This window comes from Pseudomonas weihenstephanensis, from assembly GCF_016812185.1.
In the GTDB taxonomy this organism is placed as follows: domain Bacteria; phylum Pseudomonadota; class Gammaproteobacteria; order Pseudomonadales; family Pseudomonadaceae; genus Aquipseudomonas; species Aquipseudomonas weihenstephanensis.
Map to the genome: position 1 here is coordinate 338,017 of NZ_JAAEBV010000003.1, position 56,441 is coordinate 394,457.

Annotated in this window: 58 protein-coding genes (1 of these 58 running past the window's edge); 41 read left to right on the forward strand and 17 right to left on the reverse strand. The window is 57.5% G+C overall.

What is annotated here, in order from left to right:
* The 5 genes in view from GYN01_RS12400 to GYN01_RS12415 are tightly spaced (each overlapping or abutting the next) and all read left to right on the forward strand, a layout consistent with a single transcriptional unit that may run on beyond the window.
* On the forward strand, positions 1-34 hold the 3' end of the coding sequence (locus GYN01_RS12400; RefSeq protein WP_169892405.1) for a hypothetical protein. The gene continues 173 nt to the left of window position 1, outside the view; 34 of the gene's 207 nt are visible here — the last part of the coding sequence; its start codon lies beyond the left edge, outside the window; the stop codon is at positions 32-34.
* Positions 31-474, forward strand: coding sequence for an Rz-like lysis system protein LysB (lysB, locus tag GYN01_RS12405; protein ID WP_203307218.1), 444 nt, complete (start codon positions 31-33; stop codon positions 472-474). The genes GYN01_RS12400 and lysB overlap by 4 nt, the downstream gene beginning before the upstream one ends.
* Complete coding sequence (gene lysC / locus GYN01_RS22275; RefSeq protein WP_249275336.1) at positions 380-574, forward strand: Rz1-like lysis system protein LysC; 195 nt, start codon at positions 380-382, stop codon at positions 572-574. The genes lysB and lysC overlap by 95 nt, the downstream gene beginning before the upstream one ends.
* On the forward strand, positions 571-1,053 hold the full coding sequence (locus GYN01_RS12410) for a phage tail protein (RefSeq protein ID WP_203307219.1): 483 nt from the start codon (positions 571-573) through the stop codon (positions 1,051-1,053). Before lysC ends, GYN01_RS12410 begins: the two co-directional genes overlap by 4 nt.
* On the forward strand, positions 1,043-1,510 hold the full coding sequence (locus GYN01_RS12415) for a phage virion morphogenesis protein (RefSeq protein WP_203307220.1): 468 nt from the start codon (positions 1,043-1,045) through the stop codon (positions 1,508-1,510). Before GYN01_RS12410 ends, GYN01_RS12415 begins: the two co-directional genes overlap by 11 nt.
* A gap of 17 nt (positions 1,511-1,527) precedes the next feature.
* On the opposite strand, the gene GYN01_RS12420 is transcribed toward GYN01_RS12415, so the two are convergent.
* Positions 1,528-1,896: a hypothetical protein gene (locus GYN01_RS12420; protein ID WP_203307221.1), complete on the reverse strand. Its 369-nt coding sequence runs from the start codon at positions 1,894-1,896 to the stop codon at positions 1,528-1,530.
* 143 nt (positions 1,897-2,039) lie between these two features.
* Between GYN01_RS12420 and GYN01_RS12425 the strand changes: the two genes are divergently transcribed.
* The 13 genes from GYN01_RS12425 to GYN01_RS12485 all read left to right on the forward strand — a co-directional run bounded on the left by GYN01_RS12425 (position 2,040) and on the right by GYN01_RS12485 (position 13,821).
* Entirely contained in the window at positions 2,040-2,612 is a 573-nt protein-coding gene (locus tag GYN01_RS12425; protein WP_203307222.1) for a phage baseplate assembly protein V, read from the forward strand.
* On the forward strand, positions 2,609-2,953 hold the full coding sequence (locus GYN01_RS12430) for a GPW/gp25 family protein (protein ID WP_203307223.1): 345 nt from the start codon (positions 2,609-2,611) through the stop codon (positions 2,951-2,953). Before GYN01_RS12425 ends, GYN01_RS12430 begins: the two co-directional genes overlap by 4 nt.
* Positions 2,950-3,864: a baseplate J/gp47 family protein gene (locus GYN01_RS12435; RefSeq protein ID WP_203307224.1), complete on the forward strand. Its 915-nt coding sequence runs from the start codon at positions 2,950-2,952 to the stop codon at positions 3,862-3,864. The genes GYN01_RS12430 and GYN01_RS12435 overlap by 4 nt, the downstream gene beginning before the upstream one ends.
* Entirely contained in the window at positions 3,861-4,478 is a 618-nt protein-coding gene (locus GYN01_RS12440; protein WP_169964815.1) for a phage tail protein I, read from the forward strand. The genes GYN01_RS12435 and GYN01_RS12440 overlap by 4 nt, the downstream gene beginning before the upstream one ends.
* Positions 4,475-6,547 carry a phage tail protein gene (locus GYN01_RS22575; protein ID WP_338053161.1) on the forward strand — a complete coding sequence of 691 codons (2,073 nt, stop codon included), beginning with the start codon at positions 4,475-4,477 and terminating at the stop codon, positions 6,545-6,547. The genes GYN01_RS12440 and GYN01_RS22575 overlap by 4 nt, the downstream gene beginning before the upstream one ends.
* A 2-nt stretch (positions 6,548-6,549) precedes the next feature.
* Entirely contained in the window at positions 6,550-6,999 is a 450-nt protein-coding gene (locus tag GYN01_RS22280; protein ID WP_238936232.1) for a tail fiber assembly protein, read from the forward strand.
* 115 nt (positions 7,000-7,114) lie between these two features.
* A complete protein-coding gene (locus tag GYN01_RS12455) occupies positions 7,115-8,284 on the forward strand; it encodes a phage tail sheath protein (RefSeq protein ID WP_203307225.1) in 1,170 nt (389 codons plus the stop codon).
* A 57-nt stretch (positions 8,285-8,341) separates the two neighbouring features.
* Positions 8,342-8,857 (forward strand): phage major tail tube protein, encoded by a 516-nt coding sequence (locus GYN01_RS12460; protein ID WP_203307226.1) that lies wholly within the window; start codon positions 8,342-8,344, stop codon positions 8,855-8,857.
* Positions 8,858-8,906: 49 nt separating this feature from the next.
* Positions 8,907-9,236 carry a phage tail assembly protein gene (locus GYN01_RS12465; protein ID WP_203307227.1) on the forward strand — a complete coding sequence of 110 codons (330 nt, stop codon included), beginning with the start codon at positions 8,907-8,909 and terminating at the stop codon, positions 9,234-9,236.
* Between the two features lie 8 nt (positions 9,237-9,244).
* On the forward strand, positions 9,245-9,364 hold the full coding sequence (locus GYN01_RS12470) for a GpE family phage tail protein (RefSeq protein WP_203307228.1): 120 nt from the start codon (positions 9,245-9,247) through the stop codon (positions 9,362-9,364).
* Positions 9,354-12,080, forward strand: coding sequence for a phage tail tape measure protein (locus tag GYN01_RS12475; RefSeq protein ID WP_203307229.1), 2,727 nt, complete (start codon positions 9,354-9,356; stop codon positions 12,078-12,080). The genes GYN01_RS12470 and GYN01_RS12475 overlap by 11 nt, the downstream gene beginning before the upstream one ends.
* Before the next feature lie 5 nt (positions 12,081-12,085).
* Positions 12,086-12,526: a phage tail protein gene (locus GYN01_RS12480; RefSeq protein WP_169964805.1), complete on the forward strand. Its 441-nt coding sequence runs from the start codon at positions 12,086-12,088 to the stop codon at positions 12,524-12,526.
* Positions 12,523-13,821, forward strand: coding sequence for a phage late control D family protein (locus tag GYN01_RS12485; RefSeq protein ID WP_169964803.1), 1,299 nt, complete (start codon positions 12,523-12,525; stop codon positions 13,819-13,821). Before GYN01_RS12480 ends, GYN01_RS12485 begins: the two co-directional genes overlap by 4 nt.
* A 12-nt stretch (positions 13,822-13,833) precedes the next feature.
* Here GYN01_RS12485 and GYN01_RS12490 read toward each other — a convergent pair whose 3' ends face one another.
* The 3 genes from GYN01_RS12490 to GYN01_RS22285 all read right to left on the reverse strand — a co-directional run bounded on the left by GYN01_RS12490 (position 13,834) and on the right by GYN01_RS22285 (position 15,187).
* Positions 13,834-14,325: a hypothetical protein gene (locus tag GYN01_RS12490; protein ID WP_169964800.1), complete on the reverse strand. Its 492-nt coding sequence runs from the start codon at positions 14,323-14,325 to the stop codon at positions 13,834-13,836.
* A gap of 73 nt (positions 14,326-14,398) precedes the next feature.
* Entirely contained in the window at positions 14,399-14,581 is a 183-nt protein-coding gene (locus GYN01_RS12495; RefSeq protein ID WP_169964798.1) for a hypothetical protein, read from the reverse strand.
* Positions 14,582-14,656: 75 nt separating this feature from the next.
* Positions 14,657-15,187, reverse strand: a complete 531-nt coding sequence (locus GYN01_RS22285) for a helix-turn-helix domain-containing protein (RefSeq protein WP_169964796.1) — start codon at positions 15,185-15,187, stop codon at positions 14,657-14,659.
* On the opposite strand from GYN01_RS22285, the gene GYN01_RS12505 reads away from it, so the two are divergent.
* From GYN01_RS12505 to GYN01_RS12550, 10 genes are all read left to right on the forward strand, one after another.
* Positions 15,104-15,304: a DNA-binding protein gene (locus GYN01_RS12505; RefSeq protein ID WP_169964794.1), complete on the forward strand. Its 201-nt coding sequence runs from the start codon at positions 15,104-15,106 to the stop codon at positions 15,302-15,304. The genes GYN01_RS22285 and GYN01_RS12505 overlap by 84 nt on opposite strands.
* Before the next feature lie 29 nt (positions 15,305-15,333).
* Positions 15,334-15,807: a YmfL family putative regulatory protein gene (locus tag GYN01_RS12510; RefSeq protein ID WP_169964792.1), complete on the forward strand. Its 474-nt coding sequence runs from the start codon at positions 15,334-15,336 to the stop codon at positions 15,805-15,807.
* Positions 15,804-16,094, forward strand: a complete 291-nt coding sequence (locus GYN01_RS12515; RefSeq protein WP_169964790.1) for an Ogr/Delta-like zinc finger protein — start codon at positions 15,804-15,806, stop codon at positions 16,092-16,094. The genes GYN01_RS12510 and GYN01_RS12515 overlap by 4 nt, the downstream gene beginning before the upstream one ends.
* Positions 16,091-16,462 carry a hypothetical protein gene (locus GYN01_RS12520; protein WP_203307230.1) on the forward strand — a complete coding sequence of 124 codons (372 nt, stop codon included), beginning with the start codon at positions 16,091-16,093 and terminating at the stop codon, positions 16,460-16,462. Before GYN01_RS12515 ends, GYN01_RS12520 begins: the two co-directional genes overlap by 4 nt.
* 72 nt (positions 16,463-16,534) lie before the next feature.
* Positions 16,535-16,768: a hypothetical protein gene (locus tag GYN01_RS12525; protein WP_169964786.1), complete on the forward strand. Its 234-nt coding sequence runs from the start codon at positions 16,535-16,537 to the stop codon at positions 16,766-16,768.
* A 5-nt stretch (positions 16,769-16,773) separates the two neighbouring features.
* Positions 16,774-19,494 carry a toprim domain-containing protein gene (locus GYN01_RS12530; RefSeq protein WP_203307231.1) on the forward strand — a complete coding sequence of 907 codons (2,721 nt, stop codon included), beginning with the start codon at positions 16,774-16,776 and terminating at the stop codon, positions 19,492-19,494.
* A 26-nt stretch (positions 19,495-19,520) separates the two neighbouring features.
* Positions 19,521-20,342, forward strand: a complete 822-nt coding sequence (locus tag GYN01_RS12535) for a hypothetical protein (protein WP_203307232.1) — start codon at positions 19,521-19,523, stop codon at positions 20,340-20,342.
* Positions 20,343-20,428: 86 nt separating this feature from the next.
* A complete protein-coding gene (locus GYN01_RS12540; protein WP_047294215.1) occupies positions 20,429-20,671 on the forward strand; it encodes a hypothetical protein in 243 nt (80 codons plus the stop codon).
* On the forward strand, positions 20,668-20,886 hold the full coding sequence (locus GYN01_RS22480; protein ID WP_170046511.1) for an Arc family DNA-binding protein: 219 nt from the start codon (positions 20,668-20,670) through the stop codon (positions 20,884-20,886). Before GYN01_RS12540 ends, GYN01_RS22480 begins: the two co-directional genes overlap by 4 nt.
* Positions 20,883-21,158 (forward strand): pyocin activator PrtN family protein, encoded by a 276-nt coding sequence (locus tag GYN01_RS12550; RefSeq protein WP_047294219.1) that lies wholly within the window; start codon positions 20,883-20,885, stop codon positions 21,156-21,158. Before GYN01_RS22480 ends, GYN01_RS12550 begins: the two co-directional genes overlap by 4 nt.
* A gap of 1 nt (position 21,159) precedes the next feature.
* Here the strand turns inward: GYN01_RS12550 and GYN01_RS12555 are convergent, their stop codons facing one another.
* The gene (locus tag GYN01_RS12555; protein ID WP_203307233.1) at positions 21,160-22,284 is read right to left on the reverse strand and encodes a site-specific integrase; all 1,125 of its coding nucleotides are present in this window, start codon (positions 22,282-22,284) and stop codon (positions 21,160-21,162) included.
* 102 nt (positions 22,285-22,386) lie between these two features.
* Here GYN01_RS12555 and dusA point away from each other — a divergent pair, with 102 nt between their 5' ends.
* Positions 22,387-23,397, forward strand: a complete 1,011-nt coding sequence (gene dusA, locus GYN01_RS12560) for a tRNA dihydrouridine(20/20a) synthase DusA (protein ID WP_203307234.1) — start codon at positions 22,387-22,389, stop codon at positions 23,395-23,397.
* Between the two features lie 63 nt (positions 23,398-23,460).
* On the opposite strand, the gene rssC is transcribed toward dusA, so the two are convergent.
* The 3 genes from rssC to GYN01_RS12575 all read right to left on the reverse strand — a co-directional run bounded on the left by rssC (position 23,461) and on the right by GYN01_RS12575 (position 26,119).
* Positions 23,461-23,943 (reverse strand): anti-sigma factor antagonist RssC, encoded by a 483-nt coding sequence (gene rssC, locus GYN01_RS12565; RefSeq protein ID WP_048364970.1) that lies wholly within the window; start codon positions 23,941-23,943, stop codon positions 23,461-23,463.
* On the reverse strand, positions 23,940-25,124 hold the full coding sequence (gene rssB / locus GYN01_RS12570) for a two-component system response regulator RssB (protein WP_048364971.1): 1,185 nt from the start codon (positions 25,122-25,124) through the stop codon (positions 23,940-23,942). Before rssB ends, rssC begins: the two co-directional genes overlap by 4 nt.
* A 305-nt stretch (positions 25,125-25,429) precedes the next feature.
* Positions 25,430-26,119: an MlaA family lipoprotein gene (locus GYN01_RS12575; protein WP_048364972.1), complete on the reverse strand. Its 690-nt coding sequence runs from the start codon at positions 26,117-26,119 to the stop codon at positions 25,430-25,432.
* Positions 26,120-26,432: 313 nt separating this feature from the next.
* Between GYN01_RS12575 and GYN01_RS12580 the strand changes: the two genes are divergently transcribed.
* Positions 26,433-26,696, forward strand: a complete 264-nt coding sequence (locus tag GYN01_RS12580) for a DUF4404 family protein (RefSeq protein ID WP_048401889.1) — start codon at positions 26,433-26,435, stop codon at positions 26,694-26,696.
* Between the two features lie 71 nt (positions 26,697-26,767).
* On the opposite strand, the gene GYN01_RS12585 is transcribed toward GYN01_RS12580, so the two are convergent.
* Positions 26,768-31,624: an NAD-glutamate dehydrogenase gene (locus GYN01_RS12585; protein ID WP_048401887.1), complete on the reverse strand. Its 4,857-nt coding sequence runs from the start codon at positions 31,622-31,624 to the stop codon at positions 26,768-26,770.
* Positions 31,625-32,133: 509 nt separating this feature from the next.
* On the opposite strand from GYN01_RS12585, the gene GYN01_RS12590 reads away from it, so the two are divergent.
* Positions 32,134-32,577: a hypothetical protein gene (locus GYN01_RS12590; RefSeq protein ID WP_203307235.1), complete on the forward strand. Its 444-nt coding sequence runs from the start codon at positions 32,134-32,136 to the stop codon at positions 32,575-32,577.
* A gap of 96 nt (positions 32,578-32,673) precedes the next feature.
* Here GYN01_RS12590 and GYN01_RS12595 read toward each other — a convergent pair whose 3' ends face one another.
* Together GYN01_RS12595 and GYN01_RS12600 are read right to left on the reverse strand one after the other, a co-directional pair.
* Positions 32,674-33,540, reverse strand: coding sequence for a DMT family transporter (locus GYN01_RS12595; RefSeq protein WP_203307236.1), 867 nt, complete (start codon positions 33,538-33,540; stop codon positions 32,674-32,676).
* Positions 33,537-34,298: an iron-containing redox enzyme family protein gene (locus GYN01_RS12600; RefSeq protein ID WP_048401881.1), complete on the reverse strand. Its 762-nt coding sequence runs from the start codon at positions 34,296-34,298 to the stop codon at positions 33,537-33,539. Before GYN01_RS12600 ends, GYN01_RS12595 begins: the two co-directional genes overlap by 4 nt.
* Positions 34,299-34,444: 146 nt before the next feature.
* Between GYN01_RS12600 and GYN01_RS12605 the strand changes: the two genes are divergently transcribed.
* The 10 genes from GYN01_RS12605 (at position 34,445) to GYN01_RS12650 (ending at position 47,841) form a co-directional block, all read left to right on the forward strand.
* Positions 34,445-35,317 carry a LysR family transcriptional regulator gene (locus GYN01_RS12605; RefSeq protein ID WP_048364978.1) on the forward strand — a complete coding sequence of 291 codons (873 nt, stop codon included), beginning with the start codon at positions 34,445-34,447 and terminating at the stop codon, positions 35,315-35,317.
* Between the two features lie 174 nt (positions 35,318-35,491).
* Positions 35,492-36,451 (forward strand): AAA family ATPase, encoded by a 960-nt coding sequence (locus tag GYN01_RS12610; RefSeq protein ID WP_048364979.1) that lies wholly within the window; start codon positions 35,492-35,494, stop codon positions 36,449-36,451.
* A gap of 3 nt (positions 36,452-36,454) precedes the next feature.
* Positions 36,455-37,399, forward strand: coding sequence for a DUF58 domain-containing protein (locus GYN01_RS12615; protein ID WP_048364980.1), 945 nt, complete (start codon positions 36,455-36,457; stop codon positions 37,397-37,399).
* A complete protein-coding gene (locus GYN01_RS12620) occupies positions 37,396-37,890 on the forward strand; it encodes a DUF4381 domain-containing protein (RefSeq protein ID WP_048364981.1) in 495 nt (164 codons plus the stop codon). Before GYN01_RS12615 ends, GYN01_RS12620 begins: the two co-directional genes overlap by 4 nt.
* The gene (locus tag GYN01_RS12625; RefSeq protein WP_048364982.1) at positions 37,883-38,959 is read left to right on the forward strand and encodes a vWA domain-containing protein; all 1,077 of its coding nucleotides are present in this window, start codon (positions 37,883-37,885) and stop codon (positions 38,957-38,959) included. The genes GYN01_RS12620 and GYN01_RS12625 overlap by 8 nt, the downstream gene beginning before the upstream one ends.
* Complete coding sequence (locus GYN01_RS12630; protein ID WP_203307237.1) at positions 38,956-40,683, forward strand: tetratricopeptide repeat protein; 1,728 nt, start codon at positions 38,956-38,958, stop codon at positions 40,681-40,683. Before GYN01_RS12625 ends, GYN01_RS12630 begins: the two co-directional genes overlap by 4 nt.
* Positions 40,680-42,314 (forward strand): BatD family protein, encoded by a 1,635-nt coding sequence (locus GYN01_RS12635; protein WP_203307238.1) that lies wholly within the window; start codon positions 40,680-40,682, stop codon positions 42,312-42,314. Before GYN01_RS12630 ends, GYN01_RS12635 begins: the two co-directional genes overlap by 4 nt.
* A 51-nt stretch (positions 42,315-42,365) precedes the next feature.
* Positions 42,366-43,610: an exonuclease SbcCD subunit D C-terminal domain-containing protein gene (locus tag GYN01_RS12640; RefSeq protein WP_048364985.1), complete on the forward strand. Its 1,245-nt coding sequence runs from the start codon at positions 42,366-42,368 to the stop codon at positions 43,608-43,610.
* Positions 43,607-47,248 (forward strand): AAA family ATPase, encoded by a 3,642-nt coding sequence (locus GYN01_RS12645; RefSeq protein WP_203307239.1) that lies wholly within the window; start codon positions 43,607-43,609, stop codon positions 47,246-47,248. The genes GYN01_RS12640 and GYN01_RS12645 overlap by 4 nt, the downstream gene beginning before the upstream one ends.
* Complete coding sequence (locus tag GYN01_RS12650) at positions 47,245-47,841, forward strand: glutathione S-transferase (protein WP_048401872.1); 597 nt, start codon at positions 47,245-47,247, stop codon at positions 47,839-47,841. The genes GYN01_RS12645 and GYN01_RS12650 overlap by 4 nt, the downstream gene beginning before the upstream one ends.
* Positions 47,842-47,947: 106 nt before the next feature.
* Here GYN01_RS12650 and GYN01_RS12655 read toward each other — a convergent pair whose 3' ends face one another.
* The 6 genes from GYN01_RS12655 to GYN01_RS12680 form a co-directional block, all read right to left on the reverse strand.
* Positions 47,948-48,487, reverse strand: coding sequence for a cytochrome b (locus GYN01_RS12655; RefSeq protein ID WP_048401870.1), 540 nt, complete (start codon positions 48,485-48,487; stop codon positions 47,948-47,950).
* A complete protein-coding gene (locus GYN01_RS12660) occupies positions 48,484-49,566 on the reverse strand; it encodes a catalase family peroxidase (protein ID WP_048401868.1) in 1,083 nt (360 codons plus the stop codon). The genes GYN01_RS12655 and GYN01_RS12660 overlap by 4 nt, the downstream gene beginning before the upstream one ends.
* A 249-nt stretch (positions 49,567-49,815) precedes the next feature.
* Positions 49,816-49,989 carry a hypothetical protein gene (locus tag GYN01_RS12665; protein WP_165599935.1) on the reverse strand — a complete coding sequence of 58 codons (174 nt, stop codon included), beginning with the start codon at positions 49,987-49,989 and terminating at the stop codon, positions 49,816-49,818.
* Between the two features lie 138 nt (positions 49,990-50,127).
* Positions 50,128-51,300: a lactonase family protein gene (locus tag GYN01_RS12670; RefSeq protein ID WP_048401867.1), complete on the reverse strand. Its 1,173-nt coding sequence runs from the start codon at positions 51,298-51,300 to the stop codon at positions 50,128-50,130.
* The gene (locus tag GYN01_RS12675) at positions 51,290-51,589 is read right to left on the reverse strand and encodes a DUF5629 family protein (protein WP_048364991.1); all 300 of its coding nucleotides are present in this window, start codon (positions 51,587-51,589) and stop codon (positions 51,290-51,292) included. Before GYN01_RS12675 ends, GYN01_RS12670 begins: the two co-directional genes overlap by 11 nt.
* Before the next feature lie 82 nt (positions 51,590-51,671).
* Positions 51,672-56,375: a dermonecrotic toxin domain-containing protein gene (locus tag GYN01_RS12680; RefSeq protein ID WP_203307240.1), complete on the reverse strand. Its 4,704-nt coding sequence runs from the start codon at positions 56,373-56,375 to the stop codon at positions 51,672-51,674.
* Positions 56,376-56,441: the final 66 nt, after the last annotated feature.

Sequence of the window (56,441 nt, forward strand, 5' to 3'; positions counted from 1 at the left end):
CGCTATGAACCAACTGGGCTGGTACCGCGCATGAGCGCCCTGCGCCAAGCACTGTATGGGCTTGCCCTGCTTGGCGCCTTGGCGCTGTTTATCTGGGGTCAGCAGCAACGCATCAGCGTTGCACGGCAAGCGACGGAACTGGCGCAACACGATGCGAAAGCAGCACGCGAAGACGCCGCCCGCAATTTGACCACCGCCACCACCCTGAACCGCACGCTGAACCTGGAGCGTCAGGCACAAAGCCAACTGCGTGGCCTGCACGACCAACTGCGCCAAGGCGTGGCCCAGCGCGAGCTTCAGATAGAGGGACTGAAACGTGAAAACACTGCATTGCGCGATTGGGCTGCCCAGCCTTTGCCTGACGTTGCTCGCCGGTTGCGTGAGCGCCCCGCCCTCACCGGCGCCGACGCTTATCGTCAGTGGCTGTCCGGCCGTAGTGCCATGCCAACTGCCAGCGACCGGCCCAAACCATAACGGAGACTTGCTCACCGATCAGGAGCGCACCGAAGCCGCGTGGGCCGAGTGCGCTGCGCAGGTCGATATGATTTTTCAACAGCAGCAGGTCACGCCATGAACAAACCCGACAGCCTGCGCGCTCACCTGCTCGCCACCATTGCCGAACTCAAGCACAACCCCGACCGGATGCTGATCTTTATCGACAATGGCAAAGTACGCTGCACCGCTGCCGCGAGCCTGTCCTTTGAATACAGCTTCGACCTGCAAATCATCCTCACTGACTACGCTGGGCATCCCGACAGCGTCATGCTGCCGCTGCTGGGCTGGCTCAGCGTCAACCAGTCCGAACTGCTGGAAAACCTCGACAGGTCGGCCGAAGGCATCAAGTTTGAGGCGGACGTGCTGGATAACAGCAAGGTCGATCTGAGCATTCGACTGCCGCTGACTGAGCGCGTGGTCGTTGGCCAGGATGCGGACGGTAACACCACCGTCAAACACCCCGGCGAACCGCAGCGAGTCGCCAACTATCTCGACCCCGCATGGCGCCCTGGCAGCCTGGGCCTCGACGGCGAATGGATGATTCAAAGTGGCCAATGACCTGGAAGCGCTGGAAGACTGGGCCGGTGTGTTACTCAACAAACTGGAACCCGCTGCCCGCAGCAAACTAGCGCGGTCATTGGCGCAGAAACTACGCCGTAGCCAACAACAGCGGGTTAAACAGCAGCGTAACCCTGATGGCAGTGCCTACGCGGCGCGAAAGCCACGTGATCTGAAAGGTAAGAAAGGACGGATCAAGCGTCAGGCGATAATGTTCCAAAAACTACCAAAGGCCAGTTATCTAAAGGCCAAAGGCGATGGGCAGTCGATCACTGTGGGATTCACCGGACGAGTGGCGCGAATTGCGCGGGTGCATCAGTACGGGTTGAAAGACCGTGCCGAGGCTAGTGCCCCGAAGGTCAGGTATGAGCAGCGAGAGTTACTGGGACTAACAGACATTGATCATGAGCTGATCAAAGACGAACTTTCAAACTATCTGTCAATACTTCACAAGTAAGATTTAGAACTCATTCATTAGGAAAAGCTGGGAGGCATTCCATTTGGAAAAATACGTATGGAATAGTCACCATCCATTTTTGGGGACTTACCTAAAATAACAAAAGATCCAGTTCCCTCATCAAACTTATAATCCTGATATTCCTCTTTCAATCCAAGATGATGCGTTTCTGCTTTAAGCACTCCCTTCTCATAAATATTAATTTCTCCATCTTGCATACCATTCCTAACCATCATTACTGTGCAATTTTCAACTTCAACCCCACGCTTTTTAGACGTATAGGTAACCCGAGCACAGAATAAAAAATTACCACCCGCAATAATTTTAAAATTTTCAGTACCTCGCCATACCTGACCAAAATCATAAACTTCTAAATTCCCTGTCACTGCTAAATTCCTTAGATTAGTTGAGCTTTATGGTCAGCTTAGCCTCCCACCAGTATTAAAATCTGAAAAAACTTTAATGTAAAGCACACTTATACAACCCGCTGAAGCTGCGTCCAAACCCTCATAGCGCCACCATCGGCGCCATGAACGATCTCCCCGCCCTCGCCCGTATGCTCGAAAACCTCATCCGCTTCGGCACCATCGCCGAAGTCCAAATGAAACCACCCCGTGTGCGCGTGATAACCGGTGACCTTCTTACTGGCTGGCTGCCGTGGATCACGATACGGGCTGGGGCCGATGTGGACTGGGACCCGCCCACTGTCGATGAGCAGGTCATCATTTTCAGCCCATCCGGGCAGCTCGCCAACGGCATGGCCCTGACCGGCATCTACAGCACCGCGCACCCGGCCAACGGCGACTGTGAGGGCTTGCACCGCCGCACCTACCGCGACGGCACGGTGATCGAGTACGACAGCGTCGCCCACCATTTAAATGCGGTGTTGGCCGACGGCGGTACGACCAATCTGGTCAGTTCGGGCGGCATCACCATTGTCGGACCGATCACGCACCAGGGCGATTACACCCAAACCGGCAATCAAACCATAACCGGCACAGTCACCGTATCCGTCGATGTGCTGGCCGCAGGCATCAGCTTGGTCAAACACACCCACGGCGGCGTGTTGCCGGGCGGTTCGCAAACGGGAGTGCCGCAATGAACCGCGATACCGGCGCCCCGATCAGCACAGTCGAGCATATCGGCCAATCCATCAGCGACATCTTGACCACCCGCCTCGGCACCCGAGTGATGCGCCGCGAATACGGCAGTTTGCTGCCCGAGCTGGTGGACCAACCGTTCAACGACGCCACGCGCTTGCGTGTGTATGCCGCCAGTGTGATGGCGATCATGCGTTGGGAGCCACGGGTCAGCGTCACACGCGTGCAACTGCATGGTGCAACGCTGCAAGGCCAGGTGGTGATTGATATTGAAGGCCGCATCCTCGACCGTAATCAGGCTCTGAGTATGAGCCTGCCTTTACAGCTGGGGGGTGCTGCATGAACACCTTCGCTGCCATCGACCTCAGCCTGTTGCCCACGCCGCAGATCGTGCAGCAGATCGACTACGAGCACATCCTCGCCGAGCGTAAAGCGTATGCCATCAGTCTGTGGCCGGTGGAGCAGCAGGCGGAAATCGCCGCCCGATTGAATCTGGAGTCCGAACCGCTGACCAAGCTGCTGGAAGAGAATGCCTACCGCGAAACCCTCTGGCGGCAACGGGTGAATGAAGCGGCGGTGGCGAACATGCTGTCGCTGGCCACCAACAATGACCTGGACAACCTAGCGGCCAATTTCAACGTCAAGCGGCTGGTGATTCAGGAAGGCAAGCCCAACGCGAACCCGCCTGCCGCCCGTGTAATGGAGAGCGACGACAGCCTGCGCGAGCGAGCGCAGATGGCGTGGGAAGGTTTGAGCACCGCAGGCCCGCGTAATAGCTACATCATTCACGCCCGTGCCGCCGATGGTCAGGTGGGCGACGCCACCGCTGAAAGCCCCACGCCCGCCGCCGTGGTGGTGACGGTGCAAGCGTTGCTCGGGGACGGCACGGCGAGCGCCGCGTTGCTGGCAACTGTGCTGGCATATCTCAGTGATGATGACCGACGCCCAGTGGCGGATCGCCTGACAGTGCAAACCGCACAGGTCATCCGCTACCAAGTCAATGCCACGCTGTACCTAACCACCAGCGGCCCCGAGTCTGAACCGATCCTTGTCGTCGCAGAAAAACGCCTGATGGCGTACGTGCATCAGCGCCGTCGTTTGGGCATGGAAGTGTCCGAGTCAGCCGTCCACGCCGCGCTGCATGTGGAAGGCGTGCGCAGGGTCGCGCTGGATAACTGGCATGACATTCGCGCCACGCCGTATCAAGCGCCTTTTTGCACCTCGGTTGCGCTCACGCTGGGCGTTGAGCCGTGACCAGCCCGTCGTTGCTGCCACGTAATGCCAGCGACCTGGAGCGTCAGGCAGCGCAGGCGTTAACACAGATCCAGCGGGTGCCGGTGCCATTGCGTCAGCTGTGGAACCCCGACACCTGCCCCGCCGAGTTGCTGCCGTATCTGGCGTGGTCGTTGTCGGTCGACCGCTGGGACAGCAAATGGCTGGAAAGCACCAAGCGCGCGGCAATACGCGCGTCGTACGTCATCCACTCGCGCAAGGGCACCATTGGCGCGCTGCGGCGCGTGGTGGAGCCACTGGGCTACTTGATCGAAATTGTCGAGTGGTGGCAAACCGTGCCCGAGGGCGTACCCGGCACTTTCGCGCTCAAGGTCGGTGTGCTCGACACCGGCATCACCGAGGAGATGTATCAGGAACTCACCTTCCTGATCGACGACGCCAAACCCGTCAGCCGTCACTTGACCGGTCTGGCCATCAGCCTTGAAAGCACCGGACTCATCAACGTATTTGCCGCGCTCTACGAGGGCGATGAAATCGACGTTTACCCCCCGGCACCGCGTGACATCGAGGTCATGGGGCACTTTGGCCCCGCTGGCCGCGAACACCACATCGAAACCCTGGACGTTTACTTATGATTGATCAAAACAGCCAGTTCATGGCGATCCTCACGGCCATCGGGGAAGCCAAGCAAGCCAACGCCGATGCCCTCGGCATCCCCTGGACGTTCTCAAAAATGGGCGTGGGCGATGCCAATGGCACCGACCCGATCCCTAACCGTTTGCAGACCCGGCTCATCAACGAGCGAAACCGTGCCCCGTTGAATCAGGTCAAGGTCGATCCGAAAAACACCAACGTGGTGATCGCCGAACAGGTAATCCCGGAAAACGTCGGCGGTTGGTGGATACGGGAAATCGGTCTGTACGACGCTGACGGTGATCTGGTGGCCGTGGCCAACTGCGCACCGAGCTTCAAGCCGTTGCTGGCTCAAGGCAGCGGCAAGACCCAAGTGGTGCGGATGAACTTCATCGTCACCAGTGCGGCCAACGTCACGCTGAAAATCGATCCAAGCGTGGTGCTTGCGACCCGGCAGTACGTGGACGACCGTATCATTGAAGTGCTGCCGGCAACGCGCCCTGCGGGTATTTATCAGCAGGTGCGGATCAACGAGCGCGGCGTAGTGGTCGAAGGGTTTAACCCGAGCACACTGGCCGGTAACGGCATCAAAGATGCGTACACCAAGGTCGAAGTGGACGCGGCGGTGCAGGCAGCGATTGCGGGGGTCATCAGCGGCGCACCGGGCGCACTGGACACGCTCAAGGAACTGGCTGATGCCCTGGGCGGCGACCCGAACTTTGCCAACACCATCATCAACGCACTGGCCGACAAAGCGCCAAAAGCCACAACACTGGCCGGTTACAACATCACTGACGGCGTGCCCATCCGTAACCCTTTAGGGGGCGACAGCCTGGATATCCACGGCGGCTCGTTCGCGTTTCTGTCCGCCAACCAAGAGTCCTCGGTCTGCCAAAACTGTTGGTGGGATGGCACCCGCTGGTTACGCCACGACACCTCACGGCCTGCGGTGTGCATGGCGCTTGAGCGTGGGGCGGTCGTGGTGCGCAAGGCCCCTGAGGGCGCAAATCCTATTGCCTGGAAAACCAGTCAGGTGATTGATACCAGCAACCTGACCTTCGCCGCGTTGCTCAACAAGCCGAATACCGTCGCCGGCTACAACATCACGGACGTTTTTACCAAACTGGAAACAGCGACCGCGATACAAACCGCCATTGCCGGCGTTGTCAGTGGTGCCCCAGGTGCGCTGGACACGCTCAAAGAGTTGGCGGACGCCTTGGGCGGTGATCCCAACTTTGCCAACACCATCATCAACGCACTGGCCGGTAAGGCACCTAAAGCCACGACGCTGGCGGGCTACAACATCACTGACGGCGTCCCTATTCGCAACCCATTGGGAGGCGGCAGCCTAGATCTGCACGGCGGGCAATTTGCGTTTGTCACGGCGTTTTCAGAATCTTCGGTCGGGCAAAACTGCTACTGGGATGGCACCAGTTGGCTCCGCCATGACACCTCGGCCGCAGCGGCGTGTATCTCGGTCGCCGCTGGACGCGTGATTATCCGTAAAGCTGCTGCGGGAGCGAACCCCATCGTGTGGGGATCAGCACCGGAGCTGCTCGACACATCCATGTCAGCGTCTGTCGCCGAAGCCGAGTCAGGGAGCAATATCGCGCGCTGGATGAACCCGTTTGCCGTGGCGCGCTATGTGGCTAAAAAAGTGGTGCAAGCCACTGAGTACGTCGCCGGCATTGCCGGGATTGCGTCGATCAACCAAGTCAATGCGGGGACAGATGATGAAACCATCGTCACCCCGAAAAAACTCAAATGGGGGTTTTCATTCAGCCCGACCCAAAACGGCTACTTTTGTTTTCCCAGTTGGCTGGGCGGTTTTTTGCTGCAATGGGGTTATGTCTATGAGTCCCAAGGAGCTACCGATTACCGGGGGTTTAACGTGCCGTTTCCCAGCGCCTGCTTTGGCATGGTCATGAGCATAGAGGCCGCTACGCAAGGCGGGCACGGCAGTGGTTACGGCTTCGTTACGCAGATCATCGACCGCACGAAGTTCATCTGGTCGGTGGGCGGCAGCCTGTCGGGCGGCGGTTATGGGTTTTACTTGGCATGGGGGAGCTGAACATGGTGAATCGTTATTACCTGGACGTGGCCGAAGACGGCCGGATCGTGGGCCGCTTCGATGCGGTGATCAATAGCAAGGACATCCCGGCGCACGCAAAGCTGGTCACGCGTAAAGTCTTTGAGCAAACACTGGCCAGGCAACCTGGGACGGCCTATTTGCCCCCCACGGGTAAGGTCGAATTTCGCTCCATCGACGTTCTCAGCACTGAAGAGCGGGCTGCCCTCAATGAGCGTATGTGGCGTGATTCAGAAGTCGAATCGATCAAGTGGCTGCGTGAGCGGCATCGCGATGAAATGGATCTGGCACTTGATCCCACGCTGAACGCTGATCAGTTCAAAAGCGTGTTGACCTACCTGCAAGCCTTGCGTGATTGGCCGCAATCACCCGGTTTTCCAGCCCCCGAACAGCGACCTGCTGCCCCGGACTGGATCACCGCCCAAACCCAATAACCAGAACCTGAGCGTCGAAACCCTGTAGCCCTTCACCCTACAAGCCCAGCTCCTCGCCCAACCGCCACGCGCGCGGCAGCCTGTGCAGTGTCAATCCACTGCGCAGGCACCACCCATGTCCGATTATCTCCACGGCGTGCGGGTCATCGAACTCAACGACGGCACCCGCCCCATTCGCACTATCCCCACCGCTGTCATCGGCATGGTTTGCACAGCCGAAGACGCGGACGCGGCGTTCTTTCCTTTGGACACGCCGGTACTCATCACCAACGTGCAAACCGCTATCGTCAAAGCCGGGGTCAAAGGCACCCTCGCCGCCAGCTTGCAGGCCATCGCTGACCAGACCAAGCCCTACACCATCGTTGTGCGGGTCAAGGAAGGCGCCGACGAAGCCGAAACCACAAGCGCGCTGATCGGCACCACCACAGCCGACGGCAAATACACCGGCATGAAAGCCCTGCTCGCAGCCAAGGCACGCTTGGGCATGGTGCCACGCATTCTCGGCGTGCCGGGGCTGGACAGCCTACCGGTGGCCACCGCACTGGCGAGCATTGCCCAGCAGCTACGTGCTTTCGCCTACGTCAGCGCTTGGGACTGCAAAACCAAAGAGGAAGTGGTTGCCTACCGCGAGAACTTCGGCGCCCGCGAAGTGATGGTGATCTGGCCGGACTTCCTGAACTTCGATATCAGCACCAGCAAAACCGCCGTCGCGTCAGCCGTCGCCCGCGCCCTGGGTTTACGCGCCAAGATCGATCAGGAAATTGGCTGGCACAAAACCCTCTCCAACGTTCCCGTCAACGGCGTGACCGGCATCAGTGCTGACGTATTCTGGGATCTACAAAACCCGGCCACCGATGCCAACTACCTCAACAGCAACGATGTCACCACGCTGATCAACGAAGGCGGCTATCGCTTCTGGGGGAGTCGCACCAGTTCCGATGACCCGTTGTTCGCCTTTGAAAACTACACCCGCACCGCGCAAATCCTCGCCGACACCATCGCCGAAGGCGTCATGTGGGCGGTAGACAAGCCGATGCACGCTTCACTGGTGCGCGACATTGTTGAAGGGATCAACGCCAAGTTCCGCGAACTGATCTCGCAAGGGTATTTGATCGGCGGCAGTTGCTGGTTCCCGGACGACATCAACGAAAAAGACACGCTTAAGGCCGGCAAGCTCTACCTCGACTACGACTACACCCCGGTGCCGCCTCTGGAAGACCTGACCCTGCGCCAACGCATCACCGACCGTTACCTGATCGACTTCGCCAGCAAGATCAACCGTTAAACCGGGCCTCCCCGCAAGGGGAGCCAACCCCGCGCCTGCTCACCGGAGAACCGCGTCATGGCCTTACCTCGCAAGCTCAAAAACATAAACCTGTTCAACGACGGCAACAGTTACCTCGGTGTGACCAAGTCCGTCACCTTGCCGCCCCTGGCCCGCAAGATGGAAGGCTATCGCGGCGGCGGCATGAACGGCGCGGTCAAGGCCGACCTGGGCATGTCCGACGACGGCATCCAGTTTGACTGGAAAACCGGTGGCCTTGATCTGATCTCACTCAAACAGTTCGGCGCCGTCAATGCGTCCGCCGTCGCCCTGCGTTTTTCCGGCCCGTTCCAGCAAGACGACACAGGCGAAATCAGCACCGTAGAAATCGTCGTGCGCGGTCGTCACGAGTCCATCGAAATGGGCGATGCCAAACCCGGCGAGGACACTGAGCACAGCATCAAAACCACCTGCACTTACTACAAGCTGACCGTCGATAACGAGGAAATCATCGAAATCGACCTGCTCAACTTTATCGAAAAGGTCAACGGCGTGGACATGCTGGAAAAACAACGTAGCGCCTTGGGCATTTGATCCGAGTTCCGTCACCCATCCTCGTTAACGTCATCACCTGGAGCCACACATGAACACCTCTGACACCGCTGAAACCCTGCCCGCTGCCGACGACAACTGCGTCACCCTTGACCAGCCGATCAAACGCGGAAACACCGAAATTGCCAACATCACCCTGCGTAAACCTTCGTCAGGTGAGCTGCGCGGCGTATTGCTGATCGACCTGCTGAACATGGACGTGTCGAGCCTGATCAAAGTGATTCCGCGCATCAGCAACCCCGGCATCACCGCCCCTGAAGCCGCAGGCATGGACCCGGCCGACCTATTGGCCATCGGCAGCAAGATCGCCAGTTTTTTGTTGCAGAAGTCGGCGAAGGCGGATGTGTACCTCGTTGCGTAGAAGACGCTATGGCTGATCTGGCTGTGGTTTTTCACTGGGCACCGACTGATATGGATCAGTTGGGCCTGCAAGAACTGATGGACTGGCGCGAGCGCGCAAGGGTGCGGAGTTTCACTGATGGCGAATGATTTAAGACTTAGGGTACTGCTTACCGCCATCGACAAGGCCACCGCGCCGCTACGCAGCATTCAGGGGCAATCTGTCAAAGCGGCGCAAGCGCTCAAAGCCGCTCGCGACAGCCTCAAAGGCTTAGGCGACGCGCAGAAGCAAGTGGGCGAATTCCGCCAGCTCAAACAGGGGTTAGCCAACACCAGCGCCGAGTTGGTGGCTGCCCGCAACAAAGCCCGCGAGTTGGGCCGGCAAATGGCCTCAACCACCACACCGACCCGCGCCATGCAGCGTGAATTTGACAAAGCCAGACGCTCGCTGCAGCAATTAAAGCAGCAAGAAATCAGTCAAAACCAACAGCTCAATCAACTACGCCAACGCCTCAAAGCCACCGGTGTCGATACACGTAATTTGAGCGAGCATGAACGTCGGCTCAAACAGCAGATGGCCGATGCGAACCGTCAGATAGACACCCAGCGCAAACGGTTAGAAGCCCTGACCAAACAGCAGCAGCGTATGACCCGAGCAGGAAAAACCTATCAAAAGGGTCAACAACTGGCGGGCACCTCCGCCGCTCAAGGTGCCGCCAGCATGGGTGTGGCCTATGGCATCGGTCGCGGGCTGTATGCACCTTTGAAGGAAGGCAAGCACTTCGCGCTGGAAGAACAACGGGTGGCCGCGCTGGGCCTCGGCAAAGAGGACACCAGCAAGGCGATCAACTTCGCCAAACAAATGAAAACCTATGGCACCAGTGTCACTGAAAACCTGACGTTGGTTCGCGATGCCATGACCGTATTTGCGGATGAACACGAAGCGGAAATGGTTTCCCCTACGCTGGCCAAGATGAAATTCGCCAACCACGCGATGTTCGGCGAAGAGCAAGGCGCGGACAACGAACGCAAGTTCATGGACATGCTCAAAGTCATCGAAATGCGTGGCGGGCTGGCCAGCAAAGAGGCATTCATCAGCCAGGCCGACATTGTGCAGCGCATCCTCACCGCCACCGGTGGCCGGGTCGGTCCGAACGAATGGCTCAACGTGATCAAGACCGGCGGCGTTGCGGCCAAAGGTATCAAGGACGAAGCCTTCTACTACCAGATGGAGCCTCTGGTGCAGGAAATGGGCGGCCATCGCGTCGGTACCGCGATGATGAGCGCTTACTCCAACATCTATCAGGGCAAAACCACCAAGCGCGCGGCCAATAACATGGAGCAACTCGGCTTGGTCGACCCTAAGAAGGTTAAACATGATAAGGCGGGGCAGATCGCCTTTCTCGATGTGGGCGCGATCAAGGGCAGCGAGCTGTTCCGCGAGAACCAATTCGAATGGATGGAGAAAATCCTGTTACCGCAGCTGGCTGCCAAGGGCATCACCGATAAGAACAAGGTGCTGGACACCATCGGCAGTATTTTTTCCAACCGCACCGCCTCTAACCTGTTTGCACAGATGTATTTGCAACGCCATCAGATCCACAAAAACGCCAGGCTCAACGAGGGTGCTGATGGCATTGATCAGTTGTACGTCAAAGCCGTCGATAGCACCCAGGGCAATGAGCTGGAACTGCTCGCACAAAAGGCCAACGCCTATCGCGAGATGAGCGACGCCATCCTTCCAACCTATGTAGCTGCGTTAAAACAAATCACCGTCGTTATCAAAGAACTCACGGCCTGGATGAAGGAAAACCCGGCCGCAGCAGCCGCTGTATTGAAAACGGTGATGGTCGTAGGCGTTATGGCCGCTACATTTGGCGCATTGGCACTGACCCTTGCCAGCTTGATCGGCCCATTTGTAGTACTGCGCTATGGCATGACGATGTTTGGGATAAAGGGCGGCGGCATCTTTAAATTGTTCCGCAATCTTTTCCCAATAATTACCGGTTTAGCCCGAAATGCCTTGCCGATGCTGGCCCAAGGTTTACGTATCCTGGTCAGCTTAATGGGCGGAGCCTTGATCACCGCATTGCGCTCGGTAGGCATTGCACTGTGGGCACTGGCTGCCAACCCGATTGTGCTGGCCATTGGTGTGATCATCGCGCTGCTCGCCGGCGGCGCCTACCTGATCTACAAAAATTGGGATGCGGTTAAAGGCTACTTCGACAGTTCCTGGAAAGAAATCAAAGCGGGATTTGACGGCGGCATTGGCGGCATCCTGACGGTGCTGGCCAACTTCAGCCCTATCGGGCTGATCTACCAGGCCTTTGCCGGTGTACTGAGCTATTTGGGAATCGATCTACCCAACCGTTTTACCGAGTTCGGCAGCATGATCGTCAACGGTCTGATCAACGGGCTTTATGCAGGCTTGAGCAAGGTCAAAGACGCCATCAACAACATCGGCGACTCGACCATTGGCTGGTTCAAGGAAAAGCTCGATATCCATAGCCCCTCGCGGGTGTTCGCGCAGTTGGGCAGCTTCACGATGGCGGGCCTGACGCAAGGTCTGGTCGAGGGTGGCAAAGGCCCACTGAACGCCATCAGCCAGCTCGGCAAACAACTAGCGGCAACCGGTGTACTCGCCCTCGGCACACTCAGCACCCCGGCGCTGGCCGTTGATATGCGTCCACCGATCACCCCGCCCGCGCCGACCACCTACGACAGCAACGACCACTACGAAATCAACATCCATCCCACGCCCAACATGGATGCCCAAGCCATCGCCCGAGCCGTGCGCGCCGAACTGAGCCGCATCAAGAGCGAAAAAGCTGTGCGCATGCGCAGCAAGCTGGGTGATCTGGAGTAATCGCTATGATGCTTGCCTTGGGCATGTTCGTGTTCAGCCTCTCGACGCTGGCTTATCAGGAGCTGCAACGCCAAACCGAATGGCGCCACCCCAGCAACAGCCGGGTAGGCGCTGCGCCTGCACGACAATTTGTTGGCCGAGGTGACGACATCATCACCCTACCCGGCATCATCTTCCCTGAACTGGCTGGCACAACGCTGAGCCTCGACGCGTTACGGCTGATGGCCAACACTGGCAAGGCATGGCCGATGATCGAAGGCAGCGGGCGCATTTACGGCCTGTGGGTGATCGAAAGCCTGAGCGAAACCAAAACTGTGTTTTTCCGCGACGGCACACCGCGTCGCATTGAGTTCACCCTCACGCTGAAACGTATAGACGACGATCAGCTCGACCTGATCGGCGCTGCTAGCAGCGCTGGCGTGAGTGTATTGCGAGCCTTGTTATGATCGACTCGGCACTATCAGACGTCGTGGGTTACGTGCAAAACACTGCTGATCGCATCCTGCGTGACGCGGTGTACCCGATCCCGGCTTTCCGTATCACCGTAGATGGCAAAGACATTGCCCACATCATCAGCCCGCGCCTGATCAGCCTTGAACTGACCGACAACCGTGGGCTGGAAGCCGATCAACTGAGCCTTACTCTGAGCGACCACGACGGCTTGCTGGCCATGCCTGCCAAAGGCGCGTTGTTGCGACTTTGGATTGGCTGGAGCGACACCGGGCTGGTGGATAAAGGCAGCTACACCTTCGACGAAATCGAACACAGCGGCGCTCCTGACATACTCAGCCTGCGTGCCCGATCGGCAGACTTGCGCAAGAGTTTCAAAATCAAACGCGAGCGCAGCTGGAGCAACAAAACCCTGGGCGACGTGATCCGCGACATTGCGCTCGGCAATGGTCTGAAATCTGCCATCGCAGAGAAACTGGCAGGGCTGCCGCTATTGCAACTCGACCAGGCCAACGAATCCGACGCCAACCTGATCAGCCGACTCGGTGAAGAATTCGACGCGGTGGCCAGCGTCAAAGCCGGTTGTCTGCTGTGCCTGCCTGCGGGCGGCGGAAGGTCAGTCACTGGCATCGCCCTGCCCCACATCACCCTTACCCGCGAAGACGGCGACCAGCATCGCTACCTACAAGCCGACCGCGACAGCTACGACGGCGTGCGGGCCTACTTCTACGACATCAACAGCGCCAAAAAGCAGCAGGCCATTGCCGGCGGCGGCGAAAACCTCAAAGACCTGCGTCACACCTACAGCGACCGCCAGTCCGCATTACGCGCGGCCCGTGCCGAATTCAACCGCCTGCAACGTGGCAGCGCGACCCTCAGCTACACCTTGGCTCGGGCGCGGCCAGACTTAATCCCGGAACTGACGTACACGCTGATCGGCGTCAAAGACGAAATCGATGAAATCATCTGGTACGGCGGCAACGTGCACCACAGCCTCAGCGCTGACAATGGCTACACCATGAGCCTGGAGCTGGAAAGCAAATTGCCGGAAGACGCGGTGGAGGACTTGGCGGAGGAAAATCAGAAAACCTATACCGGGGTCATCGCCTACTACCGGGATGAAAAAACGGGTACTGAAAAGACCAGGACTGCCGGCGACCAAAGCAAACCAAGACGGCTGCTGTGGCTGTACGCCAACAAAAACACAGCAAAGCGGGCGGTGGACCGGGAGTGGGCGCGGATGCAGGCCGCGAAAGAGCAAACGGAGAACCCCACGGTGACCGGGGGTTAATGGCAGACGGGGTTACTCAGCAAAGACTGTGATGGTCGTACCGCCGCCATCACGCTCGAATGCCTGACACTCGATGGCCATGCCCTTTCGCTCAATCGTCGCGATCTCGGTGTTGTCTTTCAGGGCTTCCTGGCGGCATTGCTTTGAAAACTTCACGACTTCGGCTGCTGGACGATGTGTTACCAGGTTGCCGGCAGCGCCGACCAGATCGTAGAAGGCAACATCAGGATCTGGGCCGTCCCATGTGACTGCGATGTTAGGCGCGCTCAAGGTGCAACTAACAGACAACGAAGCGTTTGGGCCGCTGGCGAACTCAGTGGTCTGTTTACCTTCGGTCTGTTTGGTCTGGGTGAGTGTAGTCTCTTGTTTGAGCGCAGACAGAATAGTGTTGCAGGAATCGGCATAGGCAGTACTGGCCACCACTAAGAAGATCCCGCCACCCACAATCCTTGCTACAAAATGTTTGCCCATAACGTTCTCAGTCCACACTTTCAAATCAATCATTCTTACGGCTTATTCGCCGACCTTCTTGGTCGGCGAATTGACAGCTGCCACGTCAGCAGGGCCACATTGCTATTTATCCATCTTCATATGGATCATGGCTTAGCGCTAACGCCTCAGCAAAGCGCATTATCTTTTGCTGATCCTGCACTGACATTCTTCGGTATGCCATCAGCAAGAACCGTTCATCCTTGGTCATTAATTCCCTGTTGACGCCATCCTCCCCTGTACCAGTTTCCATTTCTGTTCGATTCAGCATGCTTCAACTCCAAAAGTGCATTGCTGAATCGACATTACTGGGGGTTGGAAAAAACCCAAATTTCGAGATTGGCCTTTATTTCTGACTAAGCCCCGCTGGCACCTCAGCCATTGCCCCCACAATTCGATGCACAGCTTTTTGGTCATCTTCGGTTAGCTGCCTGTAGAGACTAACCAGTCGCTCTTCTGACGAACTCAGACCTTCTACGGCACGCGTTGCTCGAACCCCGGTCAATACGTAAAGGACGTCTACCCCTGCCGCAGCCACGGCCGAAAGATAAGCAGTATCGGGGTTTCGTTCCCCTTTTTCATAGCTGCCTTGGGTGTTGCGATTGACGCCACCCAACTGGGCAAACTCGTCTTGTTTAAGGCCGAGAAGCATCCGTTCTTCACGCAAGCGTTCGCCCGCGCTAACACCCTGGAATTCTCCAGATGCACAACTTTTCAAACATTCACCTTTACAGGCCCAAATATTTGGGCATAATTGGCAGCACACGAACACGAAAGAACACGAATGAACACTATGCCCGCCATCCTGACAACCGAGCAAGCCCGCGAGAACTTTGATCGCAATGGCATCAGCATTGCCGAGTTCTGCCGCCAGCATGGACTGAACCGTCACATGGTCAGCGACCTATTAAATGGCCGAAAGAAAGGACGCCGCGGCGAAGCACACCGGGCTGCCGTTTTACTCGGCATTAAAGACGGTGTGATCACAAACTAGGGCCTCTGGCTCCAAGGAGAAACCAGAAGATGAAACGCCCAGTTCTAGGCACCCGAAAAGACGTGGTCAGTGCAGTGATTTGTAGTTATCCCGGTGGCCGAGCGTATGCCGCTGCCAACCTCGGCATGAATCTCAAAAAGTTTGATAACCAGGCTTACGAAAACGCCGGCAGCCGTCCGTTAACGGATGAGCACATTTTCAGGCTTGAGCAGCAAGCGGGTACGACCTTCCTGCCCAGCTATGTAGCCACGATGTACGGAGGCATGTTTGTGCCGTTGGCTGCACCGGGCACGCTGGATAACGTCGATTTATTCAGCCGTTCAGTTAAAGCCGCCGCCAAGCGCGGTTGTGTCGATCAAATCATTGCGCAGGCGTTAGACGATGGCGTGATCGAAAAGCATGAAGCTGAAGCCATCATCAACGCCTTGAGCCTTTATATGTCCGCCCGTTACGCCGAAGTGCTCGCGACTATCCAGCTCTACAGGGCAGGAGCCGCGTCATGAGCACCTACAAGCTGGTTTGCCCTCACTGCCTGTCCCGCATGCGAATCCGCACCAGCGAAGGCACGCACATTTTTCTGCGCGTCGCATACCTGCAATGCACTAACGAAGCCTGTGGTTGGTCAGTGCGCGCTGAATTTGAAATGACCCACGAGATGAGCCCCAGCGGCATGGCGAATCCCTCGGTCAAGCTGCCGATTGCCAATGTCGCTCTACGCCGTGCAGCTATGACGACTTCAACCGATCACCCCGACCTGCTGGACCAACTGGAAATGGAGCGTGCGATATGAATACGGCAACCCACACCGAGCATCAGGAATATGAGACCAGCATGCAGTTGGCAGCACTGTTCTTTTTGCAACGCCATCAAGCCGAGCACCTGGGCAATGATCAGTTGCTATTTAGCCGTGCCGTGCAGCACTTGACCGGCAGTCTTGAGGTACCACTGCACATGGCTGAAAAGCTGGTTACGCGAGCTTATGGCGAGTTGAAGTGCAGCATTAACCGCCACCAACTGGATGTTAAGGCCAGCTCTACCACTGTCGCCGTGGTGACTGACCCATCCAGCGGCCTGACGTGGGCGGTTCCGGTCAATCTGATTTACGAACGCATCATCAACGTAGCGGGCAATCGTCGGCTGCGCCTCGTTACACACTAACCCTTAACCACCCTTCTCCAGACCTGTTTGCAATGGGTTTGGGTGAGCTACGCCCAAAATTTGAGGTGGACCATGAAACAGCCGGTCGAAATCAGCGCCGAACTGACCCAGCAAGAGGCTGAGCTGCTGCTTGCTGAACTGCGTGGACGCTATAGCCAGGCACTGAACGAAGCCTGGTACGCCGATCAGTTCCGCCTGATACCCGAAGGCATGCGTCATGGCTCCATTCTCAACGCCATGCCGGTGATGGCCGCCCAAAAGCGCCTGCTGGGCGCGCTCACACACAGCCTCAGAGCAGTGAAGTAATCCCGATGAATATGGAACATGAACTGCGCGTCGAAGTGCTCAAGCGACTTGAGAGCGACTACGATCTTAAACACCGCTCAGGCACCCACTTTATGCGTGGCGGTCGCTGCCCGGCATGCGGCAAAAAAGAGTTGTACACCCACCACAAAAACCCGTGGTTGATCATTTGCGGCAGGGAAGGCAAATGCGCGCAAAGCTGGCACGTCAAAGAACTGTATGAGGACTTGTTTGACGACTGGACTAACCGTGCGCCTTCAACCGACCAGCATCCCAATGCAACTGCCCGCGCCTATCTGGAGTTTGCCCGCGGCTTTCGTTTTGAGCTGATTCAGGGCTGGTTTACCCAGGACTCCTTTTACTCGGCCCAACACAACGCGGGCAGCGCGACGGTCCGTTTCGCCCTTGAAAAAGGGGGCTACTGGGAACGCCTGATCGACCGCCCTCACCGCTTCGGCAAGCAGAAAGCCCGCTTTAAACAAGGCGAAAGCTACAAGGGTGTGTGGTGGTGCCCGCCGTGCATCGATCTGCTTGAAGTCAAAGAACTGTGGATTGTCGAAGGCATTTTCGATGCCATTGCCCTGGTACACCACGACATCGCTGCGGTTTCTGCCATGTCATCTAACGCCTTCCCCGAAGCGTCCCTGAAAGAGTTGTCACGGCAACGCGGCCGCAAGTTGCCCAAGCTGATTTGGGCACTGGACAACGAACCAGGCGCGCACCGCTACACCAAGCGCTGGGTACGTATGGCCCGCGATCTTGGCTATGTGTGCGAAGCCGCGCAAATCCCGCAGCAGGACAGCCGCAAGCACGACTGGAATGACCTGCACCAGCGCTGGATCGTGATCGACGACCTTGATAAACGCGCAGACCGCATAGCCCAAGACCTGAAAGCAGCCCGGTATCACGGTGCTCTATTGATTGCGCAAAGCGCTGCTGAGAAAGGCGTGCTGATGTACGAATGGCGCGAACGGCACGAGTTCCACTTCGGATTCGACAGCCGCCTGTATTGGTTCAAGATGGATTTATTGAAATTCGATAAGGCCATGCAGACCCTCGACTCTTCTGAGCGCCAAGAAGACCAAGTACTCACCGATAAACAGCGCCGCGACAAGGCCTTGCGCCAATGTGGCGGTGTGGTGGAAATCGCCAACTGCTACCCACAAGCGTTGTATTTCCAGCGCAACGAAGTGACGGACGAGTCCTGGTACTACTTCCGCATCGACTTCCCGCATGACGGCGGCAGCGTCAAAAATACCTTCACAGGTGGTCAGGTCGCAGCAGCCAGCGAGTTTAAAAAGCGCCTGCTGGGGATGGCTGCCGGCGCAGTCTTCACCGGCAGTGGCCAACACCTCGACAAGATCATGAAAGACCAGCTGTTTGGCCTGAAAACTGTCGAAACCATCGATTTTATCGGTTACAGCAAACAGCACGGCAGCTATGTGTTCGGCGACATCGCCGTGCGCAACGGCGTGCTCAGCGAGGTCAACAAAGAGGACTACTTTGAGTTCGGCAAGCTGCGTTTGAAGACGCTGCAAAAATCCAACCCGATGCACATCCAGCGGGACGCCAAGGAATACCGCGAAGACTGGCTCCCCATGCTCTGGACGTGTTTCGGGGCAAATGGTGTGGTCGCGCTGACCTTCTGGTTTGGCTCACTGTTCGCAGAGCAAATCCGGGCGCAGTACAAATCCTTTCCATTTCTGGAAGCCACCGGTGAAGCCGGCGCCGGTAAAACCACGCTGCTCACGTTCCTGTGGAAGCTGCTGGGACAGGAAAAGGAAGGTTTCGACCCGTCCAAATCCACCCGAGCAGGCCGGCAACGGGCGATGGGCCAAGTGTCCAACATGCCGGTGGTGCTGATCGAAGGTGACCGCAACGAGCCTGACAAGCTGCACGCCAAGGGTTTTGATTGGGACGAACTGAAGGAATTTTTCGGCGGCGGCACCTTGGGCACGAAAGGCATGAAAACCAGTGGCAACGAGACTTATGAACCACCGTTTCGCGCCACCATTGCCATCAGCCAAAACGCTGCTGTCAGCGCCTCCGAAGCGATCTTGACCCGTATCGTCAAACTGCACTTTGCACGCCCTGCGGTGACCACAGAGAGCCGCATTGCCGCTGACAACTTGAACCAGATCCCGGTCGAGCTGCTGAGCCACTTTTTGCTGAAAGCCGTGCGTGCCGAGCCACAGGTGATGGCCAAGTTTGCCGAGCGCGTGATCGTGCACGAAGAACGCCTGCGCAAACTCAAAGAAATCCGCGTTGAGCGAATCATCAAAAACCACAGCCAGATGCTGGCCCTGCTCGACTGCCTGCGCTTGGTCTGTCCGCTGGATGAAAACCAACTGGCAACCACTCAACAGCAACTGGTGACGATGGCCCTTGAGCGCCAATCGGCTATCAGCGCCGATCACCCGCTAGTGGCCGAGTTCTGGGAAGTCTACGACTACCTCGAAAGCCTGGGCGAAGGCCCGCAGGTCAACCACAGCAACGATACAAAGCTGATTGCGATCAACCTCAACGAATTTGCCGAAAAGGCCAGCGAGCACCGCCAGAACCTGGCTGACCTCAAAACCTTACGCGCCCTGCTGGGTGACTGCCGCAGCCGCAAGCTGCTGGAAACCAACAAACCGACCTACAGCGTTATCCGTGCAGCCCAGTCGGCGGTAAACCCATTGTTCGACAAACCTAAAACCGTGCGCTGCTGGATTTTCCAGAGCGCTTAAACCGCTGTACCTATAGGAGCAACACCATGCAAAACGAACTGAAACAGGCAATCCGCTTTGACGACTTTTACGCGCTTTTTGGTGACAGAGGGGTTGTCGCAATGGCTTGGTGGCTCGGCGGGCAATTGGCTGAGTCCATCCGTGAAGAACAGTGGAGCTTCCCTTTTCTGCATATCTGCGGTGAAGCAGGAAGCGGCAAGACGTTTTTGCTGGAGTACTTGTCGAAACTGACTGGCCCGCAGTCGGTATCGCATCACGACCCAGTACGAACTACACGCACAGCACGCATCAGAACCATCACAAATCCAGCCAACAGAGTGGTTATCTATGAACCCACAGAGCCAACAGAAAGCGAGTTCGACTGGGATGAACTAAAGGCGCTTTACAACACCGCTAGTTTTTACATCCATTCCGGGAACACCGCTGAAAGTGTTGAACACACGTTCAAAGGCGCGCTGGTGATCTGCGCGAACCAACCCGTCGAATACAGCGAGGCAGTAGAAACCAGGCTCGCCCGCATCGTTTTGAATAAATCACATCACGCCAACCCCCGACAGGCCGAAAGCCTGCTTCAAATGAGCGCCGAGCAAGCGGGCATTTTCGGTCTGGCTATCACCCGCAACACAACCAAGTTGCTCAACGACATCAACAAGCTCGCCCCTACCTACACCGCCGCCTTGCTTAAGGAGCACGCAGATCAGTTGAGTGCGCGAACCGCCAAAAACGGCGGGCAACTCATGGCTTTAATTGACGTGCTCAACCTGATACTCGGCCTCAGCAATACACAACACACCAGTGCGTTGAGAGCGGTGAAGTACAGCGTTTGTGCTGAATTTGTACCGTATTAAGCAAGTGAGGCTGGCATAAGCCAGAAAATGAAGAGGTGTCGAGGAGTTGGCCCTCCCCGACACCAACCACTACTAAGGAGCACACCATGAAAGTGAAAAACCAAAGCAGCAGCGAAGTGAAGGCTACCACACCAGCCAGGCACCTTGTGGCCACCGCCATTATCGGAGCCGCGATGATCGGTTACCTGGTGCACAAATCGCCTGAGGCACGGGTGCGGCTGGAGAGCTTGAGCACTATGGCCCAAACCTTGGGTGAGTTATCAGAGCGCGATGCCGCAGTGGTTGCACAGTTGCTGGCCAGATCTATCGTCACAGGAGCGAACCAATGAATGACTCTCGCGTACAGGACAAGTTTGTGATCCGCTTGCCCGATGGCTTACGCCCGGAAATCGCTGCTGTAGCGTCGAGGAACCAACGCAGCATGAATGGCGAAATAATCAATCGACTGGAGCGCTCACTCGCCTTGGAGTTAGTTCTCGACCAAAAAAACAGGGTCATTGCCCAACTGCTAGACCGAATTACTGAATTGGAAGCCAAGCATTGAAAACTCTCTTTGTCCTGATGGCCCAATACAACGGGCAGGTGGTGATCCCCCTGGACAGGTTGTGCAAGGACTACTTCACCCACCTGACCACCAGTATGTTTGAACGCAAGGTAATGGCAGGTTTGATAAAAATCCCGATCACACGGATGGAAGCCAGCCAGAAAAGTGCCAAGGGCGTACACATCTCGGATTTGTCCGAGTATCTGGACGGCCAGCGCGCTGCCGCGATGAAAGAGAGTCACCAGCTCAACAGCGCACCGCGTAGCAGTTAATTTACTTCAATGTCCGGGCGCCCAAATTTACGGGCGCCTTCAGGACAACATCCAGCCACTGCCAGCCTGCATAGGCGTCACCTCTTCCCCGCAAATGCGTGTAACGGCGCATTGAATTCCAGTCCCGGTGCCCCGATACGCTGGCGACCCTGGGAATGTCCCAGTCCATTTCAAACAGTCGGCTGACGCCTTCGTGCCTCAGGTCGTGAAAATGCAGGTCCTCGATCCCAAAAAACTTGCAGGCGCGTGTCCAGGAAGCGGATATGGACTCAGCGTTGTAGGGGAATATTTCCTCTACTGCCTTGGGCATTGTCTTAATGATGGCCATTGCTTCGGGTGGCAAATGGCACCAAACGTCGTTGCCAAGTTTCTGCCCGGGATTTTTCATGTCCCGCACCAGGACACGGTTGCCCTCTTCGTCCAGGTCAGACCACTTGATACGGGTGATCTCTTCTTGGCGGCGCGTGGAGAACATCGCGAAGGCGGTCATCTTGAGCATGTTGATTGAACTGGGGCGGTAGGCAAGGATGCCTTGGAAGTGTGTCAGCAGCTTGTCCAGCTCATCGAGTGTCGGGCGTCTGTCGCGTTCACGGCTGCGCATGTTGTAACCCAGCTTGCGCAATACCTTGCGCGCATCACCCATCGCGTGAGGATCAACCTGATAGCCCCATGCGGGGCGGGCGATGGATAAAACGGCGCCCAAATGCGCCAAATCATTACCGGCTGTCTGCGGCAGCACACCGCCGCCTTCTGGCCCCATTCGCCAGACCGCATACTCGACCAGTATCTGGCAGTTCAAGTCCTGGTCATTTATCTGGCCCAAGTAGGATTCGCTGATCGCTTTGAGCGTGGCCAGCTTGGTTTTTCCCAGTGCACGGGCTTTTTCCATTTCGAGCACGTAGCGCTCGATCATTTCCTTGACCGTAGCGCCTTCGCGGTTTGCCCGCTCAATCGCGCCGGGTTGGTCAAGTTCAGCTTCACGCTTTCGAATCCACGCTTGAGCCGTCTGTTTGCGGGTGAATGTCTGGCTCTCTTGGTAAACTTGCGCCCCATCACGGATCAGGCGAATTTGTGCCGTGTAACTGCTGCTGCCGTTGGTGCGTTTGCGTACTCTGATCGTGGCCATAGTCAACTGGTACAATTCGAAAATGAGATGGTACATTGTACCAGCGACCTTCGAAAAACGCCCTAAAACCCCCTAAAACACGCTTAAAACACGTAGAGCAAAATGGTACAGAATTCAGCTACACCCCATGTAAACACAGGCTCTACGGTGTCCAGACGCTTTAGCGTGGCACCTATGATGGATTGGACAGATCGTCACTGTCGCTTCTTCTTGCGTCTTCTGTCCAAAAACGCTCTTCTTTACACCGAAATGGTGACCACTGGCGCACTCCTGCATGGCGATGCGGAGCGGTTTTTACGTCACGACGTGTCTGAGCATCCACTGGCTTTGCAACTCGGCGGCAGTACTGCCACCGATTTGGCGGCGTGTGCACGTTTGGCGCAGGAAGCAGGTTATGACGAGGTCAATCTTAACGTCGGATGCCCGAGTGATCGGGTGCAAAACAATATGATTGGCGCATGTTTGATGGCTCATCCTGCGCTGGTGGCCGATTGCGTGAAGGCGATGCGCGACGCTGTGTCTATCCCTGTAACGGTTAAACACCGTATCGGGATTAACGGACGCGATAGTTATGCCCAGCTGTGTGATTTCGTCGGAACTGTGCGCGAAGCTGGCTGCAACAGTTTTACAGTGCATGCCCGCATCGCCATTCTTGAAGGACTTTCGCCTAAAGAGAATCGCGATATTCCACCCTTGCGCTACGACGTGGCGGCGCAGTTGAAGACCGACTTCCCTGATCTGGAGATCATTCTCAACGGCGGGATAAAGACACTTGATCAGTGCATCGATCATTTGCAGGTCTTTGACGGCGTGATGCTTGGACGCGAGGCTTATCACAACCCGTACATTCTGGCCGAAGTCGATCAAAGACTGTTCGGTTGCACGCAGCCCGTCGTGACCCGCGCTCAAGCATTAGCCTTGCTGCGACCCTACATCGCCGAGCATATCGGCGCAGGTGGTGCGATGCATCACATCACTCGACACATTTTAGGATTGGGCCAAGGCTTTCCTGGCGCCCGTCGTTTCCGTCAGTTGTTGTCTGTGGATATTCACAGAGCCCAAGACCCACTGGCGCTGCTTGATCAAGCAGGTGAGTTGCTGGAAGGCCGATAAACGATTAGATACAAAAAAGGAGCCGTTCCTGCACAGGATGGCTCCTTTTTTTGCGCACTTGCATCAATGTCGCTCGAGGGCATTGACCAAATCATGGAACGCTTCGCGATTGGTATCGTTAAGGCTCATCAATATTTTGTGGGCTTCGAGCACTTTGACTTTCACAATCTCTTCAGACTGGTCCTGTGAAGGCAGATCTGTCAGGCAGTCTGGGCACGGCAAAGGCGTTTCAATGATATTGAAAACCTGATCGAAACCCATTGATTGCAACAGCCGCGTGATGTCTTCGTGAGTGGTCACCACTGTCGGCAACAAGCCCACTTTCTGGCGAGACAAAATGGACAGTTTCGCCAATAAACCCAGCGTGGTGCTGTCTATGCTGCGCGTCTCGGTCAGGTCGATCACGATGGCCGAAAAATTCAGCGCCGTGAAGATCCTCTCGATGGTTGCGTCCAGTGCTGAACACAAGGTCAGGCGCACTTCACCCACAAACTTCAGGACGAAGGTGCCATCCTGTTCGGCGAACTGAATTCTACCGGTACTCATTTAAGATTCCTGCTTAACACTAACAAGGCGATATCATCCGGCATCTCCCCGAGCGTAGCTAAACCAAACACTTGGCGCAGGCCGTCCAGGCTGCCACCCGCTGCTTTTACCAATTGAGGCAAAGCGGCTTCTTTCTCTTTGAGCGTCTGCTCGGTCAAAAGATCCAAAATACCGTCCGACATCAGCGTAAGGCTGAAAACGTGCGGCAATGTCATTACATGATCTTCATACGTAGCCTCATTGAACAAGCCTACTGGCAATCCGCGACCTTGCAAGTAGGCAACGCTGTCGGGCGTGTAGAGCACCGGCAACGGCAGGTGCCCGCCAATGCTATAGGTGAGCGTGCCGGCCTCTTCGTCAATGACGCCGCCCACCATGGTCACATGCTTGCCGAGCTTGCAGTTGATTAGCCCACGATTGATATGCCCCAGCACCTCTGACGGCTTGAACTCCGGCAATGTGCCGTTGCGCTTGGACTCAAACAACAAACGCGTGGTCATGAACTTGAGCAGCACGGTGACAAAGGCAGAAGAAGCACCATGACCCGAAACGTCTGCCAGGTAAAAGGCAACACGCCGCTCGTCAACCCGGAAGTAATCGACAAAATCGCCTGATAAATACAAGGAAGGAATGATCTGATGCGCAAAGTCGAACGCATCGATCGACCAGGGGCTGGGCGGCAGCATGTTCATCTGAACTTGGCGACCGGCGTTCTGATCTTCTTGTAACAAGTGCAAGCTGGCTTCGAGTTCGCGATTGGTCGACTCAAGCGTGTCGCGATAACGCTGGTTTTCAAGCAGCAATCTGGCCCGGTCCAATGCCCGATGAACGGAATGTTCAAGCACGGCCAGGTCTTCGAGTGGCTTGATCAAATAATCCGCCGCGCCCAAGCGCAGCGCTTCAACCACATCACTCATGACGCCCGCGCCAGAAATTACGATCACTGGCGTCATGGCCGATTGCTGAGTCACCTGGCGTATCAGTTCCAGGCCACCCATTTGCGGCATTCGCAGATCACAGATGATCAGGTCTGGCTGCTCTTGCTCAAACACCTGAAGGCCCTGCAAGCCGTTGCTGGCCTGGAGGATGCTGAATCCGCTGTCTTCCAGATAGGCCGCCAAACTGGCGCGCACGACTTCGTCGTCATCAATGATCAGCAGCGTGGCACTGGTTTTTGGCATGTGGGCAAACGGCGCCAGAATGAGGTTGGCGTATAAGCCCGGATAAAAAAGGCTTAACGACTGAATGTAGGTTTGAACACCCTAAACTCAAAATGAGCATTGCTCAATCCTACAAAGGTGCGTGTGTAAGGCGCAGACGGTACTCCCATCCGCGGGGGGTTTCAAGCTCAGCCCGATAGCGGTCTGCAACGCTCAACAGGTTAAATTCCCCAAGGTTATAAGAACCCTGCCAACGGCGACTAAAACCGACGTCAAGAAGCTGAAAAAGGCCCCGAAGGGCCTTTTAGAATGACGGTGAAAACGGCTTAAAAGTCGTCTTCAACCTGCCCGTCTTTAACTTTGAATTCACGGTTTTGCAGATACGCGTTGCGAATGAACACGTACTTGTCACCGGTGATCAGTTTTTCTGCCGACAGCAAGCTGGCGCGCGTATCGATCACGTCCATACCGATCGCCATGTTGCGCGCAGGGATGTCATTCATGTAACGGTACGGTTCGGCGTAGGTGTCCGGGTAAATGGCGACCGCGTCACGCACGGTGCTTGGGCCCAGCAACGGCAGCACGACATATGGACCGCTTGGTACACCCCAATGACCCAGGGTCTGGCCGAAGTCTTCATCGTTGCGTTGCAGGCCCATCTTGGTGCCAACATCAAAGAAGCCGCCCACACCGATAATGGTGTTCATCAACACGCGCGCTGTGTCTACACCGGCAGCATGTGGCTTGACCTGCAACACGTCGTTGGCCAGGTTGCGCACGTCACCGATATTTCGGTACATGTTGTGAATGCCATCTTCAAGAAATTGCGGGGTGATGAATTGATAGCCTTGGGCAATTGGCTTCAAGGCATAGGTATCCAGCGTGTCGTTGAACTTGAAAATGACACGATTTACCCCTTCCCACGGGTCATCTTCAGTCGCTGCATTCGCGGCAAATGGCAACATGGCCACACCGGCAAAGAGGCACAGTTGAGCGAGACGATCATTCCAGCGCATAGCAAAAAACTCCTTGGTAGCACTAATACTCGGGCGCTATGCCCTGGTTCTGGGCGGTAGTATAACGGCAATTGCCAGACAGACAGCCCCCTAAAATAAACATCCTGAGTTCAGCACCGACTTGTGCACCGATAAATGCCCTGCTCACTGCCAGATATCTAAGGGCAAAGCGCGCTGAACACAGTGTTTTCCTGTGAATGTGATGGAGATCATGCCAATCGGGCATCAGTGGATTAATCTAAAGACCCGCTTGATCGACCTTTTGTTCGTTACAACGGTCTATCTCACAGCCTCTCAATAAAGGATGAACGCTATGCCTGCCCGCGAACTGCAAGAACAACTCGACGCCCTGCGCGAGCAAATCGATCAGAACCCGCCCCTTTCTCAAGAAGAACGCGTCCACCTTAACGAACTGGCGCAGAAAATTGAGGCTCAGCTCAACCTCGAGCCTGCAACCAACGACACCAACCTTGCCGACAGCGTCAACCTGGAGGTAGAGCGCTTCGAACTTAACCATCCAACCGTGGCCGGCATCCTGCGTAACATCGTCCAGACCTTGGGCAACATGGGCATCTAAGTTCACCGCACCTCGCAAACAATAAAGCCCCGACTCATCCGAGCCGGGGCTTTATTTTGTCACTCAGGCGATCAAAGACCGGTTTGGCCGCTCATTGCAAGGTCCAGCAATTCACGGTTGGCGACTGCATACATCGCGTAGTCATTGCCTGTGGCGGCACGCAAGTCCACCAACATGGAACGCCAGCGCTCCACCATCGACTGATTCTGCTCAAGCCACAGCGCCAGCCGCGCTTCGATGCTGTCGCCAGCATCCGTCATCTGCAAGACCGAAACAGTAATCGCACGCTGCTGCCAGTCAATATCGTCCCGGAAGGCTTCACGAGCCAGCGCCTGCCAGTTGTTTTCGACCGGCAGATTGCTGATCTGCTGCAAGTACCAGGTCAAATCCAGTGCACTGCCCACGGCGAAATACGCCTTGGCCACGTCCGCCGCATTTTGCCCGGTCACGTCTGATGCCTCGATAATCGGCAGCAGGGTGTAGAGGTGCGTAGTGCCCGCCACCATGCGCGCCAACAGCTCTGGCACGCCTGCTTCAACGTAAGCCTGGTAACGGGTCTGCCAGCCCTCGCGCGTCGGGCCTTCCAGCAATTCATCGAGTTTTAGGCCTAGCGCAGCCAGGTGCGGCCCGAAATGCGCTACATCGCGCGCGGCATCCAGCTCATTACGACGGCTGCGCAAGAACCAGCGGGTTGCACGGCGGCCCAAACGCATCAGCTCATCCATCAGCGCCATCTGAATCTCAGCCGGTACTTGATAGTCCAGCGCTTCGATCTGACGGAACCAGTGCGGGAGATGGAAAATGTCGCGCACGATCACATAAGCACCCGCCACATTGGCTGCACTCATGCCGGTCGACTCTTTAAGCCGCTCGACAAAGGTGATGCCCATGTGATTGACCAGATCGTTGGCGATCTGGGTGCTGACGATTTCGCGCTTCAAACGGTGACGGCGCATGGCATCGGCGAACTTGCTCACCAGCATCGGCGGGAACGCCGTTTCCATGTCACGGGTCAGGTAATCATCATCGGGCACCTGCGAGTTGAGCAGCGCCTCCTTGAGATCAATCTTGCTGTACGAGATCAGCACCGACAACTCGGCACGGGTCAGGCCGTGGCCCGCCGCAACGCGCTCGTTGAGCTGTTCTTCAGATGGCAGGAACTCAATGGCACGGTCAAGCTTGCCACGGGCTTCCAGATCGTTCATCAGACGCTTGTATTCAGCGATCCGCTCATAAGCACGTCGCGCCGCCAATGAGATGGCTTGCGTCTGCTTATAGTTGTTGCCCAAGACCAGGCCGCCGACTTCGTCAGTCATGCTGCCCAGCAGCTGGTTGCGCTGCTTCTCGGTCATATCGCCCGCCTGCACCACTTCATTGAGCAGGATTTTGATATTCACTTCGTGGTCAGAGCAGTCCACGCCGCCCGCGTTGTCGATAAAGTCGGTGTTAGAACCGCCGCCGTTGAGGTTGAACTCAACACGCCCCAGCTGGGTCATGCCCAGGTTGCCACCCTCGCCCACCACTTTGCAGCGCAGCTCGTTACCGTTGACGCGCAACGCATCGTTGGCCTTGTCGCCTACATCGGCATGGCTTTCGCTGCTGGCCTTGACGTATGTGCCAATGCCGCCGTTCCACAACAGGTCGACTGGCGCCTTAAGCAAGGCATTGAGCAATTCGGTGGGGGTTAACTTGTCGGCAGTGATTGCAAAGCGCTCTTTCATCTCAGGCGAGATGGCGATGCTTTTCGCGCTACGCGAGAAGATCCCGCCGCCTGCCGACATGATGCTGGTGTCGTAATCTGACCAGGCCGAACGCGGCAAGTCGAACAGGCGTTGACGCTCGGCAAAACTGTTGGCCGGCTGCGGGTTAGGGTCGATAAAGATGTGCAGGTGGTTAAAGGCGGCGACCAGTTGCAGCGTGTCGGACATCAACAAACCGTTACCAAACACGTCACCGGCCATGTCGCCCACGCCGACCACACTGATGCTGTCTTGCTGAACGTTAATCCCGCGCTCTTTAAAGTGGCGCTGAACGCCCACCCAGGCACCTTTGGCGGTAATGCCCATTTTCTTGTGGTCATAACCGGCCGAGCCGCCCGAGGCGAACGCATCGCCCAGCCAGAAGCCGTAGTCGATCGCGATGCCGTTGGCGATGTCGGAGAACGTAGCAGTGCCTTTGTCGGCTGCTACCACCAGGTACGGGTCATCGTCATCATGGCGAACCACGTTCAAAGGCGGCACCAACGCGCCGTCTTTCAAGTTGTCGGTGATGTCCAGCAGACCGGAAATAAAGATCCGGTAGCAGGCAATCGCCTCAGCCTGAATCTCATCCCGACCGCCGCCCAGAGGCAGGCGACGCGGTACGAACCCGCCTTTGGCGCCCACGGGCACAATGACCGAGTTCTTCACCTGCTGGGCTTTAACCAGGCCCAACACTTCCGTACGGAAGTCTTCTTCACGGTCCGACCAGCGTAAACCGCCACGCGCTACGTTACCGAAGCGCAGGTGCACACCTTCAACCCGTGGCGAATAAACGAAGATTTCGAACTTCGGCACCGGCTTGGGCAGTTCAGGAATCAAATGCGGATTGAACTTGAAGCTGAAGTACGAACGGTTTTGACCGTTGGCATCCGGCTGGTAGAAGTTGGTGCGCAACGTGGCCTTGATCAGGTCCAGGTAGCGACGCAGGATGCGGTCTTCGTTGAGCACTTGAACGTCGTCGAGCGCCGTCAGAATCGCCTGTTCCAGACGCTGCTGCTTGTCTTCGAGGTCTTCACCCGTGAGCTTGCGCGCCAGATAGAAGCGCGTCTTGAACAGCCGCGTCAGCTCGCGAGCGATGTCGGTGTGGTTGTTCAACGTGCTGGCGATATAGCCCAGATCGAAACCCAGACGGATTTGCTTGAGGTAACGCGCGTAGGCTCGCAGCAACGCGACATCGCGCCAAGGCAGGCCGGCCGTCAGCACCAGACGGTTGAACGCATCGTTTTCCGCGTCGCCACTCACGATGTGCACGAACGCGTCTTGCAGCGTGTCGTTGAGTTGCTGAATGTCCAGATTCAAGCCTTCGCCCGCGGTAAAGGCGAAATCATGGATCCAGAATTCACGGCCATTGACGTGGCGTAGGCGGTACGGGAACTCGCCCAGAACGCGCAAACCGAGGTTTTCCAGAATCGGCAACACGTCGGACAGCGCCAACGGCGTATCGGCGTGATACAGCTTGCAGTGCAGCTCTTGCCCGGCGCTCTGGCCCAGCGGCTGATAGAAGCTCATGACCAGCGGGTTCTTGTCGCTGAGGCTCATCAGGTGTTGCATGTCGACCACGGCCGAGTGCGCGGCAAAGCGCTCGCGGTAACCTGCCGGGAAACCTTTCGGGAAATCAGTCAGCACCTTGGTGCCATTGGCTTCACCGAAACTTTCGACCACCAGGCTGGCGTAATCGTCCTGCCAGCTGCGGCAGGCTTGAATCACTTCTTTTTCCAGCAACAGCGGATCAATGTCGATCCGGTTTTTAGGATCGACCCGCAGAATCAGTTGCACGCGCGCCAGTACCGACTCCGAGAAGAAGGTCCAGAATTCGCAGTCCGATGCTTGCAGGCGGTCCATCAGCACTTGCTGGATTTTCTGCCGTACTTCAGTGGAGTAGACATCCCGCGGCACATAGGCCAGGCAGTAGCAGAAACGGCCATACGGATCTTTGCGCAGGAACACGCGAATCTTGTTGCGTTCCTGGATCTGCACAATTGACATCACCGTGCTGAACAGCTCGTCGACCGGGGTCTGGAACAGGTCGTCGCGCGGCAGGACTTCGACTACCTGCGCCAGTTCTTTGCCCAAGTGTGCCTTGGGCTGAAAACCCGAACGACGCTCTATTTCAGCCACTTTGCGACGGATATACGGGATTTCACGCACGCTTTCGCCGTACACCGAAGAGGTGTAGAGGCCCATGAAGCGACATTCCTTCACGACGTTGCCGTCAGCATCGATCTGGCGGATCGACACATAATCCGGGTACGCCGGGCGATGTACACGACTGGGGTGCGCGGCTTTGGCAAACGACAGCAACGTCGGTTCGCGCAGGTAGCTCACCGCATAATCTTCAATGCGCAGGTCTTCAGGGGTCAGCCCGGCGCGCAGCAGCTTGGTCAGGCCGAGGAACGAATTCGGGTCATATTCGATATGCCCGCCATCCGCTTCGTCGCGTACTACAAATTCTTCATAACCGAGAAAAGTGAAATGGTTGCCGACCAACCATTGCAGGAAACTCTTGATCTCGGCTTTTTCATCTTCGGCCACGGCGTACTGGCAGCTATCAATGCTCGACAGCAGCGCTTGGACTTTGGCTTTCATCGGCTCAAAATCGGCCACCGCGATGCGCACTTCACCCAGAACCTGTTCCAGTTCTTTGCTCAAGACATTCAATTCAGCAGTATTGGAGCAGCGATCAATCTCCAGATACATCAGCGACTCTTGCGAGATGCCTTCGCCCTGCGTGCCCTTGGGCAGTATTTCCAGCAATTCGCCCTTGCTGCCACGGCGAACGCTCAACACCGTGGTTTGCAAGGTATGGATGCTGTAGCCGCGACGGTTAAGCTCGGTGCGCACCGAGTCCACCAGAAAGGGCAAATCGTGGTGCAGCACTTCAACTGCCGTGTGGGTCGACTGCCAGCCATGGCGCTCATAATCGGGGTTGTAGACCCGCACTTGGGGCTGGGTCGGATCGAAACGTTCAAGCAGGCGCCAGGCCGACAGCGTACAGCCGGCGAGGTCGGACATGCGACGTTGCGTGAGTTCATCCAGAGAAATGATGCCGAAGAATTGTTCAGCAAACAGCGCCACTTGTGGCAGTGCCTGTTCACTGATGTGCTGGGCCAGTGCCGCTTGCAGTTGATGCTGGAAGTCGGCCTTGCTGGCTGCGGTGAAGAACGCCATCTGTGGTACTCCGCTTGGGCTTGTTATTGAGAGACGCGTCGCGTGCTATTCCCGCATGGGGAGCTGCCAGTGCTGCGCACGGCCTTCGATTGGCAATGGACCGTGAATCATCAGCGTGACAGGGAGGTGAAGCTGGCCGCGACCCAGGGGTCACATTCACGCTCCAGGAAGGGTATCTACAAAAACGACTGCCGGACTGGCCGACTGTGCCTTTAGAGATAGCTATCCCGGATGCAGCTTAACGAGTGAGCTATGCGCACTGCTTGCGGTGCTGCGACATATTCGGTCATCGGGATGCAACCTCATGCACGGTGAATGAACAACCCTAGCACTGCGAAACGATAAATCCCCACAGAAAAATCTGCTTATCTGTTGTCAGGCTGCGAAATGACTGATCGGCCACGGCCGTCCGCACGCCCTGCTTTGACATTCAGATCAGCACAAAAGTGCGCAGGCTGGCAAAATCGCGGTTTGATTGCTTTACACGCGCGCAGCGCCAGGAATGCCCCATGAAAATGACCACCGACCACTTGCTGGCCAACCCATGCGATGAAGAAGAAGACAACATGGCAATGCTCTGTTGTACCAGCGCGCCAAACGACATGTTCGTGATGAGTCGCTACCCGGACGAAGATGAACTGGATATCACCCTCAATGACGAGTTTTCGTCGCTCGACGGGGTGAACGACATGTTCGTGATGAGTCGCTACCCGGACGAAGATGAACTGGATATCACCCTCAATGACGAGTTTTCGTCGCTCGACGGGGTGAAAGTGACACTAAGCCCTACTCGCCTGCTGATCGAAGTCGCCGCCGATGACACGGATGTGTTCAATGGCGATGATCATCTGGAAATCACTCACAACACCGATGTTTCGTGCCTGGCCGACGTCGAGCAAACCCTGATCAACATCCTCAACGGCACCGGCACCTACGTCAGCGAGTTGAGCTGATCAGCCTTCAACCGGCAGGTCAGGCACAGGGGGCACGTAAAGCCCTGTGGCAGAACGCTCAGGGCTTCTATCGTTCAGCGTGATGAACAGGCGCCGTCAGCGCTCTTTGCGCATTGCAAACACGCTGGTCAATACAATCGCGGCGCCCAGCAGAACCCCGGCCGTGACCGTGCTGCCCAGCAACAAGGCCGCCATCAGCATGGCGACCGGCGGTACGAGGTACATCACGCCCACCGCACGGCTGACGTCGGTATGCGCCAGCACATAGGCCCAAAACAGATAAGCCAACGCACTGGGAAATACCCCCAGCACCAACACGGCTGCATTGACGCGTAACGGTGCATTAATCACTGCCTGGCCAAGCCCCGGCCAATACACACCCAGCAGCAAGGTCCCGGCCCAAATGGTGTAGCACACGATAGTCAAGGGACTGTAGCGGCTGGAGTAGTGTTTTTGCAGGGTGAAATACACACTCCACGACAGCGCCGCGAGCAAGATCAGCAACCCTTGAGGCTTAAAGCTACCCAGCCCCTTGTCCCCCCAAATGACCACCAGAGCGCCCACAAGCCCCACGCCCACCCAACACCAACGCCACGCGCTGACAGACTCTTTGAGCCAGAGCGCGGCAATCAGGGTGCTGAAAATGGGCGTTGACTGCGCCAGCACACTGGATGCTCCGGGGCTGACCCAGCGCTGCCCCATGTTTAACGCCACATGATGAAAAACAATGGCGAACAACCCCAGCAGCAATAGCCAGGGAATGTCCACCCACCGCGGCAGCCTGATGCCTATAAACAACGCGACAACGCCCATGAACAACGAAGCGACCAAAAACCTCAGCAAAGCCAGATGCCCGGGGCTGTAACTTTGTAAACCGATATGGATACCTATCGGTGAATAGGCCCAACACAGCACCACTGCCCCCGCGGCGGCGGCAATCCTGATCGACGGCGAACACCTCAAGCGCGGGCCGCCGTCATCGATGAGGCAGACATGGCAAGTGCCATGCCATTCCAATAATTTTCGGTGATCGACAGAAAACGATTAAAACCAACGGTCAAACCTTCCAGGTCTTGTTCAGTGCAACATTCAAGGGCGGCGGCTTTAACGGCTTGAACTTTGTGCTCTTTTTCAGCCTCGCCAATATGAACATGAAAGTATTCGCACTGTTCATGAAACTCATCATTGTGTTTATACAAGTGCTGATAATTACGCGCGCCCTCGTACAAGCGCGTCAACATGGAATACGCCAACCACTCTTGCGCCAACAAGGCACCCAATACATAACTGTCGGGACGCCCCAGCCCGTGCGGCGCATATAACGCCTCCTGCTCTTCAATAAATAACTGTGTGGAGGGCAATACCGGCACGGCTTCAAGTTCGGCCAATGAATAAGGGCGCTTGGCCAAACGGCTCAACACGTCCAGCAAGTAACTGCGTAACAGCACGCTGTGCACCTTGTGCACGTCACCCCCGCCCAGTTCCGAATAGAGGTTTTTAACAATCTCGACCCTCGCGGGCAAGGTGTTGGCGCGCAACAGTGACAGCGCCACCATCGTGGCGGTGCGGCGAGTTCTGGCCCAGAAGTTACAGGCAAATATTTCAACCTCATCAAAGCCCATGCGTTCATTGAGCCAGCGTTGATAAAACGCATTATTCAGTGCGCCATGGGTAAACACGGTGCGCGCCAACGCCTCGACTTTTGTTGTGGTGATGTTCATATTGTCCTCGCTTACACAGCCGTTATCTTTTAACGCGCCAACGCACAGTGTCGTCAGCGCCAGTGTGTGCAGAACTCAAATTCTGTCAGGCATGCGTTGACCCACAAGTGATAGATAGCGAGTTCTGAATTCTTCAGGAGTGAACCTTGGAATTAAACCAGCTCAGGATGATCAAGGCCGTGGCAGAGTGCGGCAGTATTGCGCTGGCCGCCCAGCAACTGCACTGCGTTCCGTCCAACATCACCACGCGCATCAAACAGCTGGAAAGTGAACTGGGCACGGCGCTGTTTACCCGTGCCGGACGCGGTTTATGCATCAGCCCCGCCGGCGAGTTATTCCTTGGCTATTGCGAACGCATTTTGTCGCTGGTTGATCAAGCCAAACGTGCGGTCAAGCCCGATGCCATTCCCAATGGCAAGCTACGCATTGGCGCCATTGAATCTTGCGCGACAGGCCGCCTGCCGCCCCTACTGGCCGAATACCATCAACGATACGCCGACGTCACGCTGGAACTGATCACCGGGCAATGGCCGCAATTGCTTGATGACATTCAGCATCACCGCCTTGATGCCGCGATTGTGGCCATCGACGTTCAACATCCAAAACTCCACACCTGTGCGCTGTACCGCGAACCCTTGGTACTGATAACCGGCCCCAACCACCCCCCCTTGCCTGACTTGCAAGCTATCAGCCAGCAAACGGTGTTCATGTGGCCACCAGGCTGCCCCTATCGCGCAACGCTGGAGCACTGGCTCAACGATAACGGCTTGCACATCAACCGCGTTGACTACGCCAACTGGGGCAGCATTATCGGGTGTGTGGGCGCAGGCGCCGGGCTGGCGATCGTCCCCGAGGGCGTCCTTGAGCGATTTGGCGCAGGGGCTGCGCTCAGTGCCTACCGCTTCACTGAGCTGCCCGCGGTGCAAAACGTATTGGTCTGGCATAACGAAACCGGCTGCCACACGGCACGGGACGCTTTCGCCGCACTGCTGGCCGAGCACTTCGCGCAGACCCAATAACGACCAGCGGACCGTTCCAAATAAGCAGCATTCTCAACAACCCGCTTGTTTTGGGCTTTTTCCATAAAAAGCCCCACTCCCATTAGTCCCAAAGCCCTGCAATGGATTAAAGTAACGCCCCCAGCCCCGGCGTAACGTTTACGCCGTCGGTGTCCTTTTCAGGAACAGTCATCGATGGAACATCGTGAAGCGCTGCTTGCGCTGCGAACCTTTCTTTCCACGCAGATTCTCGGTCAGGAAAAACTGATCGACCGGCTGCTGATCGCCTTGCTGGCTGACGGCCACATGCTGGTCGAAGGCGCGCCCGGCCTGGCCAAAACCAAGGCCATCAAAGAGCTGGCAGAAGGCATCGAAGCACAGTTCCATCGCATCCAGTTCACCCCTGACCTGTTGCCTGCCGACATCACGGGCACCGAGATCTATCGTCCCGAAACCGGCAGCTTCGTATTTCAGCAAGGCCCCATCTTCCACAACCTGGTGCTGGCGGACGAAATCAACCGTGCCCCGGCCAAGGTGCAGTCGGCCCTGCTGGAGGCCATGGCTGAACGTCAGGTCAGCGTCGGGCGCAGCACCTACGAGCTGTCACCGTTGTTTTTGGTGATGGCCACGCAAAACCCGATTGAGCAGGAAGGCACCTACCCACTGCCAGAAGCGCAGCTCGACCGGTTCCTGATGCACGTCAAAATCGGCTTCCCGGACGCCGCTGTCGAGCGGCGCATCTTGCAGCAGGCGCGGGGCGAAGCCTTGAACGGCGAAACCAAACCCGAGCGCCGGGTCAGTCAGCAAGCCATTTTTGCTGCGCGCAAGGAAATCCTCGGCCTGTACATGGCGGATGCGGTGGAGGAATACCTGGTGCAGTTGATCATGGCCACTCGCACCCCCGGTAAGTTTGACCCTGAAATGGCCGACTGGATCGCTTACGGCGCCAGCCCGCGCGGCTCCATTGCGCTGGATCGCTGCGCGCGTGCCCACGCCTGGCTGGCCGGGCGTGACTTCGTCAGCCCTGAAGACATCCAGGCCGTACTGTTCGACGTACTGCGCCACCGCATCATCCTGTCGTTTGAAGCCGAGGCGGCCGGTATTGACCAAGACCGCGTGGTACAGCGCATCCTCGACGTCGTTGCCGTTGCCTGACTGATGAACAACCCCCTGCCCGCCGAACCCGGCATTCGCGTCACCCTCGCCGAATTGATCGAGATGCGCCACCGGGTGCGCGAAGTGCAACTGTTTGCCTCCCCCAGCCAGCGCAGCCCGCTGGTGGGGTTGCACCACTCAAAACTGCGCGGTCGCGGCGTCGACTTCGATCAAGTGCGGGTGTATCAGGCCGGGGACGATGTGCGCACCATCGACTGGCGCGTGACAGCCCGCACCCAAGAACCCCACACCAAAATGTTCCATGAAGAGCGAGAACGCCCGATCTTCATCCTGGCCGAACAAAGCCGGCGATTATTTTTTGGCTCCGGCCTGATGTTCAAATCAGTGCTGGCCGCACAAGCCGCCAGCTTGATCGGCTGGGCTGCATTGGGCCATAACGACCGTGTGGGCGGGCTGGTATTTGGCGACCACGAGCACTATGAAATCAAACCCCGGCGCAACAAGCAGAGCTTGCTGCAACTGCTGAATCGCCTGGTACGGGTCAACCAGTCATTGCACACCGAAGTTCAATCAGACCGCGATGCACTGGGCATGGCGTTGATCCGCGCCCGCGAAGTGCTGCGCCCCGGCAGTCTGGTGATTGTGATCTGTGACGAGCGGGCACTCACCGATGCAGCCGAACAACAACTGAGCCTGTTGGCTCGCCATTGCGACCTGATGCTGTTGCCGTTGTCCGACCCGCTGGACCATGCCCTGCCCGCCGCCGGACTGCTGCGCTTTGCCGAGCGCGGTGCACAACTTGAACTGGACACCCTCAACTACGATTTACGTCAAGCGTACCGTGCTCAGGCCGAAGCCCGAATTGCGCGCTGGGAACTGCTCGCGCAAAAGCTTAGGGTCATGCTCATGCCCCTGAGCACGCAAAGCGAAATGATCGAGCAACTGCGCGAGTACCTGAATGCCAAGCGCCCCGGCAAAACCCTATGAAAGAACTCGAACAGCTACAGCCTCTGATCCTGCCTCCTGCGATTGGCTTTTGGCCTCCCGCCCCCGGCTGGTGGCTGCTGCTCATTGTGGCGCCCGCGCTGTGCTGGACCGTGTGGTGGTTGCGTCGCTACTTGCCTGCCAAACGCCCGTCAAGCCGCGCCGAGCAGCCTCTGGACCCGGTGCGCCTGGCAGCCCTTGAGGAACTGGCACGCTTGCCCAAGCCATACGATGGCGCACCCGCAGGCGCCTGGCTGCAACAGCTCAACGGCCTGCTCAAACGTCTGTGCCGCAATCACTATCCTTACAGCCAAAGCCATACGCTCAACGGCCGTAAATGGCTGGCATTTCTAGACAACCGCTGCCCCGCTGCCGGGCTGACGCGCTGGATGGTGCTGGTAGAAGGCGCTTACAAACCCGAATGCAAGCTCGATGACAAAGCCATCGCCGGGCTCAATCAGGCCGTTGAAACCTGGATTCGCAAACATGTTTGAGTTCGCCTGGCCGTGGCTGTTCGCCTTGCTCCCGTTACCTTGGCTGATGCGGGTTTTGCTGCCGGCTGCTGACAGTGGCGAGGCGGCGCTCAAGGTCAGCTTCCTCAGTGATCTTGAAGAACTGGCACGACGCAAAGCGCGCCCCAACTTGCCTTCCTGGCGTCAACAAACCCCGTTTATCGTGTTGTGGTTACTGCTGCTGAGCGCAGCAGCGCGCCCGCAATGGTTGGGCGAGCCCTTACCCATTGCGGCCAGTGGTCGTGATTTATTGGTCGCCGTGGATGTGTCCGGCTCAATGGATTTCCCGGACATGCAATGGAACGACGAAGACGTGACACGCCTTGACCTGGTGAAAAGCCTGCTTGGGGACTTCCTGGAAAACCGTGAAGGTGATCGCGTAGGTCTGATCCTGTTTGGCAGTCAGGCGTATCTTCAAGCGCCTCTGACGTTCGATCGACACACCGTGCGTACATGGCTCGACGAGGCGCGAATCGGCATTGCCGGTAAAAACACGGCGATCGGCGACGCGATTGGCTTGGCCTTAAAACGCCTGCGTCAGCGCCCGGCGCAAAGCCGCGTGCTGATTCTGGTGACCGATGGCGCCAACAATGGCGGGCAAATCGACCCGCTCACCGCCGCGCGACTGGCGGGGGAAGAAGGGGTCAAAATCTACCCGATCGGCATCGGCGCCGACCCTGAAGAAAACAGCGCCCAGGGCCTGTTCGGGATCAATCCGGGGGTCGACCTGGATGAGCCAGCACTGCAAGAAATCGCCACCTTGACCGGTGGCCAATACTTTCGCGCCCGCGATGGCAAAGAACTGGCGGCGATCAAAGACACCCTCGACCAACTTGAACCCGTCGCCCAACAACCCACACAAGCGCGCCCCGCGCAGGCGCTCTACAGCTGGCCACTGGCTGGCGCCCTGCTGCTCAGCGCGCTGCTGGTCATCCGCGAGCTGTGGCCCAATACCTTGATGCAACGCTGGCTGAGCAAGGAGCACTTTCTGCAACCCCCTCCTGACTGGCGTGAACGTCTCAAGCGACTGCGCTTGCGGAGGCGTCGATGAGCGCGCTCTGGCCGCACTGGTTTCGCCCCGAATGGCTACTGGCCCTGCCGCTGCTCGGCTGGCTGCTGTGGAAGCTGTGGCACCGTCAAAAACGCGCGGGCCGCTGGCAGATGATTCTGCCCGCAGCGTTCCAACGCGTGCTGCTGAGCGGCGGCAATGGCCGCGACAGCAAACTGCCCTGGATCGCCCTCGGTCTGGCCTGGCTGCTGGCCCTGCTGGCTTTGCTCGGGCCCAGTTGGCAGCGGGTGGAGCAATCCACGCAGAAACCCGCCGACCCGCTGGTGGTGATGCTCGAACTGACCCCCGACATGCTGGCGACCGACAGCTCGCCCAATCGTCTGGAACAAGCGCGGCGCAAGCTCTACGACCTGCTGCAAAGCCGCAACGACGCGCAAACCGCGGTCATTGTCTACGCCGGTAGCGCCCACACGCTGGTGCCCTTGTCGGACGACCTGGCCACCAGCCGCAATCTGCTCGAAGCCCTGAAACCCTCGATCATGCCGCAACCGGGTCATCGCGCCGATCTCGCGGTGGTCAAAGCGCTTGAATTACTCAATCAGGGTGCGCTGGGTCAGGGCCGCTTATTGCTGATTGGCTCATCCCTCAGCGAGCAGGAACGTGAAGGCATCCGCCAGGCACTGGGCAGCCACACCGCGCAACTACTGATGCTCGGCGTCGGCAGCCGCGAAGGCGCGCCAGTGGTCGACGAAAACGGGCAGTTGCTCAAGGACAATCAGGGCGCGATCCTCCTGCCGCGCCTCGACAGTCCCGGCCTGCGCGCGTTTGCGATGGATGTCGGCGGGCGCTACCGCCAGGTCCGGCTGGATGACAACGACCTGCGCGGGCTTGGCCTGCTGGACGGCCCGCAGCACCTGCGCGACAACGGCCAGACCCAACGCCTGGATACGTGGGCCGACCAAGGTTACTGGCTACTCCTGCCCCTGTTGCTGCTGGCTGCCTGTGCCGGTCGCCGCGGCTGGCTGTTCTGTCTGCCGTTGTTGTTTATGCTGCCGCAGCCCGGCTATGCCTTCAGTTTCACCGACCTGTGGTTGCGCGCAGACCAACAGGGCCAGCGCCTGCTGGAGCAGAAAAAACCCCTGCAAGCCGTCGAACACTTCAAAGACCCTATGTGGCAAGGGTTAGCGTTGTATCAGGCAGGTGACTACGCTGCGGCTGCCTTACGCTTTGCTGAAGTCAACAGTGCCAGCGCCCACTACAATCGTGGCAACGCACTGGCCATGAGTGGCGAGCTGGAAGCCGCCATCGACGCCTACGAACAAGCGCTGGAGTTACAACCCGATGTGTCAGCCGCCGCGCAAAACAAGGCGTTGATCGAATCATTGCTGGCACAAAAACACGACGTGCCTCCCGTCACGCCCGAAAAAGAACCCGAACCCGGCGTCGAGCCACCCGCATCCGACACCGCGGTCAGCAGCAACACCGCAAGCAACGCCGGGGCGGCGGTGAAAAACCAGCAAGAGGACGTGCCTGCCGGTGAGGCCAACCTGCACGAGGTCACCCCCTCTGAGGGCACACCGGCCGCGTCTGGCCCGCCCGGCACCGAACCCGACACCGGGCCAGCCCCGGCTGTGACGCCGTCAATAGACGAAGAACACCGTCAGGCGCTTGAGCAATGGCTTAAACAGATCCCCGACAACCCCGGTGAACTGTTGCGACGCAAATTTTGGTACGAACAGCAGCAACATCAGGACACGCCCCAATGAACCGCCTTTGCGCCCTTTTACTTTTGCTGTGTTGTTCGGCCCTGCCTGCCTACGCCGCGGGGCTGGTCGCCCGTGTTGATCGCGACCAACTCAATTCGGGTGAAACCGTCGAGCTGACACTGGAGTCCACCGACGCCACGCTGTTTGGCAAACCCGACCTTTCCCCCCTCAACGCGCTGTTTGAGGTGCGTGGTACGCGGCAAGTCAATCAACTGACCCACCTCAGTGACACCAACAAAGCCAATACCCGCTGGATCATCACCCTGCAGCCCAAGCAAACCGGCACGGTGATCATTCCCCCGCTGCAAGTGGGCGATTACCGCAGCCAGCCCATCAGCCTGAATGTCACGCAAAGTGAGACCAGTGAAGCGCAACTGGCCCCGGTTTTTATCGAGTCCAGCCTCGACCAGCCGAGCGTATACGTCCAGGCGCAAGCCATTTTGACCTTGCGCATTTATCACTCGGTGGCGCTGTATGACGACAGCAGCCTCACGCCCTTGCACCTGAGCGATGCCCTTGTCGAGCAACTGGGCGAGTCGCGCACCTACGAAAAACTCATCAATGGCGTGCGCCATGGCGTGATCGAAACCCGATACGGTATCTACCCGCAGCACAGCGGTGAGCTAAATATCCCGGCCCAAACCTTCAGCGCCACGCAAGTCGACAGCCAACAATCGACCGCTCCCGCCCCGCTTGGGCCAAAGCCCGGAAAACTGGTGCACGTCACCTCTTCCGACATTCCGCTGAACGTCAAGCCCAAGCCAGAGGACTACCCGACCAACGCGGCCTGGTTGCCGGCGCGCAGCCTCAGCGTCAGCGAAACCTGGAACCCCGAGCCAGACCATTGCAGGGTCGGTGACTCGCTGACGCGCACCTTGACGCTAAAAGCCGAAGGTCTGTCCAGTGCACAATTGCCTGCGCTGACCACCACCGACGTCAACGGCTTACGGCGCTACCCCGACCTGCCACAACTGAGCAATCAAGTCACTGAAAACGGCCTGATCGGCAGCCGCGAAGAGCGCGAAGCACTGGTGCCCACCCGCGTGGGCCAGGTTGAATTGCCCGCCGTCGAAGTGGTGTGGTGGAACACCCACGAAGACCGGCTAGAGCGCAGCTATCTACCGGCGCGCACCTTGCAAGTCGCGGCAAACCCGGAGCTTGCCGTCGATACCCCCAGCCATAACACCCCGCAGACCTTGAGCGATGACTCTCCGTTGTGGCTATGGCAGCTCAGCACCCTGGTGTTGGCCAGCACCACGTTGATCGGCTTTGGGCTTTGGTGGCGTGCCCGCCGGCAACCGGCCATTTTGCGCGCGGCGCAAACCGGGCCAAGCCCGCGCACGTTACTGGATGACCTCAAACGCGCGTGCCTGGCCAATGACCCGCAGGCAACCCGTCAGGCATTGGATGCCTGGGCACGCCAACAACCCGAGACACTGGCCGACATGGCCGCGCGTTTTGTGCTGTTGAGTGATGCGCTGGACGGCCTCAATGGCGCGCTCTACAGCGAAACCGGCCAGCACTGGCAAGGCGAAGAACTGTGGAAAGCGATTCGCAGCATTCCTGCGACCGAACGCGAACAGGACCTGGCCAGCGAGCCGAGCAGCCTGCCGCCGCTTTACCCCAAATAATTTCAAGGTGTGGTCAATACCGCTGACCCCCTTTTCTAACCGGATTCTGTTATGCGCCTGTTTCACACTTCCGACTGGCACCTGGGGCAAAACCTCCACGGCCAGGAACGCGACTTCGAACACGCCTGCTTTCTCAATTGGCTATTGGCCCAACTGGCCAGCGAGCAGCCCGATGTGCTGCTGATTGCCGGCGACATCTTCGACACCGTCAACCCGCCGGTCAAAGCGCAAGAGCGCCTCTACGACTTCATTGTCAGCGCCCACGAACAACAACCCAAGCTGACCATCGTGATGATCGCCGGCAATCACGACTCCGGCTCGCGCATCGAGCTGCCCGCGCCCTTGATGCGGCGCCTGCGCACTCACGCGCTTGGCCGGGTGCTCTGGCTCGATGAGGGTCAACTCGACGCTGAGCGCCTGCTGATTCCTTTGCCCGATGCGAGCGGCAAAATCGCCGCGTGGTGCCTGGCATTGCCCTTTTTGAGGCCCGCCGAAGTCACGGGCGCACACTTGGGCGACGATTATCTGCGGGGCATTGGCCAAGTCCATGAATGGCTGATCGAGGCGGCCAACGCCAAACGCGTCCCTGGCCAAGCGCTGATCGCCATTAGCCACGCTCACATGGCCGGGGGGTCGGTGTCTGAAGATTCAGAGCGCAGCCTGATTATCGGCAATGCCGAAGCCTTGCCCGCCAGCCTGTTCGGCCCGAGCATCAGTTACGTGGCGCTTGGCCATTTGCACAAGCCGCAACGGGTCAACGCTGAAGAACGCATTCGCTACTGCGGCTCACCCATCCCCCTGTCCTTTTCGGAAATCAGCTACGCGCATCAGATTCTTGACGTGACACTGGACGGCGAAACACTGGTCAGCGTCGAACCACGGCTGATCCCGCGCGCCGTTAACCTGCAACGCATCGGTCCGGCAGCGCTGGCCGAGATTCTTACCCATGCAAGCCAATTGCCTGAAGTTGACCTGCTGGCCGACACACAGCGTCAGCCGTGGCTTGAAGTGCGCGTGGTGCTTGATGAACCGCAGCCCGATCTGCGCCAGCAAATCGAAACCGCGCTGCAAGGCAAAGCCGTGCGTCTGGTTCGCATCAGTGCCGAATACGCAGGCAGCGGCAGCCGCGCCAACGATGACGACAGTACGCGTCTGGTCGAGCTTGACCAACTGACCCCACAAGAGCTGTTCAGCCGCGCCTGGCAAGACCATTACGCCAGCCAGGCCTGCGAACAAACGCTCAAGGACTTTGCCGTGCTCTTGCAAGAAGTCCAGCTGGAGGGCGAACAACCATGAAAATCCTCGCCATCCGCCTGAAAAACCTGGCCTCGCTGGCCGGTCCCTTTGAGCTGGACTTCACCGCCGAACCTTTGGCCAGTGCAGGCCTGTTCGCCATCACCGGCCCCACGGGCGCTGGTAAAAGCACCTTGCTCGACGCGCTGTGCCTGGCCTTGTTTGGTGCCGTACCGCGCCTGAACAACACCGGCCGCGATGCCAAAGTGCCCGATCTCGATGGCGAAATCGCCACTGGCGACCCGCGTACCTTACTGCGCCGGGGCACGGGCGAAGGGTATGCCGAAGTGGATTTTATCGGCATCGACGGGCGTCGCTATCGCGCCCGCTGGGAGGCCAACCGCGCCCGCGAAAAGGCCACGGGCAAACTGCAAGCCAGTCGTCAAAGCTTGCGTGACCTGGACAGCGACCAGTTGCTGGCCAGTCAAAAAGGCGATTACAAAGTTCAGCTCGAAGCGCGACTGGGCTTGAACTTCGAGCAGTTCACACGCGCCGTGATGCTGGCGCAGAGCGAGTTCAGCGCCTTCCTTAAAGCGGACGACAACGAACGCAGTGAACTGCTGGAAAAACTCACTGATACCGCGCTCTACACCCGCCTGGGCAAACGTGCTTTCGACAAGGCCAAAGAGGCCAAAGAGGTGCATAAGCAGCTTGAGGATCAGGCGGTCGGGATCACCCCGCTGGCGCCTGAGGCGCGCGCCGAACTGGATAAACAGTTCAATCACTCGCAACAACAGCTCAAGGCCCGGCAACAACAGCTCAAGCAACTGGAGCAGCAGCACGCGTGGCTGGCCACCTTGCGCGAGCTGCGCGATCAGCAACAGAGCGCAGCCGAGCAACTGCAACAGGCACAAACCCAATGGGCGGCCCAAGACGAGCCGCGCCAGACCCTTGACCTGCTGGAGCAATTGGCGCCGCAACGCCATCAGTTCGCGCGGTTGGCAGCGCTGGACACACAACTCGGCCCAATGGCTGAGCACATGGCCGCGCAGGAACACCTGCACGCGACGCTTCACACACAGCAGTTGCAGCTTGAACAGACCCTAGACAGCGCACGCCTGGCGGCCAGCCAGGCGCAAACCCAGCAACAGGACAGCGCGCCGCGACTCAAACAGGCGCATGTGGAACAGGCCAACCTTCAGCGACTCAACGCAGAACTGGACAAACAGCGCACCCTTGCACAACAAGCCGAACAAGCCTGTGAAACCGGCCAACAGGCCTTGAATACGCTGCTCGAGCGCCATCAGCACAGCACCGAACAGCTGGCCCTGATTGCGCAACAGCTTGAGCACAGCGCTGAGCTGGCGCCTCTGGCCAATGCGTGGGATGCGTATCGCCCCCGTTTGCAACAGTTAGTGCGTTTAAGCAATACCCTGAGCACCGGCCGCCAGGAGCTGCCCGCCCTTGAGCAACGCGCCTTGCAGGCCGCGCAACAGCTCACGCAACGGCGTGACAGCCTGGAGATTCTGTTCCAGGAAGCCGTGGCCGAGCCGCAGGCGCTCAACGAACAAATCCACACACTGGGCAGCCTGCTCAAAGACAATCGCCAGCAACAGCGCGACGTCGAAGACTTACAGCGCTTGTGCCACAGCCAGCAGGCGTTGGATGCCCGTTTGCAGGCACTTCAGACCAAGTTGCAAGCCTTGCAAACCGAACGCGAGCAACGGATCGAACAAGGCACGGAGACCAAAAAACACTACGAGAGCGCCGAGCAGGCGCTGCATATCACCCGCCAACTGCTTGAGCGCCAGCGCCTGGCCCGCACTGCCAGCGTCGAAGAACTGCGCGAACAGTTGCAAGATGATCAGCCGTGCCCGGTATGTGGCAGCCACGAACACCCCTATCACCAGCCCCAAGCGCTGTTGCAGAGCCTGACACGTCACGATGAAGAGGAAGAAGCCAAAGCCCGTGAAGCTGTGGAGGTACTCAAAAAAACCCTTGATCAACTGCGCGACAACGTCAGTGGTTTGAATGCCCAATTGCGCGAATTGCGCCTGCAACATCAACAGCTGGTTGACGACCAGCAGGCCCTCGCGCCCAGCCTTGAACAGCACCCGCACTACCCGCAATGGCAGGCGCAACTGCCAGCCAGGCGCGAACCTTGGCTGACCCAGCGTCTTGAACAGTTGCAGTACCGCATCACCCAAGACGAGCAGCGCCAAAACGCCCTGCTCACCTTGCAAAAAGACGCCGCTCAACTGCAACACGAGATCCAGCGCCATAGCGAAGCCAGCCAACAGGCGGCGCAACAATTGGCCGAACAGCAATTACACCTCAAGGCGGACGCCCAGCGCCTTGACGAGGAACTGACGGCGTTTAGCAGCCTGCTGCCTGCACAGGTGTTTGCTGCTCTGCGCGACGACAGCGCCGCCTGCTTTATGCGCCTCGATCAACAGATTGCCGAACGCCTTGCCCAATGCGAGCAACTGCGCGAAGAACAGGCAGAAAACACGGACCGCAACCAGAAGATCGAACGCGAAACCGACCAGCAGGCCAATCGCCTCAAACAACGGGACGCTCTGCAACACAACGTGGCTGAAGTCACGGCGCAGCAACACGCCAGCGCACATACCCTGCAAAACCTGCTGGGTGAGCACGCCAGTGTCCACCTCTGGCAAGAGCAGCTTGATCACGCCGTCGAGCAGGCTCGCGCCAGCCACACGCACGCCAGTGAGGCGCTGCATGACACAAACCGCCAACTCATCCAGCTGGCGGCGCAAATCAAGGCGCAACACGAGCGCTTGCACGCGCTGCAACACGAGCACGCCACGTTGAGCGCGCAGGTCACGCAATGGCGTGCGGCGCACAGCGACGTCGACGACGCACGCCTGGACCAGTTACTGGCGTATGACGACCCTCGGGTTCGCGCGCTGCGTCAAGCCATACAACACAGCGAAAAAGCACTGGAACAAGCCCGTGTACTGATACAAGAACGCGAGCAGCGTCTCAATCAGCATCAAGCCCAGGCCAATGGCAACCTGGACGCTGACGCCCTGAACGTGGCATTGAACGAATTGAATACGCAACTGGCTGCCAGCGAACAACTGAGCGCGCAATTACGCGCGCAACAGGCAGAGGATGAACGTCGTCAGCTCGCCAATCAGGCGCTGACGCAACGTACCGCTCAGGCCTATGTGCAATGGCAGCGCTGGGCACGCCTCAACGACCTGATTGGTTCAAGCACCGGCGACAAGTTCCGCAAAATTGCCCAAGCCTACAACCTCGACCTGTTGGTGCATCACGCCAACGCGCAACTGCGCCAACTGGTGCGCCGCTATCGCCTTAAGCGCGGGGGGAGCATGCTCGGCCTGCTGGTGATGGACACAGAGATGGGCGACGAACTGCGCTCAGTGCATTCGTTATCGGGGGGCGAGACCTTCCTCGTGTCTTTGGCGCTGGCATTAGGGTTAGCCTCGATGGCATCGAGCACACTGAAAATTGAATCGCTGTTTATCGACGAAGGGTTTGGCAGTCTCGACCCCGAATCACTGCAATTGGCGATGGACGCGCTGGATGGTTTGCAAGCCCAAGGCCGCAAAGTGGGGGTTATTTCCCACGTTCAGGAAATGCACGAACGTATTCCGGTGCAGATCCAAGTGCTGCGCCAAGGCAATGGGTTAAGCACGGTGCAGGTCAAATGACCGAAAACCTGCTGTATTCCTTCCGGCGCTGCCCCTACGCCATGCGCGCACGCATGGCCATGCGCTACAGCGGTGTACCGCTGACGATCGTTGAAGTGAGCTTAAAAGCCAAGCCTGCGCAGATGCTCGCCCTCTCGCCCAAAGGCACCGTGCCGGTATTGGTGTGCGCCGACGGACGCGTGATTGAGCAAAGCCTGGACATCATGCATTGGGCGCTGGCCCAGCATGACCCGGACCAGTGGTTGCAACCCGCGCAGCCCTTGGTCAGCCAACTGATCGAAGCCAACGACACACAGTTCAAGGTGTGGCTGGACCGTTACAAATACGCCATCCGCTATCCAGAACACTCGATGGAACATTACCGGGCACAAGGCGCTGCATTTTTGCAGCACCTGGAGGCACTGCTTGAGCACAACGACTACCTGGCAGGCCCCACCCTGTCGTTGGCCGATGTGGCGCTGGCGCCGTTCATACGCCAGTTCGCCCATGTGGACCGCGAGTGGTTTGCGCATGCACCCTATCCAAAACTTAAGGACTGGCTGGAACGTTTTATAGCGTCAGCGCTGTTTACCGGCGTGATGGCTAAAACCTGAAACACGTCCCCACAGCCTCTAGGCGCCGCCGAAGGCTGCGAGCTTTTCAGGATCAAAAGATCGCAGCCTGCGCCAACGCCTGCGCGCAGTGCTGCTGGCATACAACTCAGTCTTTACCACGCAGCATGCTGTTCAGCACCCCGTCACGTCGTACCCACGCGTGAAACAGGGCTGCCGCCACATGCAGCAAGACGGTGATGAACAATAAATACGCCAAGTACGTATGCGCGGTGCGCAAGAAGGCGAAGGTCTTGGCGTTCGCGGGCAATAAGGCGGGCAGTTGCAGCGATTGGCTTAGCATCACCGGATCACCCGCTGCCGAGATCATTGCCCAGCCCACAAGGGGCAAGGTGAACATCAGCGCATACAACAACACATGGGACATTTTGGCCGCGAGCACTTGCACCGCAGGCAAATCGGCCGGCAGTGGCGGTTGCCGGGTCGAAAACCGCACAAACAGACGGACCACCACCAACAGCAAAATCGCAATGCCCAACGGTTTATGCAGATTGAGCAGCCATACGTGCCGTGCTGAAACCGACGCGGCCATACCCGCGCCAATAAACAGCATGCTCACGATCATCAAGGCCATCAGCCAGTGCAGCAGGCGCGCCAACGGCGCGAAGTGAGAGACAGGCGCGCTCATGGGCGTGGCTCCTGAGGGAGTTGATCAACTTCACCGGTGCGCCGGTGATACGAGCTGGCGTAGGCGGCAGACCGCGCGGCCAGCAACGGGTCTGCGGAAGCCTGGATACCCGCAGGCAGGATCAAGGGGTCGTAGTTGATGTCGCGGCATTCCCCGCTGTTCTGCGCCTGTGTGCTGGTGAGCACCAACGTGCCCGCCGTGATCACTTTGCGTGCAGCGGGCCAGGCTTTGCTGGCGTCGTCAATCGGGTCGCCGGCCTCGGCCAGGGTCAGGTTGAACTGCCACTTCAAAGGCCCGTTGGCTATGCGCTGCACCAAGTCCTGCTGCAGATAATCGGCTTCGTTCGGGGCAGTGACGCCGGGGGCATCCTGATCCATCGGCACGACGCCCCAACGCACCGCCTGGCGCTCGCCCGCCGAATTCACCAGGTAAAAGGCATTAATCGCGTTGTAGCGCTCAGTGGCAAAACTGGCAGAAGGTTTGGCTGTTTTCACCCATTGCAAAAACGCGGTGGTTTCCGGGTGCGAGGCAAAAAAGGCGGGCATGGCGGTGGGTTTGGGCTTACCGGTGGAAGGCTCAGGGCTGCCCGCTTGAAGCATTTGATAGAAGGCTTGGGGGGTGCCCACCGGAAATACCGGCATGCTGTTCATCCCGGTGCGCCATTGTTGGCCATTGGCTTGCGTAAAACGCAGCGCCAGGCTGCGCAGCGGCACGCTGCTGTCGGGCGCATACGGGTTACCGCTGGGCAGTGCAAAGCGCCCGACCACGGGCGTACGCCCTGGGTGAAAGACCTGCGCACTGGACACGCCCTGCGCATCGCCGTTGCTCTCGAAATAGCCCACCACACAGATGCCTTTGGCATGGTTGCGCCTGAAACCGGGGTGCAGGCCGTTATTGTGCTCCAGGGCGTTGACGAAACTCTTGGGTTGCAGCCGTTGCGGGTCGAACGTCCCATTAACGTAATAAAACGCGGCACCTATCACGGCCACGACCGCACCAATACCGGCTAAACGCACCCCTACTGCACTTGAACTCAAGGGGGATTTGCCAAGCCGCGGGGGCGGCAACTGATCGACCATAATGCACTCCACGGCCACGGGGCCGACAGTTGGGATGGCCTATGAGACACAGGCCATGCAGGCTTATTCCCGTGGCAGGACGATTATTTTCTGCGAATTATTTTGACGCCCCCGGGAATCACTATTAATGCTAGACGTCTTCAGGGCGACGACCCGATTAACCGACCAACACCGTGCAGGCTTCATGCCGTTATTTGATCGCTCATGGTGCGAACACATCCCCTGTCGAACGATCACCCTGACGTGCTCTCAGGGTTGGGTTTTGTGATCCAGCGCGGCATAGAAGTTCGCACTTTGTTGAAGGTATTTTTGCGTGTAGGCCATCGATTTTTTATCACTGGCTAGCGGTGTGGCGCTGGCGGGGAGAGCTACGGTGGCAGAGATGGCGGACGCGGCAATCACAGAGAAAAGATTGAAGTTCATGGTTAACCCTCGACGATTCAGTTGGCTTGCTGCCTTTTCAGGCCGTGGAGCCAACTTAACGCCGGGGGTCATCCGGCAAAAATTCATTGCAGCACTAGCGGGTATCAGCGTGATTGATACCGCGCTGCACGCCCCGCTTTACGGGCGATTGATGAACTTCAAGTCAGAGGGAGCATCCATTTCAAGCGTCTGCACTGCCTTGCCCAGCAGGCCGGTTTGCGGGTCACGCTCAAGCACCACAATGGCGTTGCTCATCTGATTGGCGATCAGCAAAAATTTGCCGTTCGGACTCAAGGCAAACTCACGCGGGTGATCACCTTCAACCGAACGCCGCTGAATTTCGGTCAACTCGCCAGTGGCCGGGTCAATGCTGAACACCAGCATTTCGTTGGCCTTGCCCCGGTTGCTGACATACAGGAACTTGCCATCAGGTGACGCATGCAAGCCGCCAGCCGCACGGTTTTGCGCAGGTTTACCCTGGGCCATTTCAATGGCCTGGCGCTGCTTGAGTTGACCCTTGTCGTAATCAAACACAAACACCTGCGCACTCATCTCAGTGGTCAGGTACGCGTGCTTGCCATCTTTGGAGAACAACAGGTGACGCGGACCGCTGCCCGCTGGCAACTCGATGGCGGCCGGCTCTGCCGCGACCAACGGGTGCTCGGCGTTGGCGGCCGGATCGTAACGGTAGACAAACACCTTGTCCGCGCCCAAATCACTGGCATAGACAAACTGACCATCGGGGGAAGACACCACCGAGTGCACATGGGCTGACATCTGGCGCTCGGGGTTTACCCGGCTGGCTGGATGGCTGCTCATCTGCGTCACGGGTTGCAACTCACCTTGCGCGCTGATCGGCAACACCGCCAGGCTGCCGCCGGGGTCAGCATGCACGCCATAGTTGGCCACAAACAGGTAACGCTCGTCGCTGCTCAAGCTGGAGTGGGTCGGTTCTTTACCCAGGGTTTTAACCTGGTTAATCGCGCTTAAACGGTTGGTTTTTGGGTCAATCGCCAAGCTGCTCACGCGCCCCACGATGTCTGCCTGCCCTTGCCCGTTCTCATTGACCACAAACAGCCGTTGCTGGTCCTTGGACAGGGTCAGCCAGGACGGGTTATCCGTCTTGAACACTTGCAGCGGTTGGGGCGTGATACGCCCTTTATCGCTGTCAAATTGCAGGCGGTAAATGCCCTGGCTTTTGCCCTGGGTATAGGAGCCGACCAGCAGCTCGACTTCGCTTTCAGATTCCGCCTGCGCCGACATCGCGCCGACACTTGAGGCCATCAACAAGGGCAACCATTTAAGCTTCATCAGCGACCTCGCAATCATCGTCATCGTTAGTGGCTTTCAGCGCGCAGAGGCAAACCAGACGGTGTTCCCCGGAGTCACCGATCAGGGTCCAGCTTTGCAAGGTCTCGTCAAACACCGCCGCGTCGAGCTGCGCCAGCTTGAAACTCCAGCGCTTTTCGGCGCGACCGTCCATGCACTTGATGAGCAATTGCACATCGTCCAGAGAGAATTCCCAGGCATGCAGCCCGTCGATGACCAGCATGTCGCTGGTTTCAAGGGCTGTGCGCAAGGTCTGGTTTGAATCGCTCATTCATCAATCACCTGTAAGAAAGGCGCAATGATAGGTCAATCCGTCGCAGTTACCCACGCAAAACAGTGATTGCTTTGTGCATTCAAAGTAAAAAGCGCTCAACAATCATCCGCTGACTAATTTTGCCGTAATACACCTCAGGTACTTTTTCACCGGGTTTAGCTTTGGCTTCAAGGCTTTGCTTGCTGGCTTTACGTTGATCCTTGAGTTTGAAATGCGCCGACGTCGGCGTGTTATCCGGCGCCTCCAAGGTTGCATAGTGCAAGTGGGCATACCACACCACCTGGTTTTTCTTGTTGAGTACCTGATACTCCTGCACGAAGTCGTTTCGAGGCCCAAACATCTTGATCCGACCGCCTTCTTTGTGCAGATGCACATCGCCCTTGTGCAGTAAGAAATCAACGGTGGCCTCAGTCGGCGGCAGTGACTTGAGGATCCACAACGCCTGTTCACGCAGCTTCTGCGCACCCTCGCGCAAGCGTTTGAGCAATGACTGCGGGGTGCCGGACTTGGGCTTGTCTTGCACCGGCTCATCAGGAAATCCACGCTCAAGTTCGCCAATCAGCGCATCAAGCTTGAGCGCTTCACGCTCTAGAATCTCTTCAAGCTCCAGAGGAAATTTGGAGTTTTTTGCGTAAACCTTGACCCGGTTGATCTTAGGGTCAACGTTGCTCAACAGCTCATTGCATTGGGTGCGGATAGCACCAAGCGCTCTGACCGGGGCCGGGGCAGCTTTGGGTTCTATGGCCTCCCAGTAATTGGGGGATGATTCACGAAAGTCCATCTTGGGCAATGTCGCGCCAGGACTCATCGGTCTATCGGCGGGCTCGCTTAGACGTGATTCCCCGACCTTAACGACCAACGGCTCCTGATCTGACGTGCGAGGCTGCACAACACCGATCAATACACCGTTTTTACGGGTCTTGATAATTCTGGAGAGCAGCCGCACGTGTCGTGAAGGATTAGGCTGCGAAGGCAGCCATTCTGTTTCTCGGCGATTCTCGTCGGCCAACTGCTGTTCAACTTTAAGGCTGAATTCTTCGATGAGTTCGGTTAGCCGGTTGTAGTCGGTCAGGTTGAACTTGTCTCCCACTTCAAGGTGCAAAATAGCCAACGAATCCTGAGCCCTGGCATAGCGCTCATGCAGGTCGGTCAAGATCTCTACACGTTCGTGATGTGTAAATAGGCTGGTATCGGACAATTGCGCATGGGTTTGCAGGGAAAACGTCAAAGGCCAGATGATTTCTCTCAGCGCTTGCCACTCTGCACCAAATATCTCTTTGGGGACAATATCGGTCAATATCCCCATATAAATGGACATGAAATCCAGCTCCGTGGCTTGTTGCAAGGTGCCATCTGGACGCGCCACGCGCGCCATGCACCGGGTTCGGGTCTCGGCTTTCGCATAACCCACGCGGGGTGACTCACGTAACACGTCAAGAAGCCGTACTTGTTCGCGAAAATCGTTCAAGTGCTGTTGCTGAGCCTTGAATAACTCGCGTCGAAAGTTGGCATATCGAGCCCCCTCATTTCTGGCCATGATTTCTTCGGCCCTGCCCGCAAATTCGGGATACAGCGCAATGAGATGGATGAGGTAAAGATGCTGGGCATACACGATATCTGTCGCAAAATCGAAAAAAGCTTCGTTGAAATTACCTTCGTGTATATGGTCCTTAACGTCGCTCATTAACGCGTGTCGCTCCTTGAAATTCGCGTATTGCACCGCAAACTCCGCCCGACCTTTCTCTGCCAGTGATCGCAGGTTTTTGACGCGCAAGGTTTTTTCAAGATAGGTCAAGCCCTTACTTAAATCGTTGTCTTGCGTTTCTATTGCCTTTTTGCGCGCTTCATCGAGTTCATCATGGATCTGCTGTTCCTTGGTATAGAACGCATACTCTTGGTTGTTCAACTCATTGATACGCTTGTTGCGCAGTGCTTGCTGCGCAGCCAGTTCGCGACGGGTCTTCGGGCCGCCGCCACGCAAGCGCATGCCCGTGTCAAAGTCCCACTTACCGGTGGCGTCTTGCCGAATCCATGGTCCGGTTTGAGTAGGGTCTCGCGGGTTGATCAAGACCACCCCTTCATCGGCCAGGTACACCTCATAACTGTGCCCCCTGATCACGGCATGCCATCTGCCATCAATGACATACAACCCCTTGTACTGACCCTGCGCGACAGGTGCACGTCCCCCCGGGTCGCGCCCGCGGTTACTGTCCAGCCAAGTCAACTGCGTTTCATTAAAGTGGATACGCGGATTATTGAACCAGGAAAAATCCAGCGTACTGTGCTGATTGCCCACCGCGACGCTAGAGAAATAAACCGGTCCCTGTTCAACCTTGACTGAATCAGGTTCGAAGGCAGCTTCAGCCGGCCGTGGCTGTGGTCCGATAAACTGCGCCGCAAGGGACTCCTCCTCACTCACGGGCACAACCTTGGGCGGCACTGATTGAGTGACATGCAGTAAGACCAGCCCAATATTGAAAAGCAGGTCAATAATCGCCGGTGCCTTGCTGCCTTCCTGGTCATTGCCCAGCGCCTTGATATCGTTCTGTAGCGCTGAAAAGGTCAACACTATCCAACTGAATACAGCTACCGGGCCTCTTAAAAATGGCAACACTGTATTAAACAGTAACCAGCCTCCTTCTTTTAGAGTCGCCCATCGACTCTCTGTGTTGGATACGGATTGGCGGTCAGCCAGCTCAATCAGCGCCCGTGTGTTTTCCATGTACAAATCATGCAAAAACTGACTTCTTAAAGGCCGTAGATAAAACGTCTCGGTTGCGTTTATACCCACGTTAACCAGGCTCAATACGCCGGACTCCATCGTTGCGCGCGACGTCTCAGACATCCAGTCAAGGACGCTGCTGCGCAAGGGTCCCGTTTCGCGTATCGCCTCTAGCAGGGCTTGCGCACTCGTGAATTCGAGTAACACGGCCTTGTACAAGGGCCTATACAAGACGCAACGCCCACCGGGATTATCGGTCAGGCCGATCACAAACATATTGCGCACATAATCAGGCACCGCCTTGGGCCTGCTCAACCATGCCAATGGACTGATGCAAACGCCCTTGCCATCAAGCACTCTGGACATGGCGTCTTCCTGCATCAATGCGCCAATACAGCGATACCCCCAAACAGTCAGCCCTGCGGCCCCTTTCAGCACACTTTCCAAGGCCAGCATCGGCAGTGTCACCCGCAACTGATCAACAAACAGTACTTCTCGACGCACAGACTCATCAGCCTCATCAAGCAGCAAACGCTTGATCAATGCCGGGTATCTGGCCCCCACATCCACTCGCTGAATCAGTGACCGCACGTAAGCCGGTGTCATCCACCAGTCCTGAATCAGTTGATTGTGCCGATGACGAATCGTCATATGCCCGCTGGGTATCGCAGCCAAATTTTGCAACGCCAACTCGGTCAGCGTGAACGTCACCGTTCGCACGCTGCCCGCCGTACCAAACGCACCGCTAGCCACGAGGAAATCGAGCTCGATATCATCCGAGTAATAACCTGGCGCCAAGGGTTGGTCCTTGAGCATTTGTTCACGAAGGACTTTGGACGCGTACGTGTGCAGGTCCTCGATACCGTCGTTAAACGCACGTCCCTTGGCGTTACGCAGGACATTGGCCAGGTCAATAACGTGAGAGCGATATGCAAAGCGATCAGCGGCGCTTGCCTGTTGTAACCATTGAGGCAGAGCCGTAAACACACGCCCCAACGCCGCAGCGTCATACACGGAGTCGGATTCACTTTCTTCATTGAACACCGCGCTCAGGTCAGTGATGTCAGCGAGTTGACGCTCAAGCAGTTCAACTGTGCATTGATTCGCCCCTGAAGGCGGTTTGATCGCTGCCACCTCTTCAAGTTGATTGTTGAGCAAAATCATCGTTTGCGTGTGAAGGCAATCCCCACTGGGTTCGTAGCGCTTCCAAGTCAGCGAATCAATCAGGTAACTGCTGCCCAGCACCCTGCCCATAACGCGGCCATAAGCACTCCACGTTGCAAAAGGCTCGATAGCTCCAGAAGGCTTGCATTGCATCACCTGCTCACGGCCGTCGACCTGATGCGCAATCAGAAGATCGGGGGATAACTGCGTGTACGCTGCCCCCGCTTGGGATACTTGAAACTGAGCGAAATACACCGTGGGCCTATCACTGGCGTTAAACACCCGCAAACGGTCCTCAATCACCGGGTACTTGAGTACCTGGCGCACCACCGCAATCTGCTCATCACTGAGCCATCCACGGGTATTGACCGAAGACAGCAACCTGCCACGCAGCAACGTCACCAACCAATGCTGACGGCTGCGAAAGATTCCCGTCGGCTGGTTCCAATAGTCAACCAGTGCCGCTTGAAAGGCTCTTCTCCACTCGCGCAAAACGACGCGTATGACCTGCTCTACCGTTGTCATCGGCAACAAGGGTGCAGCGCCCACTGACACAACCCCGCCAACGGGCACCTGTGCCAGAAAACATTGCTGAGGTTCGTAATACGTGTAGTAAAGGGGCGTTGCGCAGGCGATATGTCCAAGCACCGCCTCAAGTAGCACGTGTTGACGCGGTACGCTCAGGACGTGTTCTCGCTGATCAACGGTCCAGACAACATTCAGTTGATCAAGCGGCGGCAAGGTTCCCCAGGGGCCCAGTTTGCTTTTCAGGCTCTTCTCAAGCAACTCACTGACAACACTGCGTAATGTCGGCCGTGCGCTAAATTGATGAGCAATGGCCTGTTGCAGTACATCAGTAGGGTTCAGGGCTAGCGGCGTATCGGTGGGGGTTGTCATAGGGTATTGGCTTCCAGAAGGTTCACATTGGCGGGTCACCCACCATTGACGGTCATCTAAAAACAA

What these genes read in the sequence shown, in the direction of transcription:
- lysB (WP_203307218.1), top strand. Translation starts at nt 31, where the DNA reads ATGAGCGCCCTGCGCCAAGCACTGTATGGGCTTGCCCTGCTTGGCGCC.
- GYN01_RS12410 (WP_203307219.1), top strand. Translation starts at nt 571, where the DNA reads ATGAACAAACCCGACAGCCTGCGCGCTCACCTGCTCGCCACCATTGCC.
- GYN01_RS12425 (WP_203307222.1), top strand. Translation starts at nt 2,040, where the DNA reads ATGAACGATCTCCCCGCCCTCGCCCGTATGCTCGAAAACCTCATCCGC.
- GYN01_RS12430 (WP_203307223.1), top strand. Translation starts at nt 2,609, where the DNA reads ATGAACCGCGATACCGGCGCCCCGATCAGCACAGTCGAGCATATCGGC.
- GYN01_RS12435 (WP_203307224.1), top strand. Translation starts at nt 2,950, where the DNA reads ATGAACACCTTCGCTGCCATCGACCTCAGCCTGTTGCCCACGCCGCAG.
- GYN01_RS22575 (WP_338053161.1), top strand. Translation starts at nt 4,475, where the DNA reads ATGATTGATCAAAACAGCCAGTTCATGGCGATCCTCACGGCCATCGGG.
- GYN01_RS22280 (WP_238936232.1), top strand. Translation starts at nt 6,550, where the DNA reads ATGGTGAATCGTTATTACCTGGACGTGGCCGAAGACGGCCGGATCGTG.
- GYN01_RS12455 (WP_203307225.1), top strand. Translation starts at nt 7,115, where the DNA reads ATGTCCGATTATCTCCACGGCGTGCGGGTCATCGAACTCAACGACGGC.
- GYN01_RS12460 (WP_203307226.1), top strand. Translation starts at nt 8,342, where the DNA reads ATGGCCTTACCTCGCAAGCTCAAAAACATAAACCTGTTCAACGACGGC.
- GYN01_RS12465 (WP_203307227.1), top strand. Translation starts at nt 8,907, where the DNA reads ATGAACACCTCTGACACCGCTGAAACCCTGCCCGCTGCCGACGACAAC.
- GYN01_RS12470 (WP_203307228.1), top strand. Translation starts at nt 9,245, where the DNA reads ATGGCTGATCTGGCTGTGGTTTTTCACTGGGCACCGACTGATATGGAT.
- GYN01_RS12475 (WP_203307229.1), top strand. Translation starts at nt 9,354, where the DNA reads ATGGCGAATGATTTAAGACTTAGGGTACTGCTTACCGCCATCGACAAG.
- GYN01_RS12480 (WP_169964805.1), top strand. Translation starts at nt 12,086, where the DNA reads ATGATGCTTGCCTTGGGCATGTTCGTGTTCAGCCTCTCGACGCTGGCT.
- GYN01_RS12485 (WP_169964803.1), top strand. Translation starts at nt 12,523, where the DNA reads ATGATCGACTCGGCACTATCAGACGTCGTGGGTTACGTGCAAAACACT.
- GYN01_RS12490 (WP_169964800.1), bottom strand. Translation starts at nt 14,325, where the DNA reads ATGATTGATTTGAAAGTGTGGACTGAGAACGTTATGGGCAAACATTTT.
- GYN01_RS12495 (WP_169964798.1), bottom strand. Translation starts at nt 14,581, where the DNA reads ATGCTGAATCGAACAGAAATGGAAACTGGTACAGGGGAGGATGGCGTC.
- GYN01_RS12505 (WP_169964794.1), top strand. Translation starts at nt 15,104, where the DNA reads ATGCCCGCCATCCTGACAACCGAGCAAGCCCGCGAGAACTTTGATCGC.
- GYN01_RS22285 (WP_169964796.1), bottom strand. Translation starts at nt 15,187, where the DNA reads ATGCTGGCGGCAGAACTCGGCAATGCTGATGCCATTGCGATCAAAGTT.
- GYN01_RS12510 (WP_169964792.1), top strand. Translation starts at nt 15,334, where the DNA reads ATGAAACGCCCAGTTCTAGGCACCCGAAAAGACGTGGTCAGTGCAGTG.
- GYN01_RS12515 (WP_169964790.1), top strand. Translation starts at nt 15,804, where the DNA reads ATGAGCACCTACAAGCTGGTTTGCCCTCACTGCCTGTCCCGCATGCGA.
- GYN01_RS12520 (WP_203307230.1), top strand. Translation starts at nt 16,091, where the DNA reads ATGAATACGGCAACCCACACCGAGCATCAGGAATATGAGACCAGCATG.
- GYN01_RS12525 (WP_169964786.1), top strand. Translation starts at nt 16,535, where the DNA reads ATGAAACAGCCGGTCGAAATCAGCGCCGAACTGACCCAGCAAGAGGCT.
- GYN01_RS12530 (WP_203307231.1), top strand. Translation starts at nt 16,774, where the DNA reads ATGAATATGGAACATGAACTGCGCGTCGAAGTGCTCAAGCGACTTGAG.
- GYN01_RS12535 (WP_203307232.1), top strand. Translation starts at nt 19,521, where the DNA reads ATGCAAAACGAACTGAAACAGGCAATCCGCTTTGACGACTTTTACGCG.
- GYN01_RS12540 (WP_047294215.1), top strand. Translation starts at nt 20,429, where the DNA reads ATGAAAGTGAAAAACCAAAGCAGCAGCGAAGTGAAGGCTACCACACCA.
- GYN01_RS22480 (WP_170046511.1), top strand. Translation starts at nt 20,668, where the DNA reads ATGAATGACTCTCGCGTACAGGACAAGTTTGTGATCCGCTTGCCCGAT.
- GYN01_RS12555 (WP_203307233.1), bottom strand. Translation starts at nt 22,284, where the DNA reads ATGGCCACGATCAGAGTACGCAAACGCACCAACGGCAGCAGCAGTTAC.
- dusA (WP_203307234.1), top strand. Translation starts at nt 22,387, where the DNA reads ATGGTACAGAATTCAGCTACACCCCATGTAAACACAGGCTCTACGGTG.
- rssC (WP_048364970.1), bottom strand. Translation starts at nt 23,943, where the DNA reads ATGAGTACCGGTAGAATTCAGTTCGCCGAACAGGATGGCACCTTCGTC.
- rssB (WP_048364971.1), bottom strand. Translation starts at nt 25,124, where the DNA reads ATGCCAAAAACCAGTGCCACGCTGCTGATCATTGATGACGACGAAGTC.
- GYN01_RS12575 (WP_048364972.1), bottom strand. Translation starts at nt 26,119, where the DNA reads ATGCGCTGGAATGATCGTCTCGCTCAACTGTGCCTCTTTGCCGGTGTG.
- GYN01_RS12580 (WP_048401889.1), top strand. Translation starts at nt 26,433, where the DNA reads ATGCCTGCCCGCGAACTGCAAGAACAACTCGACGCCCTGCGCGAGCAA.
- GYN01_RS12585 (WP_048401887.1), bottom strand. Translation starts at nt 31,624, where the DNA reads ATGGCGTTCTTCACCGCAGCCAGCAAGGCCGACTTCCAGCATCAACTG.
- GYN01_RS12590 (WP_203307235.1), top strand. Translation starts at nt 32,134, where the DNA reads ATGAAAATGACCACCGACCACTTGCTGGCCAACCCATGCGATGAAGAA.
- GYN01_RS12600 (WP_048401881.1), bottom strand. Translation starts at nt 34,298, where the DNA reads ATGAACATCACCACAACAAAAGTCGAGGCGTTGGCGCGCACCGTGTTT.
- GYN01_RS12610 (WP_048364979.1), top strand. Translation starts at nt 35,492, where the DNA reads ATGGAACATCGTGAAGCGCTGCTTGCGCTGCGAACCTTTCTTTCCACG.
- GYN01_RS12615 (WP_048364980.1), top strand. Translation starts at nt 36,455, where the DNA reads ATGAACAACCCCCTGCCCGCCGAACCCGGCATTCGCGTCACCCTCGCC.
- GYN01_RS12620 (WP_048364981.1), top strand. Translation starts at nt 37,396, where the DNA reads ATGAAAGAACTCGAACAGCTACAGCCTCTGATCCTGCCTCCTGCGATT.
- GYN01_RS12625 (WP_048364982.1), top strand. Translation starts at nt 37,883, where the DNA reads ATGTTTGAGTTCGCCTGGCCGTGGCTGTTCGCCTTGCTCCCGTTACCT.
- GYN01_RS12630 (WP_203307237.1), top strand. Translation starts at nt 38,956, where the DNA reads ATGAGCGCGCTCTGGCCGCACTGGTTTCGCCCCGAATGGCTACTGGCC.
- GYN01_RS12635 (WP_203307238.1), top strand. Translation starts at nt 40,680, where the DNA reads ATGAACCGCCTTTGCGCCCTTTTACTTTTGCTGTGTTGTTCGGCCCTG.
- GYN01_RS12640 (WP_048364985.1), top strand. Translation starts at nt 42,366, where the DNA reads ATGCGCCTGTTTCACACTTCCGACTGGCACCTGGGGCAAAACCTCCAC.
- GYN01_RS12645 (WP_203307239.1), top strand. Translation starts at nt 43,607, where the DNA reads ATGAAAATCCTCGCCATCCGCCTGAAAAACCTGGCCTCGCTGGCCGGT.
- GYN01_RS12650 (WP_048401872.1), top strand. Translation starts at nt 47,245, where the DNA reads ATGACCGAAAACCTGCTGTATTCCTTCCGGCGCTGCCCCTACGCCATG.
- GYN01_RS12655 (WP_048401870.1), bottom strand. Translation starts at nt 48,487, where the DNA reads ATGAGCGCGCCTGTCTCTCACTTCGCGCCGTTGGCGCGCCTGCTGCAC.
- GYN01_RS12660 (WP_048401868.1), bottom strand. Translation starts at nt 49,566, where the DNA reads ATGGTCGATCAGTTGCCGCCCCCGCGGCTTGGCAAATCCCCCTTGAGT.
- GYN01_RS12665 (WP_165599935.1), bottom strand. Translation starts at nt 49,989, where the DNA reads ATGAACTTCAATCTTTTCTCTGTGATTGCCGCGTCCGCCATCTCTGCC.
- GYN01_RS12670 (WP_048401867.1), bottom strand. Translation starts at nt 51,300, where the DNA reads ATGAAGCTTAAATGGTTGCCCTTGTTGATGGCCTCAAGTGTCGGCGCG.
- GYN01_RS12675 (WP_048364991.1), bottom strand. Translation starts at nt 51,589, where the DNA reads ATGAGCGATTCAAACCAGACCTTGCGCACAGCCCTTGAAACCAGCGAC.
- GYN01_RS12680 (WP_203307240.1), bottom strand. Translation starts at nt 56,375, where the DNA reads ATGACAACCCCCACCGATACGCCGCTAGCCCTGAACCCTACTGATGTA.